The organism is Pelotomaculum propionicicum, from assembly GCF_048984525.1.
GTDB lineage: Bacteria > Bacillota > Desulfotomaculia > Desulfotomaculales > Pelotomaculaceae > Syntrophopropionicum > Syntrophopropionicum propionicicum_A.
On the sequence record NZ_JBMGJC010000007.1, the window covers coordinates 173015 to 230685 of the forward strand.

Below are 57671 nucleotides of genomic sequence, written 5' to 3' on the forward strand. Positions count from 1 at the left end.
TTCAGCCCCAGCATCCGAATCAGCATAGCCACAGATTCCAGCTTGGTAACATCATTGTATGGCTTATAAACATCCCCGGGGTAACCGGTAACAACTCCGCTGGCTTCCATTTCAGTTATAGCCTTCTCGGCCCACGAAGCTTCTCCCAGATCCGTAAGTTTACTTCCCTCAGCTTTCGAGCCCCAGCCCAGGACAAAGGTTAAGGATACCGCCAATACCAGAATCAAAGGATACGATCTAGTGTTTCTAAGCATGGACAAATATCATCCCTCCCTCAATAATAATCCCATTACGCCATTACATCGCTTTGAATAATTTGCTACTACTCTTATAACTTCCATCCACAGAGATGAATTTCCTACGTTTTTGAGAATTTTTATCAAAAAACTTGTCGTACGGTATAAAAGAACCCGGCCCCCCCAAAAAAAAACCGGCTGCTACACAGCCGTGTTTTCTCATACTCAATCAGGTGTTACTTGTCTCCTTCCTCCGGAACGATGCAGATGAAAACGAAATCGTTATCACCGGTGCTCCTGAACTGGTGCTCCACGTTGGAGGGGACATAAGCTATAGAGCCCTCTTTAAGCGGGGTTTCTTTTCCATCTAAAAGCAATACTCCGGTGCCGCTCAGGATATAATTAATATGCGGCCACGGGTGCGCGTGCAGCGGAGAGCACCCTCTTTCCCTGAGGGTAAAAAGTCGCATGACCCAGCCTTCCCACCCTTCCCGCGGGCCGATTAAAGTTTTTTTGAAGGCGTTTATCACACCGGGAGCGTTTACTTTTATTTCATCCAAGTTTTTAACATTGCCAACGAACACAAAAACCCCTCCGTAAATAATTTTATATCTCATATTCTAGGTTTCAGCTAAATACCCTTTAAACGTATAAAAAGGGACATTATGTTCATACCAATTTGACAGGATTCTATTTCCATGATAACATTTGTATATACAAATGTTTAAGGATAATTTGCCATGATAGAAGAATATCTTAAAAACTGCCTGTATTTTACCGCCAGCAAGCTGGCCAGAATAATCACAAAAATGGCCGAGGAAGAATTTGCGCCAACAGGGCTGTCGCCTGCTTACGCCTTTTTGCTGATGATTGTCCATGAGCGCCCGGGCATCTCACAGCAGGAACTCGGCAGCGCGTTGCATCTTACTCCTTCCACGGTAACCAGGTTTATTGACAAGCTGGAGGTCAAGGGCTTTGTAACCAGGACTGTGGAGGGGAAAAATTCTCTCATCAACCTGACCGAAAAAGGTCTTGTCCTCCAGGAAAGAATAGAGCAGGCATGGAGCAGCCTGTATGACAGGTATTCGGATATTCTTGGGGAAGAGGAGGGTGATAGCCTGACAAAATTAATTTTTGATGCGGGTGAACGGCTTGACGGAAAGTAATATTTTTTTATTAATTATTTGTTTGTACATGCAAACGGTTGGTATTTGTAAACGATGACTTCATCTAAACCCGGTCGGTATAAGTCATAGAAGGAGTGATTAAAAAGTGGATAAAAAGAAGCTCGGCAATAAACCGTATTTGTATCCTTACCCGGTGGTCATGGTCGGCGCCGATGTGGACGGGAAGCCTAATTTCATGACAATAGCTTTCTGTGGTATTGTCAACAACAGCCCCGGCATGATTGCCTTCGGTTCGTTCCGAAAGCACTACACTAACAAGGGCATTCTCGCAAATAAGGCTTTCAGCGTGAATATCCCTTCGCAGGACATGCTGGAGATTACCGATTACGTAGGCATTTACTCAGGTGAAAAGACAGACAAGAGCAGCCTCTTTAAAGTATTTTACGGGGAACTCGGCAATGCGCCGATGATCGAGGACTGCAGCCTCAACATGGAGTGCAAAGTCTTGGAGGTCCTCGATATCGGCGGGCTGGACTACATCATAATAGGCGAAATAATTGAGACCTATACTGAGGACAAATACCTGACCGGGGATTTACCCGATGTTCAGAAAATGCGGCCGGTGGTCTTATCCATGTTCGACAACCGCTATTTCAGCATTGGCGAATATCTTGGCCAAGCCTGGCACCTGGGAAAAAATTATAAGCGCTAAGTATCCTTAAAACAACTGCCCCTCTTCCCTTACATGCCGGGTGTCTTTTTTGTGATCTGGCCCCGTATTGGACAAATCACGCAGGGCGTCGCAAATTATTGATATGCCTTTCCGGATCCTGGCCGGTGAGCAGCGGCTAAAGCTCAGGCGAAACATTTCTTTGCCGCCGCCGTTGGCGTAAAATATGCCGCCGGGCACAAAGGCCACTTTTTTTTCAACCGAATAGGCCAGCAGGCTGCCGGCCTGGACCCCTTCCGGCAGGCGGCACCAGACGTGGAAGCCGCCCGCGGGACGGCTCCACCGCAGGCCGGACGGCGCGTATTCCGCCAGGGATGCCAGCATGGCGTCTCTCCTTTTATGATACTCTCCTCTTACCTTCTCCAGGTGTCCCTGGAGCAGTCCCTCCCGGCAATATTTATTGACCGCCCACTGGGCAAGGCTGTTGGTGTGCAGGTCGTCGAGCTGTTTTGCCATCAGCAGCTGCCGGACAAGGTCCGCCGGCGCCGCCATCCAGCCCAGGCGCAGGCCTGGGAAAAGCATCTTGGAGAACGTGCTGAGATAAATTACATGATCGGCGGCGTCCAGTGACTTCAGTGAAGAAACCGGGCCCCCTTCAAAACAAAGCTCACTGTAGGGGTCGTCCTCTATAACAGGCACGTGAAAACGATAGACCAGCCTTAAAAGATCCCTGCGCCGGCTGCCGCTCATGGTGATGCCGGACGGGTTTTGATAAGTGGGCTGGGTATAAATTAGCTTCGGCCTGTAGCGGGAAACAAGCTGCTCCAGGATATCCAGCCTCATTCCCTCTTCGTCCATGGGAACACTTAATATGCGAGCCCCGGCTGTGGCAAAAACCTGGATGGCGCCCATATACGTTTGCTCTTCTATTACCACCGGGTCTCCCGGTTCTATCAGGACTTTAGCCGCTAAATCCAATCCCTGCTGAGAACCCGAGAGAATAATAATATTATCCGGCCCGGCCTGGATACCCTTATTACGCATAAATTGCGCCAGGTATTCACGCAGGGGATAATGCCCGGCGGTAGGCCCGTGCTCAAAAAGACAGCCGCCTTCTTTATTGATCAACCCTGAAATTATATTGTTAAAATCTTCTGAGGGATGAAACTCGCGTGCGGGCACTCCCACGGCCAATGATATAGTATCTTCACTTGTAACCAGTTCAAGCATATCGCTTATAAAAGGATTGAACATCCTAGAAGCCCGGCTGCTGAACAGGTTTTTCCAGGCCGGGGGCTGTACCGTGGAATATGCTTCATCCCCGCTTTCCCTGTCGGGAACATACTTAACTACAGTCCCCCTGCCCACGTGAGACTCGATCAGCCCATCGGCCTCCAGTTCACGGTAAGCGTTTACCACCGTGCTCCGGTTTACGCCCAGGGCTGCGGCCAGCTTTCTTTCCGGGGGCAGGCGATAACCCGGCTGCAGGACCCGTCCCAGTATCAGCTGGCGGACCTGGTTTTTTATCTGCAGGTATAAAGGGGTGCGGCTTTCACGGTCTAAGTTTATTTTCACTGTCAACCTCCTCCACAACGTGTCAAGGGGATGGTTCTCTTGACACGCTTTTTTCAAACGTGTCACAAGAACCGTCCCCTTGACACGTTTGAAACAATGCTACACTATCTCCTTTTCCATCCACACCACGTCGAAATGCACATCTTTTTTACGCCCGATATTATGAAACCTGCCGCATTCAGTAAAGCCATTCTTCCTGTGAAATTGCAAGCTCTTTTCGTTACGCGACGATATGTTTGCCATTATGTATTTTATCCCCATCCTGCCGCCTTCTCTTTCCAGCAGAGACAGGGCTTCTCTGCCGATGCCCCTGCCGACCTCTTTCTGATCTAAAAAGTAACTTATCTCAGCTGTTTCCCTGAACACCGGCATGGGGTTGTAAGCCCTGAGAAAACAAAAGCCTATAACTCTGCCGTCATCATTATTTTTTATTACATACGCCGGGTAACCCCTGGTCATCTCCAGGAACATGCCAAAAAACTGGTTTGGGAGCTTATGCTCAGGGTAGGCGGCAAAACTGTTTTCCACGTAATAATTGAAGATATCCATTACTTCCCCGCAGTGCGTCACCGTCATCGGCTCGAACCTAATATTCATAAAAATACTCCTTTCCTGGAGCTAAAAGATAAGAAAAACACAACACGACTTTTTCAATCAGTGCAGGCAACTGGCAAAAAGGCGGGCCAGGCGCCTGATGCCGCTTTTGATCTGGTGCGGGGTGGAGTTGGAAAAGTTCAGGCGCATCGTATTAAGTCCTTCTCTGTCCGTATAAAAAGGCGCCCCCGGCACATAAGCCACGTTTTCTTCTACTGCCCTTTCCAGCAGTTGTATAGTGTCAATGTGCTCCGGCATGGTAACCCAGAGAAACATCCCCCCGTCCGGCCTGGTCCAGGAAATGCCTTCCGGAAAGTTCTGCCGCATCTCCTCCAGCATAATATCCCGGCGCCGGCCGTACTCCCTGCGGATGGCTAGGACGTGGCCGGAAACATCGGTTTTTTCCAGGTAGCGGTATACCGCCCGCTGTACCAGTGTACCCGTATGCAGGTCGGTCCCCTGCTTGGCCAGCACCAGCTTCCGGATCAATTCGCGGCCGGCAACAATCCAGCCCAGGCGCAACCCTGGTGCTATGGTCTTGGAAAACGTACTCAGGTAGATCACCCGGCCGGCATCGTCAAACGACTTGACCGGGGGAAGCGGCTCACCGCTGTACCTGAGGTCCCCATAAGGATCATCCTCGATCAGGGGCACTCCGTATTTCCCCAGCAAATCTGCCGCCGCCCGGCGCCTTTCAAGGCTCATGGTTACACCGGTCGGGTTTTTGAAAGTGGGAGTAAGGTAAATCATTTTTGGATTTTGTTTCTTTATTGCCAATTCCAACGCGTCAATATCTATACCCTGGTCATCAGTAGGCACCGGGCAGAACCCGGCCTGGTAGCTGCGAAATGTCTGAATTGCTCCCAGGTAACTGGGTTTTTCCACTAAAACTACATCCCCGGGATCGACAAACAGCTTGGCCAGCAGGTCCAGCGCCTGCTGAGAGCCATTGGTAATCAGGATATTATCAGGCCCGGCCTCTACCCCTTTTTCCCGCATCCTGGCCGCTATGTACCCGCGTAGGGGCAGATACCCTTCAGTGGTGCTGTACTGCAGGGCGGACGGGTCATCCCCCTCCAGGACCTCACAAAAAGCTTCTTTGATTTCTTTTATGGGAAAAAGTTCGGGAGCCGGCAGTCCGCCGGCAAATGAGATAACCTCGGGCCGCTCGGTTACCTTTAATATTTCCCGTATTACCGAACTCTCCATCTGGCTGACCCTCTCGGCAAAATTATAATTCATTTTTACTCCCCTCTAAAGTTGGAATGCTTGAAATTAGTATATTTGCCTTTTCAGAGGTTAACAACAGCCAATTGGTTGATTAATTATACCATCCAATTATTGAAATTCATTAGATTATCCTCCTGCCAAATCAGAAAACCTTCGTGGTATAATATGATAGTTGAAAATTTTTTCTGGCGGAGCATCCTTGGTTCCCTGCAGCGCAAATGATGCCGGCCATATTGCCGGGACAAGTGAAACAGGTCTCTTGTCATTTACCTGCGCATCACTCAATTTTGCGACAATGAGAACCGTCCCCTCTGTCGCTTTTGCAACAACAAGAACCGTTCCCTCTGTCGCACAGCATTTGAACAGGAGGCTGAAATAAATGAATAATATATTTTTCTACCAGACCGCCATCGGGGAAATAGGCATAGCTGAAAACAGGGGCTGTATCACAAATATTTTTTTTGAGAATGAGCAAATACCCCGGAACAACATCATCTATGAAACCGGCATTTTAAAAGAAGCAGCCCGGCAGCTGCATGGCTACCTGGCGGGAAAGCTCAAAGAATTTGACCTGCCCCTTGCTCCCTCCGGCACAGAATTCATGCTGCGTGTTTGGAAAAGCCTCCTCAATATTCCTTATGGCGAAACCCGGAGTTACCAGGAAATAGCCCAAAGCGTGGGTAACGCAAAAGCCTCAAGGGCGGTGGGGCAAGCCTGTAACCGCAACCCGATCCCTATTATTATCCCCTGCCACCGGGTAATCGGAGCCAATGGAAAGCTGACCGGTTTTGGAGGAGGGCTGGATATAAAGGCTCGTCTGTTGGAACTTGAAAAGGCCAAATAACCCAGGCAAGAAAAAGAGGCACTAGGTAAGTCCCCCTGGTTCTTTTTCGCACAGGGGCAGGCTTATTTGAAAAATACTGCCTTGGCCGGGTTCGCTTTGAACAGTAATTTCTCCATTGTGCATGTCCACAATTTTTTTGACGATAGACAGCCCGATACCCGTGCCTCCCACTTTTCGCGTGGCCGGGTTGTCAACTCTATAGAACTGGTCGAATATTTTTCCATGTTCTTCACGGCTCATGCCAATGCCACTGTCCCGTACCGAAATGATCGCCTTATCGCCAGACACTTCAGCGGACAAATGTACAAACCCTTTTTCCGTGTATTTAATCGCGTTGGAAACAAGGTTGGTGATTACCTGGTATAACCTGTCCCTGTCCCCGGCCACACATAATGACTGCGGCAGATCAACTTTAAGTTCCAGCCTTTTTTGTTCCGCCTCAATAGCAAAAAGATGCTGGGCCTGCCGCAACAAGGGCACAATGTCTACCGGCCGCGGGGAAAAAGAGAACTCGGTAGCCTCAAAACGGGCCAGGTCCGACAGGTCGCCCAGAAGCTTGTTCAGGCGGTCGCATTCTTCCAGGGCGCTGCCCAGGAAATCCTTCTGCGTTTCATTCAAACTGCCCGCGTCACCGGCTAAAACCAGTTCCAGAAAGCCCTTGATTACGGTCAGCGGCGCTTTAAGGTCGTGGGTGACAGCTGACAGGAAACTGGCCTTGGTCTCTTTCAGTTCCTGCAGCAGTGTTACGTCCCGGAATACTTCTATGCCGCCGATTACTTCTCCGTTATCCCCTATGATGGGCGCCACGCTTACTTCCACAATTACACGTGAGCCGTCACGCCGCTTGGCCCGCACCAGGACCGGTTTGTCGCCGGGCGCCCCCTTGACCATGCACTGGTGCAGGGGGCACAGGTCGTTTTCACACAGCGGGTTCCCGTTTGCATCAACATGGTTCAATATATTATCGGAACATTTGTGTCCTAGAGTGTATTCCGCACTAAAGCCGGTAATTTCCTCGCAGGCCCGGTTCCAAAAAATAATCCTTCTGTTCCGGTCAGTCATGTATACTCCGTCAGCTATACTAAGCAGAATTCGCCTGAAATTATTGGTGTCGCTCAATAAAGTGCCTTCAAGCAAACACATTTCCTCCCTGGACAATTTCCAAACACCCCCCATAAAATAACTTACCTATGGCCTTCTATAATATTTTCAACAAAACAGACTCTTTCCCTTTATCGAACGATATCCGTCAGATTTGCCACAGCAGGGAAAACACAAGCAGCCCTCGTTGTCTTATCCTTCCAAGGACAATGAGGGCTGCTTCTCCGCAGGGTTAAACTATTCATTTATTTTACAGAAAAAATCTATAACCCCGTCCCACTGACATCTTATTAAAAAAGAGGCGCTATTTACACTCCAGCGCCTCCCTACTCAACATTATCAAACAAATTTGTTGCCTTCCAGGCACCACCGCCTAAAGCTGTCAGCATTCCCGGCCGCCTGAAAAACCCGGCATCTCCAGGCTGTCGGCCGCTTTTTCAAGCCAGTCGCCTTCGAAAAGTTCAACCAGTCCCCTGTCGCAAACTTTCGCAAGCCTTGGATCGATGGGCAGCCTGGCCAGCACATCGATTTTATGCTGCCGGGCGATTTCCTCAATGTGGCTGTTACCGAATATTTGATGTTTTTTCTCGCAGTCAGGGCACTTGAAATACGCCATGTTTTCAACTACGCCGATAATCGGGATATCCATCATTTTTGCCATCTTGACGGCCTTGGACACTATCATTGAAACCAGCTCCTGGGGTGATGTTACAATTATTATCCCGTCCACAGGTATGGATTGAAACACGGTAAGAGAAACGTCCCCCGTGCCTGGCGGCATATCAATGAACATGTAATCCACGTCGCCCCAGATTACTTCTGTCCAGAACTGCTTTACCGTATTTCCGATAATGGGGCCCCTCCAGACAACCGGATCCGTTTCATCCGGCAGCAGCAGGTTTATCGACATGATTTCGATGCCGGTTTTGCTCCTTGCCGGCAGCAGGCCGAGCTCATTCCCCGTCGCCTTCTCCCTGATCCCGAAAGCTTTGGGTATGGACGGCCCGGTAACGTCCGCATCGAGGATGGCTGTATTGTAGCCCCTCCTTTTCATCGTTACGGCAAGCAATGACGTCACCAGCGATTTGCCGACCCCCCCCTTGCCGCTGACAATGCCGATAACTTTTTTGATATTGCTCAGTTCGTGCGGTTTTACGAGAAAATCTTTGGGTGAATCCTTCCTTTCAGCACAGTCCTCACCGCAATTGCCGCATTTTTGGTCGCAGTCTTTGCTCATTCTCTTTCTCCTTTATGATTATGTTGTTATTTATTATACGCTGTATTGAACATATGTCAATAATAGGCCCGATCCTCGCCTGAAGTTGGGCCTTTTCTCCGTTTCCAGACAAAAATGCCTCCGGCTCCGGATGTACCGGAAACGAAGGCATTGATTTATTTTCTGATATGCTTCATGTAGGAGACTTAATCAGAAATATTTAGTATCAACACATATTACTTTGTCCTTACCTTTTTCGAAGGACCGTTAGTGGTTTCAATATCCCCTGCGTACCCGGCCTGGACGGTAAAGGTATAGGAAGTGCCCTTGCTAAGCCCGTCAATTACAAATGTTGTGCCGGCGCCTGCACTAAATGTTTTGGACTGTTCCCCATAGTAAACTATATATTCTACAGCCTCCGGAACCGGTTGGTTCAAGGTCAGGGTAACGCTGTTGGAAGTCACTGCAGTGGCCGATAACCTGATCCCCTTTGGCCACCCTGGAGCGGCAGCCTGGAAGTTGGCTGTCAGGTTACGGTCGGCCGTTCCCATAGTAAATCTATAGGTGGCTTTGGTGCTGACTGCATTGGAACCCTCGGTCCAGTTGACAAAGCTGTAACCCGGGTTGGCGGCGGCGGTGACCGTTACCCTGGCGCCTTCCGCGTAGGACCCTCCGCCGCTGACGCTGCCGCCTTCAGCCGGGCTGGCAGATACGCTGACGTTGTACGTGGGTATGAGCGCAAAATGAGCCACCAGGGTGCGGTCAGCCGTGCCCATGATAAACTCATACACGGCGCTGGTGCTTACTTCTGCGTCGTTCTCGGTCCAGTTGACAAAGCTGTAGCCCGCGTTGACGGTGGCAGTGACTGTAACTATAGCACCTTCTTCGAAAGTCCCCTCGCCGCTGACCCAACCGCCCGCAGTCGAGTCGGCTGCTACTGTAACTGTAACTGTATGTGTTACCGTCAGTTGATTAATAGTGAACGTGCCGGCGGAGGCGTCGTCCAAGCTGGTGTAGTTAACTGTATCATTTGGTGTGAAGTCCCCTGTTACCGCATAAGTACCGGCATCGGTCGGCACTGTTGATGAACCGTTATATTTAACATCACTGACCACGCCATCGACCGATCCGGAAACTGCCGCAGCCTGCGGTGAACCGTTGTAGGTTACCGGAGAGTTGGTAACCGAAAGAACAGGCGTTGCCTGGTTGATAATGAAGCTGCCGGCGGACGCGTCGTCCGAACTGGCGTAGTTTGTGGTATCGGTTGGTGTAAAGTCTGCTGTTACCGCATAAGTTCCGGCAGCGGTTGGAACAGTAAATGACCCGTCATATTTAATATCACTTACCACACCGGCAACTGAGCCGGATACTTCCGCAGCTTGCTGCGAACCGTTGTAGGTTACGGGAGAGTTGGTTACCGAGAGAACCGGCGCAGTCTGGCTGACCACGAAGCTGCCGGCGGAGGCGTCGTCCAAACTGGCGTAGTTTGTTGTATCAGTTGGAGTAAAGTCTGCCGTTACCGCATAAGTCCCGGCAGAGGTTGGCATGTCAGAAGACCCATCATACTTAATATCACTTACCACACCATCAACTGAACCGGAAACTGCCGCAGCTTGTGGTGAACCGTTGTAGGCCACCGGAGAGTTGGTTACCAAAAGGGTAGGTGTTATCTGCCCTTCGACTGTATAATACACCTTGATTTTCATGGAATCAACACCAGCGACAGCGTTATCTGCAGTAGCATTAATAACAACTGACAGCGCTGCGCCAAAGTCGGGATCTAAAATATCAGCAACATTCCAACTGGTAAGCCCCCAAAGATCACCAGGTCCGCCATAAGTAGCCGATATACCTTCGTCCCCAAATAAAAAACCATCCGCATCCGTAGGCCAACTCACGCCAATGTTCGCTTTGTTTGTTTCAAGAATAGAGCCTGATGCGTTTATTAAACTGACATAGTAATCTTGAATATCATCATTTGGAGTTGCTATGCGCCTAACAGAAACTTCTATCCCAGTAATTGTAGCCCCACTTGGAATCATGGTTTCGGTAAAGCCAAAATTTGATCCTCTAAGATAATAAGATATTGAACCAGTTCCACCGGGAAACATAGCGAAAGAGCTACCATCGTTAACTATACTTCCTGGGTTAAGCCAACTACTACAGCCTGGTACGATACTTTCGCTGGCAACACCTGGCAATCTGTAATCTGTCGATCCCTCTAACGCACAAGCCATTCCCGCAGACATTATGCTAAGCACTATTGTCAAAACAAGCAACAAACCCAGTTTCCTAAATTTTCTCATTGATTGCATACATTTCCCTCCTAAAAATTTAAGTCTAAGAGGGCCGGTTACACTACTGGCTCCGCACGGCCCAAGTGTCCATTTTCAGGCCGTGCTTCACAGCCTCCCTTTTTTGAAGCAAATCCCTGCATAACAACATTTGCTTGTATCCGCCGTGATTACCCTGCTGTCCTTTCCCCGGTGTCCACCTCTTCTCTTTATGGATATAGTCTGAGCTTAAAGTATGACCTGTCTACCATTATCGAACTTCTAGAACCTATCATTTTACTGGCAAATATATGACACAAAAGCAGCCCAAACTGACTGAATAGGTAACCATTCAGCAGCCCGGCTGCCTTAAGTGCACAAACTTGTAGGCCCGCTGGCTTTGCGTCCCCGCCTTTCGGCGAGTTTGCCCTAGTTGTTTATTTTGAAATTTTATAGTTAATAAACGGGTTGATGCAGTTTTTTAAGTACTTTTTATAATACTACAAAAATGGAAAATAAGAGTCGTACCAAAGTACGCCAAATACAAAAAAGAGCTATGCATATCTCCTGCATGTTTTTATTTCATAATATGGATATGGGACAAAGCATAAAATTGAATTTGGTTTATAAAACCCTGTCAGTCTGTCAGTCAATCATCTAATCCAAAAGGCCTGTTTCACGGACCAGCTTGATACACTGGGCGCGGTTTTTCACCCCAAGTTTGCTGTAAATATTGCCCGTATGGGTCTTAACGGTTCTCAGGCCGATATTCAGTTTAGAGCAGATCTCCTCGTTAGTGTGTGCCGAATAGAGCAGTTCCAGCACTTTTATCTCCTGCGCTGTTAAAATGCTTTTTAACCTTGCGGCAGCAGCTTCACTTTTGGCAGGTAACAGCACCCGCATATTGGCCTGTGTTTGCCTGAGCAGTTTTTTAGCATAGGCTGTCAGGTCTGCGTCTGGGCCTTCCTCATTCCTTAAGTGGCTGACAGTTTGCTTTAAAACGTTGATTATTGGTTCAAACTCATCAACATAGCTCCTGACAAAGCCTTCTTGTATACCTGTGGTGAGTGACTTTTTCATGCAGTTCACCGCACTGGTAAGTTCACCTCTTTTATATGCCAGCATAGCCAGCAGGTTCAATATTTCTACCCTGCTGTGCAGCCTCGCCTCAGCTTTGGTAAAGGACAGAAGTCTGGCCAGCAAAAGCCCGGCATCGTCAGTACGGTTTTTGGCCATCAAAACCCTGGCGTATACAATAAGTTCGAATTCTTTAATCCTGTTTATCTCACTGTAAATATTTAGTTTGCTGGAACCAATCCACTTGTCTGCCATATCCATATCTCCTGTATCCAGATATAAACAGGTTCTGTAGGCGTTAATTAAATAATTCCAGTGGATTTTGTTTATACTTTGAAGGAGCTTTTCACACTCTTCCAGGGCGGCAAAAGCTCCCGGCAAATCCGCCCGAGCCCTTTTTATTCGGGCTAAATCCACCATCACGGGGACAAGAGTTCCGGGACAATTAGCGGACCGCGCCTCTTCCAGGGCCTTGAGCAGGTATGGGAGGGCATCTTCCAACCTGTTGTTTTCATACAGGTATTCGCCTGCCGCAAGAGGGGCGTATCCCGGATGTTTTGTAATTACTGTCCTTAATTTCCTGGCAATCTCAGAGAATTCATTATATTTTTCCCCGAATAAGATTGCCCCCTTGTAGATGGGGCAACGGTAGAAATATATGTCTGAAATGTTGAAATCAAAGTATTCCAACGTTTTATAGTAACTATATTCATTTTCCTTAACATCCTTCATTAAGGATAGTAATTCTTCCATCTTCCCTTCTCTCATGAGCAGGTTGGCACTTGCCAAACTGAATAACACTTTGGCATACAGTTTTCGGCGCGGGTCATCGATTTCAACAGCAAGTTCTTTAATCCTGTCAATCCATTTTTGGGACAAGTCAAAGCAGTTCATTGAAGCGTAATAATCCGAGTATAAGCCGGCAATATCAAGGCTGTTTACCCTGTATGACTCAGGCAGCCGGTTTATCCAGGTCATTGCCGTGTCGTAATCATTTCTTCCGGCAAAATCAGCCAGTTGGGGTTCTATCAACGTCAAGGCACGATCATACATTTGTCCTTTTAAGTAATGATCAATAGCATGGGAAGCAAGCCCTTTTTCACGATACCAGGCTGCGGCCCTGGCATGCAGCTCTAAAAGCCCGGCAGGGTCTGATTTTTTAAGGAGCTCGTAAAGGAAATCTTTAAGAAGATGATGGTATTTGTAGATATGTTTTTCATCATCTAAAAATATGAGGAACTCGTCTCGTTCTCTGAAATCCTGCAACATCCACGCCCCGTTACTCTCTCCTGTAACCGCATCGCATAAGGGTTCGCAAAGCGTTTCAAGCACGGAGGTTTTCAAAGCAAACATCTTTTTTTCCAACGGCCAGGATCCGATTACCTCATCCTTCAGGTATTGGTAGATACCATGACCGCTGCGTGCAATGCCGGCCACAATGTCATTACTGACGGTGTCTTTCTCTATAGACATAGCTATGGCAACTAAAGCCGCGGCCCAGCCCCCGGTATAGTTCTCTACCTTTTCAACATCCTTGTTGTCGAGTGGGAAACCCCTTATCTTATAAAATCTAGAGATTTCTTCCCCTCGAAAGGTAAGGTCTTTTGTGCCGATCCTGAGCAGCTGAGATTTGATTTCAAGCTTTGCCAGTTCCAGCTCTGGCTCTGTCCTGCTTATCAGTACCAGGTGCATCCTGGGCGGCAGGTAGTTTATTAAATAAGACAGTCCTTTAGAAATCAACGGGTTGGTAATTAAATGCACATCATCGATAACCAGCATGAAGTCGGACTCCATCCCCACCAGCCTGTCGATAAGGATGTTTATCTGGATATTTGCCTTGATCAGTTCCTGCGACGAAAAAACATATTCTGTGTCACGGGTTATGCCGGCCGCCATATCCTCCAGGGCGGCACATATGTAGCGCCAGAACAGCATGGGGTTGTTGTCGTTGTCATCAACTGACAACCAGGCTGCGGGAAGATTTGACTTTTCCAGCCATCCAAGGACGGCAGTTGTTTTACCATAACCCGCGGGCGCTGTTACCAGGGTGAGCTTGTGCCTGGTTGAATCATTCAACTTATCGTTGAGGCGCTCACGTGATATCAGGTAGTAGCCGGCTCCAGGAATGCTGTATTTGGTTCTGACCAGCCCGGCTTCGTATAATGTGCTTATGGCCATTGTTTTACTCCTCTTAAAACCGTATATCTCATTATCATTTTTTTCCACGTACAGAAGGATTCTCCTCCAGTATTCGACAATTATCGTCAAAAATTTAGTGAGGGGACCGGGGACAAGGGACCTTCCCTCTGTCCCACCTGAACCCCATGACAGAAAACACCCCCGGGAGTGTTGGTCTCCAGGGGGCAGAAGGCATTTAGTAATAGATTGAGTAAAACCGGCTCCACCGGGTGAAGGTGCCTGGATTAATAACCAGCCTGCCCAAGAAAACAATTATCTCTCAACCATGCTGATAATCTCGTCGATTGTTATCTGGCAAAGGTTATTCCACACCAACGTGTTTTCATGCTCTACCCTGACGGCAAGAAATTTTTTTATATCCGCCAGCCCGCAGAAACGGGTGGTTTGCAGCCTGGTCCGCATGTCGTAGATAATGCGGTGGTTATTGCTGAGTTCTATTGTCAGGGTATAGTCGTGGTCGGGAACGACTTTGATTATTCTCGCCATACCTACACCTTCCAGAATTATTAAGGGACTATGACCACATACTAAAAAAATACTAACAATAATTTTTAAATTTTATAATTATACGTTCGTATAAAATCAATGGTTTTTAAAGTTGTGGCATAACGACAAAAAAGCGGCAACCAGTTGTTCCGCCTGTTATAAGGCACAACTTTCTTGATACCGCTCTAAGCATGGTTTTAATATTTGATTCCGGTTGTAGACACTCCTGTATTTAAATTTTTTTAGATAAGCTTCAGTTCCATGGTTTTTCTGACAGCTGCCGCACGGCTGCTTACCCCCAGCTTCCGGTAAATGGACGTGATGGTTTTTTTTACAGTAATTTCAGCGATAAAAAGACGGCCCGCTATTTCCTTGTTGGGTTGGCCTTCAATCAGGAGTCTCAGTATGTCTTTCTCACGCTCTGTCAGCTTTAAAACTGGTGATTTGTTTTTGCCGGCAGACACCAGGTTGCGCCTGTATTGTGTTGATTCGTTAACAAGCCTGTCCAGGTATTTGTCCTTTTTGCTTTCCCTGGCCAGGTCAGCAAGGATATCTAGAATGTATTCACCATACTCGGCGTAAGGCAGTATAATACCGTCGGCCCGGCCGATGGCCAATGCCTGCCGCAGGGCTATTTTTGCTTTTTCCGGGCCATATAATTGGTTCTTAGCAATGGCGTCAAGCACATGGGTGTGGAGATGGCCGAGCAAGTTATTAAAGATGGAAAAAAGCTGGCGCATCTCCTCACAGAGCACTTCCAGTTTAAGATAATTTCCCTCCAGCAGTAAATACCTGGCGTGGACGAGGTAATTGAAAGCCAATCCCTGGTAAAACATTTCATCATACTTCATATCACCGTTTTTAAGCCACCCGGCAAAGCTCAGGGGTTCGCCTGTTATGCCGCCCAGGTAGCCGTAACATAAATCCAGGGAGTTCATGAAAATGGGGTTATTATACTCAGCTAATCTGATAGTTAATTCGTTAAGAAGGTCTGCTGCTTCCTGAAATTTGCCCCTTGCCGCGTAAAGCCGGGCCAGGGTAAAGGTGGCACAAATGATAATGGGTATCTGCTCCATGGTCTCTGCTCTGTAAATTGCCTTGTAGGCATTGAGTTCGGCCTGGTCAAGGTCGCCCCTTTCCAGGCTGTATTCAGCCCTGATCAGGCATTCAAAGCCTTTGCCGCAGCCGCCGGATAATTCCTCGTAGTAACGGAAGTTGCTCTCCGCAAATTCCACTAACCCCAGCATATCCCCCTCTTCCCTGAAGTAAAGGTAAAGTTGGCTGGGGCAGCCGAAGTTTAACATCATGTCTTTGTTGGCAATGCGGGAAATACCGTCCAGCAGCGCATGGGCTTTTAAGTGGGATACGCTCATCCTGCGCACATCATTAAAGAAAAGAAAGCTCCTTACCAGTTCGATCTCCCCTGCTATCCGCCTCTTCAGGGCGGGCGAAACGAGGCTGTCGTTTTGATAGTAAGCTTCGATTTCTGAGAGGAGCCGGGCGCCGCCCTCCATATCTACTCTGGGAAGGTAAAAATTCGCATAGGTCAGGTAACCGATGGGATGCCGGTATTTCACATCAACAGGGATTTGCTCAAATAATTTCACAATATCCTGTGCGGCAGTGTCAAGCACCCGGGCTATACCCCGTTTCTCAAACTCTTTCAGAATGAGGTCGTATTCTTTGGCCTTGAGGAATAATCTCATTCCTGTGAGAGTAAAACCGTTGGCAATATGCCACTCGCCGGATCGCCTGTATAAATTGAGGACTTCCGTTTGGTCTGACTGTTCTTCGAGGAGCCCTCTTAAATAACCAACAAAAATGTTGTGCATCGTATATCTTTGTGACCGCTCGTCAAAGCGGATAAAAGAACTGTCACGGCTCAGTTTCTGAACCATCCCCGGCGCCGCCCTGTTTTCCGTGATGTATTCCACCTGTGGCAGTGTAAAGCTGTCCAGGGTGGAAAGGGCCATCAGCAGTCTTTTTTCATTTTCCGTATAACGTCCCATTACTGTTGTATTAATCAGTTCGTGCAGGTCTACCCCCGCCTCCAGCCTGCCGGTTTCCAGGTATCTCCGGCAAACCAGGTAAACAGCCGTAATCCAGCCCTCGGTTATCTCCCAAACCTGTTTTGCCGTAGAATCGGAAATTTCCCGGCCAAAAAGCTGGAAATAATCCTTTATTTCGTCCTGCGACAGCTCGAACAGGGAGCTTTTCAGCTGGTGGCAATACCCTTTCAGCTTTAAGTCTTCAATATTAATTTCCGGTCTTGTCCTTGAAATAATTAAAAGATGCAGATCCGTGATCCTCTTCCTCACAAGCTTCTCCAGCAGCATATCCAACTCCGGCAGGTTGGCAAAATGGTAGTCGTCAACTACCAGTACTTTATTTTTCAGATACGTCCATTCTTCTATTAAATCAAATACTCTGTCCCTGTGCGATGCGCTGGCGGGAAAACCCAGGGCGTTTAGACGGGCCCCGATTTCCGGCTCATTTTCGGCAAATTGCCTGGTAAGGGAGTTCCAGATAATGTGGGCTGACGTCTCGTCGCTCTCTACATTCAGCCATACATAATCTGCTTTCATCTCGTCAAGAAAATCCCTTACCGCAACAGTCTTGCCATAGCCCATCGCCGCCACCACCAGCGTCAGCGGATAGTCAAATGTATGGCCAAGCTGCTCCCTGATCATTTTTCGTTTTAAAATGCGACGCGCGTGAAAAAGTTTTTCCATCGTAATAAAATCTTTCTTTTGTTATTAATAACCGACGTTACTTAACAAACACAACGGGAGTAACACCCTGATTAAATTTTTCAACAATCAGTAGCTTTCTCCTCCAATATTCGAAATTTTTAAGATAATATTATGAACCTGAATATTTTTAAAAAAAAACCGCCATTCGGTTAAATACCCGGCTATATTCTTTTTTTGTAAAACTCCATGTTTTCCCCGGTCAGTTTGTCCTCCCAGAGCATCTGCAGCACTTCCAGTTCCGCACTGTAGTCGGTTTTTGACTCGTCCTTGTCGTATTCCAGGTTCTCCAGGATTTCTATTGTGAAATTTTCGGGGCCAAATTCTTTCCATTCTTTTTGCAGTTCCCGGTTGGGGTGAAAACCGCCTTCCAGCCTGACTTTAGTGCCGTTGAGCACGCCTCTCAGATCCTGAGTTGTTTTAAGAAAACACTTGTTATTAACCTTGGAACGGATAATAAATATGCCCATCTGCGGCTTCATCTGCTTGTACTGCATCTTTAGTTCCTTTTTTCTGTCCATCTAAGGTGTCCTTTCCTTTTGTATATCTTTTCTCCCGTTTGTGTTCCCGTGTGCTTATGCTAAACGTTTATATTTCTCTTGTATCAGACAATGTCTGCTTTACCTTCCTCTTTCCTGACCACCCAGTATTTTGCCCCGTCCGGTGTCCGCCCAAGAAAATTGTAATCGACCAGCAGCCTTCTCAATATGAAATAGTCTCCGAACGTATGCCACTCGTCTATAATAGCGTTGACCTCTTTTTCGCTGTAAACACGGTCGTCCTCGTATTTTCCCGCCAAATAAGCCAGCACAGGAATTTTAGTCCTGTTCGGAACGGGGATCTGGGCAATTCTCCCGTCATCGTCTAAAAAAACCGAAATGTTGATCTTCTTATTTCTCTTGCCCATTTGTCAATAACCCATCTCCTTCAGAATCCTTGCTAAAGTATGCAGCCGCTCTCCGAGAATTTCATCGTCGTTGCTGAGAACCTGCCTGAATAAGGCAATGTCCTCGTTAATCTTTTCATTATCAGTACATACGGCCACCGTCATGGCGTCACCCTGCAACCCGACCCGGTCTATAACAGGGTTTTCTGTGTCATATAGTTTCTCATACTGATAAGCCTCCTGAAAATGCAGTTTCCCCCGGCAGACCAGGATGGCCAGGTCGAGTACGCGGTGCAGGGGCATTTCTTCAGACTGCCTGGACCATTTTTCGCCTGTATACCGCCATACTTTGGCGGATATATCCACCTTGCCGCGGTCATTCCACTGGGCCAGCCCCAGTGAAAGGCCCTTGGCGTCTGATTTATAGGCGTACCTGCCGTCAACATTCCCGTAGTTTTCACACACGATGACCGGCTTGTGCTTTAAAGTGGTCGGTATTTTCATTTTTTTGCCTCCATTTTATTTACTAAATTAGTAATTTACTAAACTACTATTACATAATAGTCCTGCCAGGGAATTTTGTCAATAAAAAGCTTTGAGCTCATGTATGCAAAGCTAAATATTAATGCCCCAAACCAAAACAGCCCGCCACTATACGTGTTGAGCTGTTTTCCTGCAGGTGAACTTTATTATTTTAATCTTATCAGTCGGTATCCAAAGCCGGCTCGTCAGTAATTGCGGGAGCCTGATGCAGGCCGCTGCTTGTATGTGCCAGCTTCCCCCGATAAAATAGCAGTTTATCATATTTATCCCGGTATTGGGCATATCCGCCCAGGAAGTGCTGCACATCGTCTATCCTGATCCTGTACCCGTCATGGCGCACAAAGAAAGTATCCAGAATTTTGGCCGGCTTTTTCAAATACATCGCGTATTCGGGGTAAAAGTAACCGTTCAGCATATGGTCAGCCCTGTAGAAAATAGTTTCAATAAAATATTTGTCATCGAACTTTTCCATATAGTCAATCTTAATATTGTTTTGAAGCATCCTGTCGTAAAGTTCGAATGTTGCCATCAACAATTCCATATAAGTGTGGTATGAGGTACCCCGGAAATAGATTTTATCGAGGTTTTCATTGGCGTTTCTCAGCGCAAATTCATAGTAGCGGCCGTCGTCCACATACTTTGTAATTTCGTTCATGGCATAAGCGACCCAGTGGTCTTTGTAAATTACGTAGTCCTCTCTGATGAAATTCTCAACAGCTGCTTTTGCGGCATTGAGCCATTTCTCGTCACCGGTTAAGCCATAAAGCTTGGCCAGAGCAAGAGTGGCTTCACCATCATAATATACTGTCCGGTATTCCGCTTTTCGCGAGAAGTCACTGCGCCCACTTTCACCGTAATACAGCACGTGATAATATTTCCCCGTATTCCGGTCCATCATGGTTAATATGCCGTTCCCCAACATCTCGCACAGTTCAAGATATTTATCCGTTTGGAATTTTTCCATATAGTCAACCAGGGCGCAAACCGCGATACCGTTTCCGCCGAGCTTGATTTCGTTGCTCTTTCTTTCAACCACATAGGCAGCTCCGCCGGCCTTGTAATCATATTCAATTTCCCCCAGCAAATATCCAATGGAGCTTTCTATCGCATTTTTATGCGATTCACCAGAAGCCGCGTCAAACTGTGTGACAAGGGTCCCTGTAGTTCCGGCATGGCGCAAAATATTGTAATCGGGAATCTGCTTGTCATAGGTGGGATACATGCCATAAATAAAGCTTCCGTCCTCTTGAATTGAATTTACAAGAAACTTTGTGCTGTTATCCATCAAAACGCCGGCATAATCCCCTGTTACTTCCTCAATAAGGCGCCGGCCGTAATTGTAATCCTGCTTATAGTTAAGGGTATAGCACCCGGTCCCGTCATATATATAGCCGCGGCAGGAAAACAGAATCAGGGCATCAGGAATTTTTTCGAGCCCATCCCTTTCATATAATGACAGGTATTCGTTAACCTCCTCTAAATCAAGGTCACCCGTGACGTCATAATCAATAAGCTTGTTGCCGTTGATCTCGGTTTCAAGAAGCGCGGTATTAAAATTATTGTCAAAGGCAATCCCCAGCCGGAAGAACTCATCAAAGCCTCCGGATTTTTTATTAATCTCAGCAGGAAGGTCAGCAGTAAGTATTCTCTTTTTATCATTCACAATATCCGCTTTCAGCCAGACCGTATTATAAGCTTTTTCTGTTACAAACGCCTTTGCTTTAATACTTGCATTTTCCCAGGCCTGTTCCAGGGTTTCGCCGGTTGCGGAAATCACTGTGGCCCTGTCAGCGGCATTGCACAGCGACAGAAAAACAACGAAATTCCCGTTATGCCCATAACTGCTTACCAATTCCTGGTTAACAGTCTGCTCAAGCTTATCACTGGAAAAGACATGCCCTTTCAGTTTTTGTTCAACCGCTGCATATTGTGCCAGCCGCTGCGCAGAATTCTGTTCCGCCTGCGCGCTTTCCACCGCACCGGCAGTCTTAAAAGGGTAAATTGCAGTAATTAATGCACAGACAATAACAATTGAAACGGTCAGTAAATGCGCGGTTCTTGTTCTCACATTTTTCAACCAGCCAGTCTTCATACTCATTAATTTTCTCCTTTATCCTATTCATCAGCTATTAATCAATACATTTATTGTTGATAATAGTTTACTGTTTTTCCTCATATAGCCTTTATAAATATACATTACATTAAAAAAACCTATACGTCCATAAAAAACAAAAACTATATTGCCTTTATTCACACGGCCTCACGTCCCCCTGCTTTACGATACCTCGCATGGCATTTTTCCCATACAGAAGATAATACAACAGCAGGCATGCCGCCATAATGGCTGCCACGCATAAGTACATTCCCCTGAAACCGGTGAAAGGGATTATTAATCCGAAAACCCATGGTCCGCTTCCCATCCCTGTGTCAGCAAACATATAGAAGGTGGAAGTGGCCAGACCCATCCGGTGCTGCTCAGTTAACTTAACTGCGATTGCCTGACCGCTGGACTGCAGGGCGCCAAACCCCAGGCCGATCACAGCTCCAGCCAGTAAAAATATATGGCCCGCTTGTGCCTGGCTGAAGATAACCATTCCAATTATGAAAATCAGTATTGCCGAGTACATGATCAGGTTTTCACCCTTAAAGTCAAACAACCGCCCGACAAACGGCCTCGTAAGAATGATCACTGCAGCGAATACTATATAAAAGAAACCGGCAGCCTCCACCATATTAATTTCTCTCGCATAAACCGAGAAAAAGGAAAGAACACTTGAATAACAAAAGAAAATAACCATACAAACGATTGAAATTGTAACTACATTCGGTTCAAAATAATTCTTTAATTTGAACTCCTTCATTTCCGCCAGCTGTTTTTCTGTTAATTTCACATCCCTGGCAGATAAAAATAATGCCAGGATCAGGTTAAATGCCGCAAAAATTGTACAGACAGCAAAAATCGTGCTGTAGCTGCCGTGCCGGCTGATGAATATACTTAAGAACGGGCCTACAGCGGCCGCAACAGTCACGCTTAAACCGTAATAACCGATACCCTCGCCAGTCCTTTCCCTGGCAACAATTTTTGCAGCGATGGTCCCGGCTGACGTACTGGCAATGCCAAAAGAAATGCCGTGGAGAAACCTGACCACAAGCAGCAGGGACACACTGGCAGCTCCAAAATACAGGCACGCAGTAGCCAGGACCAAAACCAACCCTATATAAAGTGTCTTTTTTTGACCGATACGTCCGATCCATACTCCCGTAAACAAACGCGCCACGAGTGCGCCAAATATGAACATGCCGGTAAGAAGGCCGGCCTCGCCCGGCGAAGAGTTAAATTTAATCATGGCAAATTCAGAAATAATTACCATCAATAAAGAAAAGTTTAAGGAAACAAAAAAGTTTATAAAAGTAATTATTAAAAAATCTTTGGTAAATAGTTTTGCTTTATTCATTTTTTACCTTCTATGCTAAAATCTATAGTGAGTCATTCTTATTTTGTATCCTTTTTATTATACTTGTTGTTATAGCAATAATTAAAGCAATAAATGCTGTAATAAATAAAATTGGCGCGGCCATATCATCAATCTGATTACTATTACTAAATCCTGCTACTCTAATGAAAACTAAAATACAAGCAGCAACAAAAACGGCGATAAATACGGCAAGTACCGCCTTTAAAACTGTTTTTTCTTTACCGGCAGACGGCCCTGCGTAAGCATTGCCGGCTATTAACCGGACAACATAGACAGCGGAGCAAACTGTTAAGATAATCATTATATTGGCCGGATACCCGACCCACCTGAACCCGAAACCATAAAGCCCCGCGTCAAGCAACAGCAGGTATAACAGCATCAAAAATGTCTGGTTCCCAATTTTATTTTTTCTTTGCGTCTGCATTTCGTCCAACCCGTTTTTATTCATGGATTTCATCCTCCCAGAAAATATCATTGAGCGTTTTCCCCAATACTTTGCAAATAGCGATACACAAGTTGACAGAAGGGTTGTAGTCTCCGTTTTCAATCGCATTGATGGTCTGCCTGGTCACACCCACAGCATCGGCAATATCTTTTTGTGACATATCTTTCGCCGCCCGTGCCGATTTCAACTTTAAATTTTTACTCAATATATCACCCCGTATCATACCGGTTACCAGAAATAATAGTATCATTTAATTGATAAAGTGTCAATTATATTTTACATTTTATCTTACATATTTTACGCTATTGTTCCCTGCTGCTGATAAAATATCTGGTACAATATTATTAAGGTGAAATCCCTGGAAGATAAAACCTGATTAAGACAGGCATTTTTTATAACGACCGGTGGAGTGCTGTGAACTGACCCGGAAGGAGAAAGCGACGAATGGACCATTTAAGTGAACCGGGAACCGCTGCCAGGAGGACTAAGCGGACGCGGGGGACAGTGAGAGTGACAATGGTTTTCCTGGCCCTTTGCGCCCAATTGCTGCTGCTGGCTTACTTTGTTGATTTACTGAGGCAGAATGCGGTTTATCTTTATTTTTTGCTGGAAGTATTGGGCGCGGTGGTGGCTGCCTTTATCATTACTAAAAACCGCAACCCGTCCTATACTATTTTTTGGTTAATAATAATGCTGGTGCTGCCGGTTTTCGGTTACCTGCTGTTCCTGTTGTGGGGAACTACAGGATTAACGCACCGGAAAAGCAAAAAATTTTGTGAAAACATTGCCCGCGGCCAGAGCTTTTTAAAACAGGACCCGGATGTCCTCTCGGAATTTAAGAATAGCCATCCTTCCCGGCAAAGACCAGGTACTTATTTGCTTAATGAGGGGTTTCCGATATACGGGCATACGCGGTGCGACTATTATCCCCTGGGGGAGCTGCAGTTCGAAAAGTTGATCGAAGACATGGAACGGGCTCAGAAGTATATTTTTTTAGAATACTTCATTGTAGCCGAAGGGCAGCTCTGGGACCGCGTCCACGAGCTGCTGCGCCAAAAGGCGCGGCAGGGGGTGGAAGTGCGCGTCCTGTTTGATGACCTTGGAAGCATCACCAAAATATCAGAATCCGTAGTCAGCGAATTGCAGAGTGAAGGTATCCGGGTGATACGGTTTAATCCCGTCCATACCCACATCTTCAGGCTGCTTATCAATTACCGCAATCACCAGAAGATCGCAGTAATCGACGGCTATATCGGTTACGCGGGAGGTACCAATATCGCAGACGAGTACGTAAATATTACCCACCCGCTAGGTCATTGGAAGGACACAGCCATAAGGCTTGAAGGGTCGGCTGTGTGGGGTCTGACCGTTACATTTTTGCAGATGTGGGATACCGAATCCGGCCTTCAGTCAGATTACCGGCGCTATGCTCCTGCAAATCATGCTGGCGAAACTGGTTTCTACCAGCCGTTCGCGGACGGCCCCGTTAATAATCCGGATAACCCTGCGGCAGAGTTATACAGCCAGATTATTGCCGGAGCGCGGCGATACGTTTACATTACCACCCCCTACCTGGTGATAGACAATTCGATGAAAGACACGTTGCGCATGGCAGCCAGGGGCGGCATTGATGTGAGAATAGCAACACCCAAAATATGGGACCACTGGTACGTTCATATGGTTACTCAGGCGAATTACGGGGACCTGTTGGCGGCCGGGGTCAGGATCTATGAATATACGCCGGGCTTCCTTCATGCAAAAATGATTTTAAGCGATGACGACAACGGTGTCATAGGCAGCATTAACATGGATTACCGGAGTTTTTTCCTGCATTTTGAAAACGGGGTATGGATCTGCGGCGCTCCGGTCCTGCAGGACATGAAGAATGACATGATGGATATATTCGCTGTAAGCGAGGAAATACAGCTGGAGGAATGGAAAGGCAGGCCGCATTATAAAAAGATCGCCCAGGATGTCCTGCGGATTTTCGCCCCGCTTTTCTAGCATAATTACGATCAATATAAATATTCTTGATAAAATAAGCCCTGATTTCTCAGGGCTTAACAAATGTGTTTTACTTTACGGCTGAATTTTAAATTCTTTGGTATATTTTATAATTCTTTCCCGTTCCAGCAGTAGGTGCAGATTTTTTCCCTGCCTATGCCGATCGCATCAACCATGTCATGGATGTTCTGGTATTTAAGAGTTGAAAAGTTGAGCCGCTTGCAGATGCAGTCTACCATACAGTTGTACTGCTCAGTTGACGGATCACAATATTCGGCAATAGACTCCGGTTCTTTCCCTTCAAGCTCGATGATGGCCTGTCTTGCCGCCAGGTCCATTTCTGACCGGGAGACCGAGAAGTTTAAGAATTTACACCCGAATACAAGGGGCGGGCAGGCCGGCCGGATATGGACTTCCCTGGCCTTGCACCGGTACAGAAGGTCCACGGTTTCTCTCAGCTGCGTGCCGCGGACGATTGAATCATCGCAAAAGAGCAGGCTTTTACCGGTAACAATTTCAGGAATAGGCATCAGTTTCATCCTGGCGACAAGGTTTCTGATATCCTGGTTCTGCGGCATGAAACTCCTCGACCAGGTCGGGGTATACTTTATAAAAGGACGCCCATAAGGTACTTTGGACTGGTTTGAGTAGCCGATGGCATGTCCTACACCAGAGTCGGGTATGCCGGAAACCATGTCAATTTTCACATTGTCGCCTTTGGCCAGCGCCGCGCCGTTCCTGTTGCGCATGACCTCTACGTTCATCCCCTCATACGTTGAGGACGGGTAACCATAATAGACCCATAAAAAGGCGCAGATTTGCATTTTATCCCGGGGAGGCGCAATCTTCTCAATGCCTTCCGGGGTCAAAAGAATTATTTCTCCAGGGCCAAGCTCATAGCTGAAGCTGTAGCCGAGGTTTGCAAATGTGCACGATTCGGAAGAAACGCAGTAAGAACCTTCTTTCTCACCAATAATTAAAGGAGTCCTGCCCAGCTTGTCCCTCGAAGCGTAAATTCCCCGCGGCGTTAAGAGCAGGACCGAACAGGAACCCTCAATCAGCTCCTGCGCTTTTAATAAACCTTCCTTAAAAGAATTTTCATGATCTATAATCACAGACACAAGCTCAGTAGGGTTGATAGAACCCTTGCTCGTTTCCATGAAATGAATACTTTTCTGGGTGGAGAATTCTTTCGCTGCAATTTGATCCAAATTGTTAATTTTCCCAACAGTAGTGATCGCATATTGGCCAAGGTGCGAACGCACTGTCAAAGGCTGGGGTTCTGTGTCGCTTATACACCCAATGCCCATGGTACCTTTTATATTTGAAAGCTCAGCATCAAATTTGGCCCTGAACGGTGTATTCTCGATATTATGAATTGACCTGTTGAAACTGCTGCCGCCCCAGATAGCCATCCCCCCCCTGCTGGTGCCCAGGTGGGAATGGTAATCCGTCCCAAAATAAACGTCTGTTACGCAATCTTCTTTAGAAACAACGCCAAATAATCCACCCACTTAATATTACACCCCTTAACTGTATTTAGACTAAAATAATTGCCGCATGTGATTGAAATCGACATATACCCCAAAATAACATACATTAATAGAATTACATTTTTATAATAATATTGCAACAATATTTTATATCCAAAATCGTGTCAAGAGAACCGTCCCCTTGACACGATCGTGTCAAGGGGACGGTTCTCTTGACACGTTTCCACGGGCGGATCAGCCTACAGGAACCAAGCAAAATCAGCTGGATTGTCTATTTACTTATGAACAAAAGGAGACAAAAATCACGTCCTCATGTTTCCCTTAATAAATCGTGCCGCTGAAGCTGCGGTTAAACCAGTTCCACAAACCGACATCTCCCAAAGCGGGGGAATGGACGGACTCAAGGTTTTGCAGCTTTAATAATTCCTTGGTGGGCCCGGTGACGACCACCCCGTAAACCTGGATGCCGTTGTCTTTTATATACTGGTACCGCTGCTCGAGAAGCAGTTTCTGGGGATTTCCCTGGTAAACACGCCGGGCAATTTTCTCATTATCAACCAGGAACTTCATTGATTCTAAAAAGTATTCTTCTCGCAAGGCAATATCTTCATCGGAAACGGTAGAGTTTTGGCTTAACATGTGCAGGGACAGGTCAGGCATACCCCAGGCGCCGTCATTGGTTGACAGGGGTTCCCGGTGATCCCGGGATGTCCCCTCTGTCCCGGTAGCCAGGGCATACCAGGTGATATCTAAATCGAATTCATCCAGCATGTCTTTAACCTGGTCAATGGAATATACCTCCCGGAAAGAAAGGGCCATTTCAGCCACTGTTCCCTCGGGCAATATATCCAGGGCCTGCCAGGTATCCTCCCCTGCCTCGGCTATATAACGGCCATTGTCACTCAGGTCCGAGAGCTGGTCCGGATGGTAAAAGTACAAATAGTGCTGGTAGGAGCCGTCGGCCCACTGGCGCCTGGTCAGCACCGAAGAAAAAAGCTGGTTCACATTGAGGTGCCCGATAACCTTGCTTTCCTTGCCCACCTGTTTTTGCAGGGCGTAATTACCCATGGCAACGAAATACGGCTTTATTTCCACACTACTGTGACCCCAGCCCGCGCGGGAAAAGAAATTTGGATGGGAGTCGAAAGTCAGGGGCATGGTCACATTGGGGAAGGTGAACTCCGTCAGGAGGGCCGCCGTCTTTTGCGTCCGGTATAAACGGGAATTTTCTCCGCCCCAGTTGAAATACAGGCTGGACAAAAAACTGCCGGCAATACTCAGGACGGCCATGAGCAAAAGCAGGAAGACCGCCGTGCCGATGCGGTTTTTATACCTGGCCCGCAGTAAAATGCGGCGCTGTTTTTTTTCGTCCAGTCCGCAGTCCTCGGACCATTCTTCCTTGAAGACCTTACCGTTTTTTTCAACGGCTGCCAGGCATTCGTCCAGGACCTGCCGGCAGGCCGGGCAGTTCTCCAAATGTTCCTCAACAGCCTTTTCTTCGCCGGGTGAAACCTTGCCCTTCAGGTATTTTTCTTTTATTTGCTGGAATTCCTTACAGTCCATCCTCCATCACCTCTTTAATCTTCCGGCGGCCCCGGAACAGCGTAACCTTGACATTGGTAAGGCTGATGCCAAGGATTTCCGATATCTCCTGATAAGTAAAACAGTGATAGTCCCGCAGCACAATTACCTGGCGGGTCTTTTCCGGCAAAGAGCCAACCACCTTTAGCCAGCTGCTGAAGTTTTCCTTTAGCTGGTAACACTCCTCAGGGTCTTGTGCCTGTCCGGGATACAGGCTTGCCAGCAAGCCGGGATCCGTATTGACCTGTCTTTTTTCACGGCGATACCAGTCAACATATGCGTTATAGGCGACACGGAACAACCAGGGACGCGCCTTCTCGCCTTTATAGCCCGCCAGGTGGTCATAAGCCCTGATAAAGGTGTCCTGGACCAGGTCTTCAGCCGCCTGGGGGTGGCCGGAAAGACGGAGCAAGTATTTGTAGAGGTCATTCATATTGTCCCGGTAAAGGTCGTCCAGAGTTTTCAATTCGCCGCCACCAACCCCGTTCAATAAAACAACGAATAATAAGAAGGGAAAGTTACACTGTTATTTAATTTTACAACAAAAAAAGCGCTTCCGCGCTTTTTTAGGAAGGGAAGACAAGGGGACGTTCTTTTTGTTTTCTATTCAGTGCCGGCTTTTAGCGCCTCGCTTATGGAAATAAGTGCGGTAAGGTAAAAAATCTTGAGCACATTTAGGCGTAGGATTTAATTAAGAGTAATTATTTTCCTTCTTCCCCAGGGTTTGAATTACCGATGGCTATAACTTTATTCCACCTCCCGGAGCATTTTTTCCATAGCATAAATGCTTTGCTTCATCTCAGCCAGTTCTTTGATTATTCTCTGTTGATCATTCGCTATCTTCTGCTGCGCTGAAACAGCTTCCTCGGCAAGCTTGCGATAAGCCTCGTCACGGGCGATTTGCGACGCGCTCATTGTTTTGGCCCTTACTATTTTTGTTCCTTGTGTTATCGAAGCAACAATTATTATCGTAAGCAGCGCCAGAATAACCAGCACAAAACCCATTCCGCCAATGCCGAAAACAACTTCTTGATTCATTTATTATCCCCCTTCTCGTTCTTACTTTCCGGTTCGTCAGGTCTTTTAATACTCAACGTTTTTACCGCTTCAACTATGATCTCCGGACTGAGTTGCAGTACAAATGGAGTTATTTCGTAGTAATTCATCGCTTTGCCGTCCTCCGACAGCTCCATTTTGCTCGTCACCAGGCCGGCATTCTCCAGGCGTTTCAGGTGCATGTAAAGCAACGGCCGGCTAATCATAACCTCACGGGCGAGCTGGCTCACATGGATCCGCCTGCCGGCAAGCAAAGCAATAATTCTTAACCGGTGCGGATTTGCCATTGCTTCAAGTATTTTTATTAATTCGTCCCCCGAAGGAGACACCGGTTTTAAAATATTTTTATCATTGATCTCCTGCACCCCCTTTCAGAATTGCCTTGGCGTATTTTGCGCGATTTTTCAGCCGACTGGCACTTTAAAATATTGGCTTTAACCTGGGCTCCGGCTATTAATAACTGACACCTGTAACAATTATATTACAGGTGTCAGTTTTAATCAAGACTATATGGGTACCCGAGTTGACCAACTCTTAGCATCTATTTCAGCCAAAGCCGCCCGCTGCCAGGAACATACCCAGACCTGCAAACCAGGTCACCAGGGGCCAAGGAGACGGAAGTTCAACAAAAATACTTGCTATAACAAGAGCAAGGCCGGAAAACCTCAATAGGGTACGCCATCTGTTTGTCACCCAGAAACCCTCCTTTAATATGTAAGCAGGAAGAAAACCCGTAACAATTCCTTCCCGTTCCAGCAGTATGTGCTGATTCTATTTTCGCTGATTTTTTTACTATAGATTGCATCAACCAAGAACGTGTCAACAACCCCGTCCCCTTGACACACCCTTGACACGCAGGGTTAGAATATTCTTGCCGTGTTCATATTTGTAGTCTATACTCTCACACCTGCTCTTAATCAGTTTAATGCCGATATCGTCCTCCCGCTTGCAGTCCTCGAGCACATTGCACTCCTCACAGGTACTTTCACAAATAAATAGCAGACTGCCGTCCTTTTCCGAGTAGCTCAGGCTTATATTTATGTCGCTAAAGTCAGACTGCAAACCGAGCACTTCTTCAGCCAGTGATATGAGGTAGTTACAGGACTGGGCGGTGAGCATATGTTTATCGCAAAACGCTTCAATTTCAGCGTTCATCGCATATAAATCATAATTTCTGCTGGTGATATGATAGGTAAAGCTGCGTATTCTGTTTATGAAAGCCCTGGTTTTTTCTTTTTGGGGATTTTCGAAAACCTGTTGAGGAGTGCCCTCCTCGTAGATTATCCCTTCGTCCATATAAAATACCCGGTCGGAAATGTTGCGGGCAAATTCCATTTCGTGGGTTACAATCACCATGGTCATACCTTCCCGGGCTAAACGACGGATCACAGCCAGCACTTCGCTTACCATAGTCGGGTCCAGGGCTGAGGTAGGCTCATCAAAAAGCAGTATTTCCGTTTGCATGGCCAAACAACGGGCAATTGCCACTCTCTGTTTTTGCCCCCCGGAAAGCTCGTCCGGAAAATTGCGGGCTTTTTCCGCCAGCCCGACCAGGTGCAATAAATCCATCGCGCCGGCCTGGGCCTCGCTGCGGCTTTTTCCCAGCAGTTTAACAGGACCGATAGTCAAGTTATCGAGAACAGTCAGGTGCGCATACAGGTTAAAAGACTGGAAGACCATGCCCATATTCTGGCGAATTTTCGCCACATTAGTACTTTTGTCCATCAAGGAAACACCATTTATATAGATAGTTCCCCCACTGGGCGTTTCCAGCAAATTCAGGCAGCGCAGGAATGTGCTCTTGCCGCTTCCTGACGGCCCAATTACGGTAACAACCTCACCTTTTCGAATTTCAGCGGTTACATCTTTCAACACAACCAGGTCGCCGTATTTTTTAGACAGGTTTTTGGTCTTAATCAAATTTTCGCACCCTTTCCCCCTAAACTGTTCTCCTGGGATTAACCGACAGTTCAAGCCGGTCCAGGGCACTGGTAAATACAGCGGCTATTAACAGATAGAGCACAGCGGCCATGATCAGCGGGAAGAAAGCATCATAGGTGCGGCTCCTGATAATATCACTGACTTTGGTCAGGTCTTGCACAGCAATGTAACCCACCACCGAGGTTATTTTAACCAGGGAGATAAATTCGCCCTTGTAGACAGGCAGTACGCGGCGCAGGGCCTGCGGCATAATAATATAGCTGAAGGTCTGGATTTTGGAAAAACCGCCGGCGATCCCGGCTTCGGCCTGGCCTTTATCGATGCTCTCTATGGAGGTCCTGAACATTTCTGACACGTATGCCCCGAAGTTCAGGCCAAAAGCCAATACTGCTACCAATACCGGATCTATATTAACCGAAGCAAAAACCAAATAGTATACGATCATTAATAATACCAGCACAGGCGTCCCCCGCAGCAGGTAAATATACACTCGGGCCGGCAGGCTCAGGATCCTGCTTTTGGACATGCGCATAAAACAAACCAGGGCTCCCATAAGCGTGCCGAAAAGGGCCGCAAACACTGATATTACCACTGTAGTCTGCAAACCTTCCTTGATCAGCAAGTAGCGTTGTTCGAGGATAATATTGTTGTAAAAGCTGTTTGAGATACCCTGCAAAAATGATAATTCACCATATTGGACCGTTTTGCCGGTGTAAAAAGCCAGTACAGACAGGACTAAAACCAGTAATACTATGCCTCCCGCTGTAATTGTTTTCTTAATCTTTATTCGCCTCCCCCGTTCACCTTTTCTTTCTGTCTCATTGTTTTTTTATTTTAAAGACCCGCGCTGCCAGCAGCTGCATAGTCCGTTCATACTCGTATCGGTTATTTTTCCACCTTCTCAGCCTCCTGGCTGCGGTCCTGGCTAAGGTCAATTTTGTTAAAGTCATCGCTAACCGGTAAAGCCAGGTGGAAATTGGCAGTCTCATCTAATTGCAGCTCGCCGTTTTGCAGGTTGAAATCCAGCAGGTGGCCGCCGGCTTTTTTATCGCTGGTGAGAAAGTGCACGTGGTATCCGGCCACATTTATCCCCTGCACATAGGACGGGCACCAGAAACCCACCAGAGTTCCGTTCACATTTTCAAATTCAAATTCAGGTTGATTTTTTGTTACTTCCACCAGGGGCGGGTAAGGTTTCTGTTGTCCCGGTACGCTCCTGGTTTTAACGTACTTGAAGTCACCGTTTATTTTTATAACGTGAAATATGTTTTTGTTCGTAATCGTCTCATCTAATTTAGCCTGCAGCTGGGCAAAGTCCATAGGCCCGGACAGGGTAGCCGTCTTATCGGCGTCAAAATAGCTCAAGCTGGCAAAAGGGGTCTGCATGTTGTCATCTACCGGATAAGCCACACCGTCCGCCTTAACCTGGTAAAACTGCCCGTCAAGTTCAACCAGTTCCCCGTCCAGTCCGGCCACTGTTCCGATACCTGTATCGCCGTATTTGCGCAGTTCGCCAAAGCTAAACTGTCCGTCATACAAGCCGTCCAGGAGGGCATTAAATGTTGATACCTGGTATAAGATATCCCGTTCCTGACCCTGGTAAGCGCTCTGGGACGGGCCCAACGTCGTGATAGTAGCTGCCTTCTCATTCTGGGAGATCCGCAGGACCACCAACAATACAATCACAATTATGAGTCCCAGTACAGCAACAACTATTCCCTTTTTCATTTTTAGCCTCCCACCTTTTCTGATTACCCTGATCCTATTTAACCCGGGGCCTTCTGCACGCCTGCAGCTGTCTTTTTTTGGAGGATCTCCTTAAAAAATTGTGTCCTGGTCATTTACATATGCCAGGACTATAATTACAGACATGTTCTTGACCAATGAAATTATAATTGCAATCAGATCTTCGATAAAAATGTCTCCTGCTTCCAGGGAAAGGGGGGTTCCTCCTTTCCCTGCGTACTCCGGTAATTAATATTTTTTATTCTTTAACCAGGGCCGCTATGCCTCCCTTGTAATAAGGCTCAGAAAACAATACGTTTTTTGCCCGTTCATCAGTGATGGTAATACAGGCCCCGATCATATCCACCTTGCCTGCCATCAGCGCCGGGATCATAGCGCCAAAGTCCATGTTGACCACTTCCAGCTTCATACCTAACTTTTGAGCGACATAGCTGGCCAGTTCAATATCAAAACCCACTACTTTCTGGCTGCCGTCTATAAATGCAAATGGCTCGGTAACCGCCGCGGTGCCAAATTTCAAAACGCCTTTATTCCCGTCCAGCTTTATATCCGGCATAGGTGCCGGGCTCCCGGTTTTGGGGAACCAGCGCGTCATCATCTGATCATAGGCGCCGTTGGCTTTCAGCTCTTTTACGGTATCGTCAATGGCTGTTTTCAATTGTTTATTGTCAAGAGCTACAGCAAAACCATAGTTATCAACAGTGATCATCTCGGGCATGACCTTCAAACCAGGATTTTTAGCAGCTATATTTTTTAATATAGGTTCATCATAGGCAGCCACATCGGCTTTGCCTGTCTTTACCGCCAGACATGAGTCAAGCACCGTATTGTAGTATTGAAATTTGGCGTTAGGATACTTCGATAATACCAGTTTATCTGCTACCGTACCGGTTGGGACAGCAAACTGTTTGCCGTCCAGCTGGTCCATAGCAGTGATTTTTTCCCGCGAACCGCACCCTGCGGTTATCAGTAACGAAAAAATTAAAAGGGCAGCCAATATACCACTAAATCTCTTCAATACTTACGTCATCTCCTTTTTTTGCTAATTTTAATGCTATATTTCTACAAAATCACTGCTTTTCCTTCAACCAACCAGGGCCTTATTACGAAATACATGGGTCCGGGAGACCGTTGGCGCTCATCCACGGCGTTTTCAAAGGTTCCCACTGAAAAAATCTCCCTGGGGATCGCGTCTTACGGTTATGACTGGCTTTCCGGCGGTACCAGGGCGAATGTCGTGACCACCCTTGATGTTATGCAAAAAACAGGGCATGGTGGTTTTACGGCGGGTTGGGATGAACCAAGCCGAACGCCTTTTGTGAAATACAGGGACTCGCAGGGCAGGGATAGGGAAATATGGTTTGAAAACAGCGCCGGCGCCGGCCATAAAATGGCGCTGGTTAAAAGGTACAGGTTGGCCGGATTTTATTTCTGGAGGCTGGGGTATGAAGACGCTAAATTTTGGCAGACTGTTAGGGAATCCCTTTTACAATGAAACAGTTTTTGCAAAGCGCAAAACCCCATTGAAAATATCAAACGAACTTTTTAGCCTTACTTACCTTGTGCAATGAAAGGCGAGCATTATTGAAAAGGTTATGGTATTGGGTCAAAAGGTTGAAGTCGGATATATTTATACTATATTTTGCAGTAAAAGATCCCCGTGTCCCACGGCAGGCCAAATTATCGGCCGTGCTGCTGGCAGCTTATATCATAAGCCCTATCGACATCATTCCCGACTTTGTTTTGCCGGGACTTGGTTACATCGACGATATAGTCCTCATTCCTTTTGCAGCCCAACTTATACAAAAAATGATTCCAATTAACGTTATTTCAGACTTAAACACAGAGGCCGTACATTTAAGGCGGAGAACAAAAAGTTTGATTGCCGTGTTAGTGTCCGCAGGAATAATATTAGCGCTGTTGCTTGTCTACAGGTATCTGCCTATCAGTTTTTAAAGTGCCGCATTAATTTACATCCCGCCCGGTGCCCGCATGTCAGGAGGATGGTTCTTTTGACACGTTTTTTAAGAGGCTGTAATCTGAGGCTTTTGAAGGCAATAGCAACAGGAAACAAAAAGAACCTTCCCTGGAAGTCCAATAAGTAAATATGTTAAGCCTGACCTCATTGACCAGGAAGTCCAATAAGTAAATATGTCAAGCCTGACCCCATTGATTTATAATTAGATCATCTTACATTTTCGTGCACCGAATGAGAGGAATGTCTCTTTTGATGATGCTAAACTTTGGTTGTCAGGAGGTGATGCAATGGAATGGCTGGAGAGATTGAACCAGTCGATCAGCTATATTGAAGAAAATCTATGCAGTGAAATCAACTATGACCATGCCGCTCAGATCGCCTGCTGCTCTACTTTTCACTTTCAGAGGATGTTTTCATATATAGCCGGCGTTCCCCTTTCCGAATACATCCGGCGCAGGCGCATGACGGCCGCGGCGTTCGAGCTGCAGACCAGCGATATAAAAATCATTGACCTGTCGCTGAAGTACGGCTATGATTCACCGACCTCCTTCAACCGGGCATTTCAGAATGTGCATGGCGTGTCGCCGTCAGTGGCCCGGGCTGAAGGGACGTCTCTCAAAGCATTCCCGCGCATCAGCTTCACAATTTCAATCAAAGGAGACGTGGAAATGGAATACAAAATTGAGAACAAGGATGCTTTTAGAATTGTCGGCGTCAAGGAGCACCTGGACATGAGCATCGAGGAAAGCATGGCCAGGGTGCCCCTGTTCTGGCAGGAAACCGCCCGGGCCGGCATAATCCCGAAACTCTGCGACCTGATGGACCAGCCCCCGCTTGGCGTGCTCGGGGTCAGCACCTGTATGAACGGCAAGGACTTTGACTATTATATCGCGGTGGCGTCCGACAGGCCCGCGCCGGAAGGCAGTGTCGAATACGAAGTACCAGCATCCACCTGGGCCATATTTGAATGTACCGGGCCGATGCCCCGGGCGATTCAGGAACTGCAAAAACGCATCGTAACAGAATGGCTGCCGACTTCCGGCTATGAATATGCCGACAAACCCGACATCGAGGTATACACTGAGGGAGATACGCAATCACCAACATACAAATCCCAGGTGTGGCTGCCAGTGGTGAAGAAGAAAGTATAATAATGCTTTTATAGAAGCATGCCAAAAACTAAGCGCAATTTTTAAACCGTGTCAAGGGGACGGTTCTCTTGACACGGTTTAAAAGAACAAAGCAAAAAATAAGGGGGAGGCCTACTCTAGATTCATGTAGGCGACGGTCCCGAAGGAGGGAATTGGCTTGTTTTCATTGGTCAATACCCAGAGCACGGGGTAGTATGGCGGGTCTTTGGGCAAGGTTGCGTCTCCATCGGTCAGGAAGACCATCAGCGACGGGTTGATGCCGCGTTTTTCAACTTCCTGAAACAAGGGGCGGAAGTTCGTCCCGCCGCCACCCTTAAACTCCATCGGGATGTTATCCAGGTCAAGCTCCTGAAAGAGTTGGACAGCCGCATCACAGTGGGCGATATAACCCTTAAACTCCGGATAGGAGTAGACAATGCTGACCATTTCTGAGATAAACTGCTTGTAAAAACGCCAAACCGAACCGGAAGTATCAATGGCCACAACGACCTCTTCGAGTCCTTCACTGCCGAACTCCGGCAGAAAGATATAGTCGAAACGCCGGTCAGGCGGTATGAAGGTGTAGTCCGACCGGGTCGGCTGGACAAAGGAAGCCAAAGCCTGCTTCCAGTCCAGCTTGGGATAAAGGATATTGTCGACTATTTGTTTCATGCCGCTGGGCAGTTGACCTCTGTGCTGGGCACCATGGGCTGCCTGGGCTGTTCGCATCTTCCAGGTAGATGCCTCAGAGTTGGAGTCGGTGGACTCATCATGGCCGCTTTTGTTCTTACCCCACTTGGAATGGTCATCCATGATTTTGCCATCAGGCTTTTGGCCCTTCTGAGATTCACCTGAACCACTTTCCCCTGACAGGGAGATATTACCTGCCTCATTGCGTGGAGCAGGCGGCATTTCCTGGCGGAGGACAGTATACACGGAATCAGCTGTCATGTCCCTGAAACGGTCGGCCACGAAAACGTCGGGCGGCAGCTTGAGCCCCTGATCCTTGACGATTATATTCACGACATAATCGCAGGCCATGTCCCAGAGCTCCTGGTCCCTGGTGCCCCGCCGCCAGATGTGCTGGAGGGCTGCGTGCATTACTTCGTGGACCAGGGCGCCCATCAACATATTTACACCGCCGGTATTTACCAGGCCTTGTACAAACTCATCGTTGTAATGGAGGGTAAAACCCTCCGTCCTCATGGTCGGAGTGGACGGATCATCCTGGGGCTGCAGGTAAAGGGCCAGGGAGCCGAAGAAGGGGTACTTCAAGAGCAGCTGAGTCCTGGCCTTGCCGATCAAATAAAGAGAATCCGGCACGGTTATCCCTCCCAAATACTAATCTACTCCCACCAGGACATCAGTATGCTTGGCCAACCAGTCGCGGAAGTCAGGCAGGGTAACCAGATCAGTCCGGAGGTTGGCTTTCACGGCGTCACTGATCGCCAGTACCTGGTACTCGACCATCAGATTTGAAATAAAGGCAAAAAAGTTACTCAAACGGGTCGTGGTCTTATTATTGGACAGGCTGCTGACCAGGGCGCCGATGCAGGCGTAAATCATATCGGGTGACTCCGGGACTGCCGTTATCTTGCCGTCCAGGATCTCGTCAGCGTCGGGCATCTGCTCCAACATCCGGCAGAAGGCGGTGAACTCGGTGGCGGGGCCTTCATCGACCGCCCCGCAGATAGCCGGGAAAGCCCTGTCCACGTTACCGTAGGAGGGGAGGATTTTGTGGACGAACTCCCAGCTGCGCGGGCTGGGGAAAGCTTTAATCTCAGCGGCCTGGTTGGGAAACCGGTAAAGCAGTTCGGGCCTGAAGTTTAAAAAGCTGATCACCCGGTGGTCGATCCCGCTTGGGATCGCCCAAAACTTCCAGTCCTCCAACGAGCAGGTAATTTCAAAGTGGATCATCCTGTTGGCCAGCGCTGCCGGCATCTGGTTGCTGACGCCTTTATCCTGAGCCCGGTTGCCTGCCGCTACCTGGCGCCAACCTTCAGGCAGGACGTATTCACCGATACGCCTGTCCAGGATCAGCTGGTAGGCGGCAGCCTGCACAGCCCGTGGGGCAGAGGTGATCTCGTCATAAAGGATAACACCTTCCGCGCCGTCGCGCCCGACATCGGGCAGGAAGGAAGGGGCAAGCCAGTCGGCCTGACGGGTATCCCTGTTAGGATAGGGAATGCCGCGCAGGTCAATGGGGTTCAGGAGCAAAAGCCGCAGGTCGAGGAAACCCCAGCCTCTTTCAGCAGTTATCTGCTTAATAATGCTGGATTTCCCGACTCCGGGAGGACCCCATAGCATCACGGTCGGCACTTCAGGATCAGTTAAAAGGATATTCAGGTGCCCTTTCGCTTCAGTCGCAAACATATTTATGTCACCATCCTAGAATTAAGTCCCTTGGTTAATCAGTAGCCTGTCAGCAGGGCCATCGCGTCATGCAAATTGACAATCTTATCCTTGCTGGCATCATCAGGAGCACCCCAGCCCTGTTTAATGATCACGTAACCTCCAGTAACCAGGATTAACAGTTCGCAATATTCCAGGTTATCGAATACTGCAGCCGGTATATGCCTCGGAACATCGTAGAAGTTACAGCGGGGAGCCTGTACTCCCGGGAGGTAAGGTTCTTCCGCGTTCCACATCTCGATCGTCCAGGGGTTGTTTGGTGAAAGGTCCGGGTCATCAACAAACAAGTCACGGACTTTGGTTTTTCTAAAAGTACCATGAGAAAGTGTAAAACGCGGCGCCCCTGTTTCAACAGTTTCGTATAAAGCCAGGTCAACCTGCGGTTCACCGTCCACAATATCCTGTCTAATTACCAGATTATAAATGCTGCCGTTCTGGCATCTCTCGGTAATTAAACCTTCGCTGTCGTATACGCTGCAAGTAATCCTGTCGGAAAAGTGAAGAGACGACTTTAAATTAGCCAGGTTCCCGATATAGACCATTGGAAAATTATAATTCAGCATTAAAAAAACCACCTAATACTGATATTTCCGGTTATGGGTCGGCCAATGTTACTGGTAATACGATGAGAAAAAGAAAAAAGGACAATACCAACTACTTCTTATGCCTGGCCTGGGTTGTCAAAGATGGAAGTCTCGAATATCGAGCTCAGGCGGGGAAAACCTTCTATCCTTAGCATAATATATCGTTTAGGACATTGCAACATAATTAATAACACTGCTATAGTTGAAAAACAACAATGAAGCCTTGATATAACTGACTTTGTTATTTTTACCCATAAAGAACTATTTTTTAAAACTCAACTTATCTTGTTCCATGCCCTTTCCTTTTACAAAACTTTTAACTATGCCATTAATAATCAGCTTATGGCGTGAGGAAACAAAAAGAACGTCCCTGTGCTTCCCTTTATGCAGTGAACCAGAAAGAACGTTCCCCTTGTTATAATATTTATCTTGTTTTTGATTTCTCTTGTAATTCTACTTTACCGCACTTTTCTTCGTGTTGGGTACTTTTATCACGTAAACAGAAAATGTGCAACCCTGGTTGGCTTCCAGAGCGTGAGGAATATGGGCTGGACTCACCACGATATTCCCAGATTCAACTACCTGCTCCTCTTCTCCGATAGTCACTAAACCATTACCCTCTATTACTTGAAAAAGAACGTCCACGGGGGTCTTATGGGAAGGGACCTTCTCCCCCGGTTCCAGAACCAAATTGATAATACCAACTTCCGGCATATCTATTATAGGCTTACCCTTTACGCCCCAGCCAGTCTGTCTGTATGGCAGATCTTCCACCTTTATAACTTTCATTAAACCCGCCTCCTATTAAAATTTAGTTTTCATTATAAATTTTTATCCTTCACATATGTTTCTGTTACAATACTACACTTCAAATTTTTCTGACCACTTGTGGATCATAGAATGCAATTCTTCATGAACCCCATGTCCTATGACACTTTCCTCATGCTGTTCAAAATCCTGGTAAAGTTTATCCTGCATGTCTTCGTCTAATAACTGATCAGCCATTACAAACAGGACATTGTTTTCTTTTTCTATATGGCTCAATAAGAGATTACGATATTTAGCAGCAGCAGTATTGAATTCCGTCAAGTCCTTGGATTCCAGGGCTTTATTCATCAGAGCGATATATTCCCTGCCCAGGTTATGTTCTTTAAGCATTACCCCAACCGGCCCGCCTTCATTGGGGACCCCTTTTTTAATTAATTCTGCAAAAAGAAAATTCTCTTCTTTTCCATGATGGCATTTATCAGCGAATATTTTAAGAAAATAGACTAGTTCATTATAATACTGAGGTTTGGTATTATCCCCTTTTGTATCGGCTGATATCATTTTATCCATAATTTTTAAGACGTGTAGAATGGAATCATGTTCTTTCCTGAGATCTTGTGTTGCTTTTCCCATAATTCATCCCTTTCTCTAAAATGGATTTTTATATTTATTTTACTAAATCAGGCACAAATAAAAAAGCATGTGCCTGTATTCTTGCAACATAGATACCAAGAAAACTCTATGCTATCTCTCTGACAGTAAGTTATCAGGAGAACTACTTCTTGACACCTGAAATTATGAACACTAGAAGTGGATATACCCACTGGAACTCGTTTTGACAGTTTTCAGCCACAATTCGTTCCGCTGCTTTCTTGTGAGGAACGTTCTGGCAATGCTATAATCATATGCAGTAAGCAAACTATTTTTCGGGGGGACAAGGCTTGAGATGAAGCAGGATATGATTGTTATATTGGATCTGGGAAGCAGGAATAATACCGATATTGCCAGGGCAGTCCGTAATCTTGGTGTATATAGTGAAATTCACCCTCACGATATCTCACTGGATAAACTATCACGGCTGCCAAACATCAAGGGCATTATTATCAATGGCGGGGAGAATAATCTGATCGACGGAGTAAGAATCGATGTCGACCATGGAATCTATGCAGCCGGTTACCCAATCATGGTAGTTAATCATGAGTCTGCAGAATATGTAAACAGAATAAAAAACTGGCCGGAAACAGAAGAGGAAATCTATGAAGTTTTACGTATTTTCATTTTCAATACCTGCCATGCAGAACCTAATTGGAATATGAAAAATTTCACTGAAGATCAAGTAGAGCTGATCAAAAAACAGGTAGGTGATAAAAAAGTTTTACTCGCATTATCTGGTGGAGTAGACAGCTCAGTGGTCGCAGCATTGCTCATCAAAGCCATCGGGAAGCAGCTGGTATGCGTGCACGTCAACCATGGCCTGATGCGTAAAGGCGAATCAGAAAATGTCATTGAAGTATTTAAAAATCAAATGGACGCAAACCTTATTTACGTTGATGCCAGTGAACGTTTCCTGAAAAAACTGGAAAACGTATCAGATCCCGAGAAAAAGAGAAAAATCATTGGCGCTGAATTTATTCGCGTTTTTGAAGAAGAAGCAAGAAAACTGGAAGGCATAGAATTTCTGGCTCAAGGAACCATTTATCCAGATATAGTAGAAAGCGGCACGAAAACTGCAAGCGCTGTGAAATCCCATCATAATGTGGGTGGCTTGCCCGATGATCTTCAGTTTTCGCTGGTAGAACCTCTTTACCATCTCTTTAAGGATGAAGTCAGAGCATGCGGTATTGAACTGGGCCTTCCAGCAACCATGGTTAACAGACAGCCATTTCCCGGGCCTGGACTCGGTGTGCGCTGCCTCGGCGCCATCACCAGAGAACGCCTGGAAGCGGTAAGAGAATCTGATGCAATATTAAGGGAAGAGTTTGAGATAGCTGGTTTAGACAAAAGAGTCTGGCAATATTTTACTGTCGTTCCCGACTTTAAGTCTGTTGGTGTTAAAAATCATGCCCGGAGTTTTGAGTATCCAGTCATTATTCGGGCCATAAATACAGTCGATGCCATGACTGCCAGCATAGAACAAATCGACTGGCCTGTTCTCATGAAAATTACAGATCGTATATTAAATGAGGTCCCCAATGTAAACAGGGTTTGTTATGACTTAAGCCCTAAGCCCTGTGCTACCATCGAGTGGGAATAGGGGTCAGGCTTGAATTATTTACTTATTTACTCCCACCTTTGGTTCACATCATATACAGTAAATGTAGTTTGCTCTCTCCTGATTTTATTTTTGATACCATTGATGGGGATAAATTAATCTAACAGTAAGTTAACGGGAAAACTTAGGCTGACATTCCGGGCAAAAGTACACATTCCCACCCATATAAGCCTGCTTGACTATAGTACCTCCGCATACAGGGCACGGACTGCTCAATTTTCTATTTGACATTATTGTTTCATAACCACCGTTACGTCCAAAAAGGTCTTTTTCAGTATCACGGCCGCCCTGCGCTGTCATCTTGGCAAGAGTAAGTTTTACGCTTCTAAAAAGGTTGGCTTTCCCGTCATCTGTCAGCTTAACAAGCGGTGTTCTGGGATTTATTCTGGCATTAAATAAGATGTCCTGCAGCACCCCGTTTCCGAGGCCTGGAATACGCTGCTCGGTGGCAAGAAAAGCTTTCACGCTGATAGTCTGTTTGACGCCGTCCAGCAGTCTTCTGAAATAACTTTCGTCGAATACATCGGTCAGCGGGGAAGGCTTTTGCTTTGCTATTAGATAATACTGGCTATCGTTATCTCCTTCATGGTATACCAAGAGGCCGCCGTACATCTGGACCGTGCAGACAAGTGAAGCACTGTCTTCAAACTCGATATGCAGCTGGTTTTTTACAGGGACCGGACACCCCGGCGGATAATATCTTATGTTGACGCCATCGTTAAAAAGGATCCTGACATCATCAGCCTCAATTTCAACGAAACCGGCGACAGCCCTGGCTTCACCGACCGTTTTCCCGGAAAGCAGGCTGTTGTAGCCGGCCGGGTCCCCGAAGTAAAACGCAAAACGATGTGGTGATGAATTCGCCAATACTTTTCTGATGACCCTGCCTTTAATGGTCTGGTTTAATTGTTCCGCAGCATTTTTACACTCGGGTATTTCTAACATTCTAATCCCTCCTGTTAATAGGGGTCAGGCTTGAATTGTTGAATTATTTCGCAATATCTTCTTCAAGCAACGACTTTTTTCTTGATTTATTGCCTTTATCATATTTTATAAGCCTTACGAAGCCACATCGTCCACTTGGATAATTAGATAATAAGTAAATAATTCAAGCCTGACCCCTTATTTTTCGCGGGCAGCTTCCAGCCTCTCCCTGGCGCCTTTAACATTTTCCAGGATGAAATTTTCTTTATCGCAGCTGAAAGAACCGCAATCTCCGCAGTGACCGAGCTGTTTTTCCAAGTTGCAGGCCCTGATCTCGCACACGCCGCAGTGAGCGAACCGCAGCCCGGAACGGCATCCCAGGCAGTTGATGTGCTCCGTCCGGATATCCGCGTTAAACATTTTACTCCACTGACCGGCTGTTTTTTTGCGGAGCTCATCATTATTATCCACAGTGGCCTTATAAGCCGGACACTCGTCACACATTATGCCGCAATAAGCCATCATCTGGTTCATTACAACCCCTCCTTATATTTCAATAAGTCATTTAATACATCCTTATTATAACAGCTATAATTTGGCAAATGCGTGTTGTATTGTCATTATTTTCTTAAACTCTCTTTAAAAGCGAAAAAGGGAGACAAACAAACGTCTCCCCTGTCTCCCTTAGCCCAGTGTGTAATTCAGCGACCAGGTTACTCTGTAGCGGTCTTTCACCACAGCGAACAGCGCCCCCCAAAAGGTCTTCTGCAGTTCCATAAGCGGCTTCCTGTCTTCCAGCAGATCTTTATACAGGCGGTTGATTTCCTCCTCGCTGTCCAGGTTCAGCAATACGCCGAAGCGGTTCCCTTCCTTGATCTCTTCAAAGGGGTCGCCGAAGAACAATACACAGGTTTCGTTCACATGCAACTCGGCATGAATTATTTTCGATTCATGCCCCTTGAACATTTCATTAACTTCCCCGGTCATGACGCTCTTTAGTTCTCCGCCGAATACCTTCCGGTAGTATTCAATAGCCTCCCTGCAGTTGTCCACCATAATCGTGGGCACGATACTTTTCATTTGTCCATCTCCTTTCCTTGGGTCAGGCTTGAATTATTGAGTTACTCTGGAATATCTTCCTTCAATTAACTACTAGGTTTTCCTGATTTATTGTCTCTTACCACATTATATAAGGCTTCCGATGTCACATCGTTCTTTGATAATCAGATAAATTAATAAGTGAATAATTCAAGCCTGACCCCTTTCTCTTTCCCTGAGGAATTGGGTAATTTTATCTGTAATATTGATGATAACATGCCCGGTACCCGGCAAAACATTAATATTTGCGTGAGGGAGTAAATTCCCCAGGCGTCTTGCAGTGTCAATAGAATGAAACATAATATCCTTGTCGCCTACAAACAGTATTGTTGGCATGGTTAACCGCTTTAATTCACTGTCAGTAAATAAAGGTATTACCCCGCGGCGGTAATTAAAGTTTTTTCCTATAAGCCTTTGATATTTTATCACCACGTCAGGTATGGGCTGGTTTCCGTTTACCTTTTTGGACAACCTGTCCATCCCCTTTTCCCCTAAAACCATGTGGGCCAAGGCTTTAAAAAGGAAAGATACTTTTTGCCTTCCGATACCTGCCGGGCAAAGCAGCACAAGCTTATTTACTTTTTCCGGGCAACACACGGCAAATTTTACTGCCAGCCATGCTCCCAATGAAATGCCAATAAGGTTGGCTTTTTCTATGGACAGGGCGTTAAAGACATCTTCAAGCCATTCCGCATAAGCGGGACCGTTCAATGGCAGCTGGTTTTCGTCACTCCTGCCCGGTTCCCCCGGTATATCCACAGCATATACACGATAATTACGGGAATACTCCCGTGCATCCGCCAACCACATAACTGAATTCATAGCACTGCCGTGAAGCAGTACCAGCGGAGGAGCGTCTTTTTCGCCATTGGCAATAATAAATGTCTTTCCATATCGGGTATCAACGTATAATTTTTCATTAGGCACAGGCCAATGTTCAAGCAGGGAATCGTAAAATTTTAAAACAGCAGCCTTCCCTTCCTGTGACTTAAAAGCAAGTTTTGTTTGCATTGCACTTACCCCGCTTAATCATAGTTTATCAGCCAGTTTTCAGCTTCAACAGTGCTGTTAAATACTCTAAAGTCCTTACCCTTATTGGCTTCGGCAATAAATTCCTTGAATTTGCCGGCAAACTTCAACTCACCCTGTAAGACGACCGCTGTCCTGACCCGGTAGTTTATGAATTTTTGCAGGACCATACCGGCTAAACCGGTTCTAAGTTTGAAAAAGTCGTCAGACAGCGCTTCCGCGTGGATCATCAAGAGGTTAGTGTCATTTTCACCGCAGGCGGCAATAAGGTCCAGGGCTTCCTGCTCGCTATGGACCGGTTTTTCTGCAGAGAAACATTCCACATATTTTTTTGTGTTTTTTTCAATGACTGTATAATTCATTTTGTTGCTCTCCCCTCCATGATCGCTATTGATCCCCGCGCGTAATCTTTTCAGCCAGTCCAGTTCATTATTGTAGGACGAAATAATGTTTTCATAAATCATATCCCACAAGTATACTTCCCGCGCGCTCCTGGCGGGAGAGAACAAACCCCTGTGCTGCTTTTCTTTTTGCATCAATATTTGTGTTTTGAGTTCATTTTCGTATCCTGCCAGCATACTGTCCAGTTCGCCGACATTAAGTTGGTCCGCCCAGGCCAGCTGGATAAGGAATGCTTTCTTACATTCGGGCGGTTCGGGAGAAGAAAGCACCCAATCTTTCAGCTCAGCCAGTCCCTCTTCAGTGATAGTATAGATTTTTTTGGAGGGAGAGCTTTCCTGATGCCGGACTTCATGGGTAACAAAACCTTCATCCAGGATTTCCACCAGCGCCTTATATATCTGATTGTTGTTGCCGGACCAGGGCATGAACGGCGACTCCTGGATTATTTTCTTCAGATCGTATCCAGTGACCGGTTTACAGCTCAAGATCCCTAAAATGGCATGATTGATTGACATGGCTACCAGCCCCCTATAATTTTAACATATGTTAATAGTAACATATGTTAATGTTCTTTACAATAGCTTAATTATTAATAGGGGTCAGGCTTGAATTATTGAATTACTTCGTAATAAGTAAATAATTCAAGCCTGACCCCTTTATTAAACATTCCATTCCAGTACTTTGCTTAAAAACCCGGCAAGCTCCGCCGTTCCTGGCCTGGTGAAGAGTTTTTCGCTGTCTCCGCACTCCGCCAGCCTGCCGTTTACTATAAACATCAGCTTGTCGCAGGCCTTTTTGGCGAAACCCATTTCGTGGGTGACAAGAACAATGTTCAATCCATCGTTTCTAAGTTCATTTAATAAATCGAGGACCTCACTGGTAAGCTCCGGGTCCAGGGCGCTTGTCGGTTCGTCAAGCAATAGCAGCTTTGGTTTGACCACGACAGCCCTGGCGATGGCGACTCTCTGCTGCTGGCCGCCGGAGAGCTCATGGGGAAATTTGTGCCTGCCCGCGGACAGCCCAAACCTGTCCAGCAAATTGTCTGCGGCTGTTTCCGCACCGGTTTTTGTATACCCGTGGACATTTACCAGCGGCAAAATGATATTCTGTCTGGCGGTAAGGTGGTTAAACAGGCCTTTGGCCTGGAACACAAAGCCGATTTCCCGGCGATACCGGATTAAATGCTTTTCATCATAGCAGACTTTGTTCCCATTAAAGGCCACTTCCCCGGATGATGGCGCTATGAGGCCCCCGAGGATCCTCAACAGGGTGGACTTTCCTCCCCCGGACGGCCCGATGATGGCCAGGGCATTAAAATCCTCCCGGTAAGTAATACCATCCAGCGCTTTGTTCCCGCCCGAAAATGTTTTAGACACACCAACAAGTTCAATTTTCATAGCTGTACCTGCTCTCCAGGTACCTTGTATACATTGAGATCGGGAAAGTAAGTGTCAGGTACAAAAGGCCCAGGAAGATGTAACTTTCAAATATGGCAAAATTTGAAGCGCTGATTTCCCTGATGGTCTGGGTCAGCTCAATAACCGAAATCAGGGACAGCAGCGAGGAATCCTTAATTATCGATGCAAATTGTCCGGCCAGAGAAGGCAGGGTGCGCTTTATAATCTGCGGCAGGACTATCAGGCGCATTGTCTGTCCGCTTTTTAAACCAACCGCCCTGGCCGCCTCCAGCTGAGTATATTCGATTGAATCTATGCCTCCTCTTATAATTTCAGAAATATAGGCTCCTTCAAAGATGGACAGGATCAGGACCCCGGCTAAAAACCTGTTGTCCACACCCCAGGCGGTACCGATGATATAGAAAAACAGGTAAACCTGCATGATCATCGGCGTTCCCCTGAAAAACTGCACATATACTTTTGAAAAATAAGAAACTGCTAAAATCCTCGAATTATTCGCAAGGGCAGATAAAAAACCCAGGAGCAGGCTCACCACCAGGCTGGCCAGGCTCAACTCAACGGTTGCGGCAAAACCCTGGGCCAGCCTGTACCGGAACGACCACAAAAAGCTGAAATCAAACTCCATTCCCAGGCGCTTTATCGAAAAAAGAAAAAACAAGATGAAAAGGGCCACTGCAATAATAATATTAAAAGCTTTCGGGAGCAAAGTCTCTTTGTTTTCGCTGTTCCTGATAAAAAGCCTGCGCATTGGCATGTTTTACCTCTTATTTATGCAAATCTGAAAAGAACCACTCAAAGCCGTTCCTGTCAAAGGCGTCTTTTTCTTCTTTCAGGTATTTTTCAGTAATTGCATCAAACCCTTTTTTAGCGTAGAACTCATCCATAAATGCGTTTATTTGATCCAAAAGTTCCTGGTTGCCTTTCTTTACTCCCACACCCCAGTACTCGACGCCCTGGAAGGGTATGAAAACCGCTTTTGTGGTATCCGGGTTTTTCTTGTTGTTCCTGTAAATAGTTAGCTGGTCATATATGAACGCGTCTGCTTTACCCTGTGAAACCTCGGTAACACAGGCACTTTCGTCCGGGAACGGGATGATTTTTGCCTTTGCCAGGTTTTTCTCGGCATAGATTTGCCCGGTTGAGCCGGTCTTTACAGCAACTACCTTCCCTGCCCGGTCCAGGTCCTCTGCCTTGCCGACGTCCGACCTGCTGTTTACAAGCAGGGCCAGGAGAGATTTTGCGTAGGGCTTGGAAAAGTCTATCTTTTCCAGTCGCTCTTCCTTTATCGTCATAGAGGAAATCACCATATCGACCTTGCCGGTCTGCAGCGCCGGGATCAGTCCGTCCCATCTGATATTTTCAATCTTTACCGGTCTGCCGGCATATTCGCCGAAAGCCTTGGCAAAATCAACGCTCACACCAGTCGGGTTGCCGTGTTCGTCCTTTGTTTCAAAAGGAGGGTACGCAAGCTCCATACCGACGACAAGTTCATTTGATTTATCTTGCGCACATCCGGATAAAATTAAAACACTGCAAATAAGAGCTATAATTATAAAAATCGACTTTTTCATGAATTATCTCCTGTCTCCCAGTTTGATTTCCTTTCAAAATGGACTGTCCATCCCGTACCTTCCGGCTTTTTGCCGTGAATCATATGGTCGTCGCTCATGACACGCGGAACCTCAATATACCTGCTTATAGAATACTATCAGATTGTTAAGTGCATCAACATGTAAAATTTTTGATCCGTAATGGAAATAAAACAGCCGAAAGTGCTCCGCCGGCTTCTTCAAGTTCACATGTCATGCTTTTAACAATAAGACTCTATTGCATTTACAGGGCAAGCCTTCGAGCAGCTCCCGCAGACATCGCATTTATCCACATCAATTTCGTATCCCTCTTCAGTCTGGTATACTGCTTTAAAATTGATTGATTGACATATTTCTTCACATTTACCACATTCAATGCATGTTTTCACATTAATCTTCAACCCTTTAAACCGGTCAGGAAAATTTCCAAAATTAAAATGTTCTCTTATAATCTTGTGGTCACGGCTGATGCAGTCATAATCATAGTTGTAATAATCACCCTTGAAACTATAGATGCAAAATGTAACCGTATCCGGATATTTTATGGTATCCCTTACTCCTAATTCGAAAATCGGTTTCCTGCTTGCTTTTTCCTTCAACTCCTCAAAGGATATTTCTTTCACATCACCAGTTGCTTTGATAGTATATCCGGGTTCAAAGTTCGGCAGGCCGTCTTCTCCAATCTCTACATGTGGAGATGCCGACATGCCGCATATGGATACCTTCCCGGTTTCTTTCAATTGCCTGTAAAACGGTTTTACCGTCATGATCCGGAAATACATTCCCTCCTCATCCCAGGCAAACAAATGGGCGATCCTGGTTTCCGGGTAATCGCCGTCAATTGTTGCAAATGTTAAACATCCTATCTTGTCAAATTTTTCGTAAATCTCTTCAATTGTCATTGCTTATTCTCCTATCCTTTTATTGATTTTTTATTTGCCAACTCCTTCACTGTGCATTTCCTGTTTTTAATATTTATTATAGTTAGATATCTAACTATAGTCAAGCTTGCAACGAGAACCCTATTTACTGGATTTGAAAACAAAAAACAAAGAAACACAACCAACAGGTTATAAAGGCTTGCGACTGGATCATAGACCTCGGGCCAGGAGGCGGAATCAATGAAGGCAGAGTAATCGCCACGGGTACGCCGCATGAGATAATATAAGACCCCCTGAATACAAGGGGGTCGTAAAATATTTACTCATATTTCTCTATATTTAGAATCCGGATCACTAAATGAAGTAATGGTCGAACCCGGATTATTTCCCTGATTTAATTATAACAAATGTTTGATAGAGAAAACAGGCTTATAATTTTGTGCCCTGATGCTAGAATATAATATCATAATCTATCGCTAATCTTTGATGCTGGATCTTATGATAATCAGGTTTATAGGAGGAATACAATGGACCCTAAAGAATGCTATAATGCCTTATTGGCCCAGAAGCTAATTGAAGAATTGAAAAAACGTAATATGGAAGGCTTTTATTGTGAGACAAAGGAAGAAGCCCTAAAAAAAGCCCTCGAAATGATCCCTAAAGACAGTGTGGTATCTTGTGGAGGTTCAGCAACCCTCCGAGAAATTGGTCTGCAGGCCGCATTAAAAAAAGGTGGGTACAATTTTTTAGATCCCAATGAACCCCAGGGCGCTGCAGCGAAGGATAAAGTTGCGCACCAGGCTTTGAGCGCCGATTACTATTTAATGAGTTCTAACGCTATATCTGCTGCAGGCGAGCTTGTAAATATAGACGGCTATGGCAACAGGGTAGCTTCACTAATTTTTGGGCCGAAGCATGTAATAGTAATAGCAGGGCTGAACAAAGTTGCGCCGAATTTGGATGCTGCTATTCTCCGCGTGATAAAATATGCCGCACCAGTTACCTTGCTGATATTCAAGCAGGACTACTCGTCCTTTGATGAACTTTCCAAAGCAGCTGAAAGTGCATGCAGCCAGCTTGTAATTACAGGTATGTCCATGACTAAAGGCCGAATTAAAGTGATACTTGTTGGAGAAAGTTTGGGTTTTTAGCTTTGAGCAGTGCAATAAAATAAAAGGACGTCCCCATGTTTCCTTCATGACTTTCCCATGGCCAAAAAAAGGCCCGGTTACTGCAAGACGTTGTTGATGACTGTCATGGCTTTCGCCTTGGTAGCATTGGCCTGAGGCTGGAAGGTGTTGTCCTGCTAGCCGTTCATCAGCTGGTTGTTGACAGCGCTGACAACCCAGCCGTAAGCCCAGGCGGAATAACAGGGGTCAGGCTTGAATTATTGAAATACTGAAATTACTTCGTAAAATAGCGGTTTTTTTTCTTGATTTTGTTGTCTCTTACCACATTATATAAGGCTAATAAGTAAATATTTCAAGCCTGACCCCATCTCTCACCAACTCTCATTTGTTATATATCCTGTGCAGGAACACCGCTGCCTCCGCCCTGGTGGTATTGCCCAGGGGATTGATCCTGTCGCCGCTGCCAACGATCAATCCTTCCTTGACAACAGAGGCAACACCGTTTACGGCATAGGCTGCTATCAGCGATTTGTCGGTAAACCTGTCAAGGTCTGAAGCCGTACCCTGCCCTTCAAGCTTTTTCAGCATTCTTAATGCATTTTCGGTCAATACCATCATATCCTGCCTGGTGATGCATGCATCAGGACTGAATTTGTTGTTTCCGGTGCCGCTTGTTATGCCCAACTTCTTGGCTATGCCTATCTCTTTGTAATAATAGGCATCCCGGCTTATGTCATCAAAGTTTCCCTCAGCTCTGGCATCAACTCCCAGGGTTCTTACCAGGAAGTACAGGAAGTCTGCTCTTGTGATGTTTGTCCCGGGGGCGTATTCCTTTTCCGATACGCCCTTCAATATGCCTTTGGATGCGAGAACTTCGATTGGCTTCTTCGCCCATGCCACGCTTTCCAGGTCTTCAAAGGTCTTTGTCACATAGACCACGGCGAAACTACTGAAGTGGGTGGTGCTGAAGGTGACCGTACCTGTGGCAGGGTCATACCTTCCTGACGGTACTTCCACCACATTGCCTGCACCGTCAATATACCATACAGTGATATGCTCGGGATCGGCAAGCTCTTCTTCAGTCGGCGTATAGGGAATGCTTACCGTCACAGGGGCACTCTCATTGCTCCATGGGTAAGGCTCTCCGTCCAGTTTCAGACTGAGCTGTATTACCGGCCTGTCTCCTATTTGGCTCCTTGTTTCCTCATCCAGACCCGATACATCTGCCTGGGCAATGGTGAGGGAAATGTTTTCAGCGCCTGCCGCGGTTTCCTGCGTCAGCATGTTGGCGGGCAGGGTTACCGCTGCTATCCCGGTCTTAATTTCAAGCTGTTTGTTTACATCAGAGGATGTAAGGGCGCTAGCAGGCAGGATGACTTCATATGATAAAGCATCTTTGACCGTGGACATTTCTATTTTTACTGTCTTCTTGCCTTCACTGTCTTTCGCTGCCCTTGCAAAGGCTGTGGCCAATGTGTTGCTATCTATCACCACTTCTGCGACGCCAGTGTTTTTATCCAGCTTCGGTACAGTGGTTATATTTCCCCTTGAGTCTACGGCCGTTGCAGGCGCAGGCGCCTGTGTTCCGCCGCCGCCTCCGCCACCCCTGCCGGAGTTCGTGATCACAATATCCACCGTGAATGTTGCCGTCTTGCCCCCATAGGTCACAGTCACAACCTGATCGGCGGCTGCCGCGCTGCTGTCAAAACCGCTGATATTATCCAGGGTAATGGTCAGTTCTTCGGTAGAATTGTCGCTGTACGTCCCTGTTACCACCATGCCGGTGATGTCCAGTGCATCTCCTACGATATAGGTCAGCTTGGCAGGTGGAGTGGTGATAGCAATACTCTCCAAAGCCTTTACAATCACCGTGAATATTGCCGTCTTGCCCTCATAGGTCACAGTCACAACCTGATCGGCGGTCGCCGCGCTGCTGTCAAAACCGCTGATATTATCCAGGGTAATGGCCAGTTCTTCGGTAGAGTTGTCGCTGTACGTCCCTGTTACCACCATGCCGGTGATGTCCAGTGCATCTCCTACGATATAGGTCAGCTTGGCAGGTGGAGTGGTGATAGCAATACTCTCTAAAGTAGCCTGTTCAATTTCCACCGTGAATGTTGCCGTCTTGCCCCCATAGGTCACAGTTACAACTTGGCCCTCTGCAGGTACGCTGCTGTCAAAATTGCTTATGTTTGCCTCAGTTATCTCCAATATCACTGTGGAGCCGTCGCTGAGTGTGCCGGTCACTTCCAGTCCTGTCAGGTCAAGTTCTTCTCCCACAAAGTAGGTTGTCTTGTCCGGCGGATTCGTTACCTCTATACTTTCCACAGTCAGCAATTCCAAAGTCAACAAGTTGGAGTAGGAAACGCCGTCCACGTAAACGCGCAGATTATGGGTTCCGGACGTGTCCAGGGTGACGGGCACTGCGGCCTCACCGCCGGAGAAATTAATACCGGACTCAACCACGTATTCACCCTGCAGGTCGCTATAGACCATCACCGATACGGACCCATTCAGCGGGTTGCCGTCCCCCCCCTTGGCATGGCTGATGTCCAATTCGAATCCGATTTCCACAATTACCGGACCCTCCGCCAAGATATTAAAGCCGGACTGGGGTGCTCCGTCCTGCCAGCGGAGAAGGGGGTAGCCCTGCTCGTCCTCTATACCCCATATATCCACGAAATCCCAGCTTTCATAGGTAGACCGGAGTTTCATATCCTCGGTTGTTTTAGGTATTCCCTTGTTTTCGTCATCATCTTGTTCGGCAGTCTCTTTGTCGTAGTAGGAGGCGGTAACCTCTACGTCGTCGTCGTTAGCACCCACCAGACCGCCGACATTATACTCGCTTGTCACGGCGCAGGTGCCGTAGCAATTAATAATATTACTGTGGCTACTGCCACACAGTCCGCCGACACAATTCCTGCCTGTCACGGTGCCTGCTGCGTAGGAGTTGGTAACCGTACTACCGTTGTTGTACCCCACCAGTCCACCGACACCATCTTTGCCTGTCACGATACCAGCTGCGTAGGATCCGGTGACCTCTCCGTAGTTAACACCTACCAGGCCGCCGACGTAATCCGAGCCGGTCACGTCACCGGTGGCATAGGAGTCTTCGATTATACTGTTTATTTGATTTCTTGCCACCAGGCCGCCCACATTATTTCCCGAACCGGTCACGTCACCCGTAGCGTGAGAGCCGGTGACCTCTCCGTTGTTATTACCCACCAGGCCGCCGACATAATTCGGGCCGGTCACGTTACCCGCAGCGTGAGAGCCGGTGACTTCTCCATAGTTATTACTTACCAGGCCGCCGGCAAAAAGCGAGCCGGTCACGCCACACGCAGCGTTAGAATCTTCGATTTTACCGTTATTGTCATTCCTTGCCACCAGGCCGCCGACATAATCCGAGCCAGTCACGTCACCCGCAGCGTTAGATCCGGTAACCGTACCCGAATTAGCACCCGCCAGGCCGCCGACATAATTTTTACCGGTGACATCCACATCAACTAGTTCTACATTTTGGATGACAGCAGCGGAACCAAGGTAACCGAACAGGCCCTGATAGTCCGTCCCGCTGCGATTAATAAAGAGGCCGCTGATGCTATGCCCGGCGCCGTCAAGGCTGCCGGCAAAGGGGCTGCCCGACACGCCTATGGGTTGCCAGCCTTCACCGCCATTCCAGCCGCCGCCTCCTTCCGACAGGTAAGTGGACAGGTCAATGTCGGCTGTTAGTTTAAAATGACTGGCCCTATAAACCGCCTCAGCAATACTGGCCAGCTGCTCAGGGGTTTCAATCAGCCAGGGGTCATCAAAAGTACCTGTACCTCCAGCAAACCCGCCTTCCGCCAATACCGTGCCAGCTCCGAAAATCATCACAGCCAGGACAATGATCATGCCTAATGTAAACATCCGGATCCTGCTTATTATTTTCATTTCCTTCAACCTCCTTTATTCCCTTATGGAAAAATCCGATTTATTTATCATGATATTTCCTCTTGAAGTTTTCTTTTTGTGCCAGTTGAAGAACCTCGCTGACGGATATTTCAATTTTGTTATCCCACCTGACAAAGTCGCCGTCTGAGACCGCCCGCCGGAAAAAGGCTTTGTCGTTAAGCAAACCAAAGCGGACAGTATGCAGCCTGTCTGAAAAATTTAGTATAATGCTGCTGCCGTTTTCAAGCTGCACCTCCAGCCGGTAGCCACCCTTCGGTATGACACTTTTTATTCTGATCATTAGGCAGCGCCTCCGTAAAAATAAAAAGATCCACTATACCAAAATGATATAGTGGATTCTTTCGACATAATATTACCCATCGGGTAGTTTTTAGACTTTTTTAACTAACCAAGGTTACTCAAATGCTGCTGCAGCAGTACCCTGCTGTTGATGGAAAGCTTTGCATAGATGGACTTTAACGTCATTTTTACCGTATTGGTGGATATGAAAAGCTGTTTGCCTATTTCGATGTTGGTCATTCCCGCTGCCGCCAGACGGGCTATCTCCATTTCCCTTTGTGTCAGGCTGGGTTTATACTCGGTAAAATATTCTCTAATCATCTGTTCTTTGGACCTCTTGAAGGTCTTATACAGCGTCAGTATTTTGGCAATATCCTCCCGATAACTGCCACCTGCGGCAATTTTTTTAAGGAGCGGTCCAATGTAATCGCAGTTTTCCACAAAGAGCATGTACTGCTTGTCCGGCATGGCAATATCGAGGGCCTTTTTCACACTGGACAGCGCTTCTTCCTCCCTGAATATTTTTCTATATGCAGCCGCCAGGTAGATGTATGTATAAATGTACCCCAGCAGGTTGGAAAAAACAGAGCATATGGAGATAAAGTGCTCCGCACTGCCGATTAGCTCTAGGTATTCCCCTTTAATTAAGAGCATCCTGCCGTACATGACATTATAAAAAGGATATGCAGGGAATCTCAGCCGAGGCTTGCCCAAGTCGACTTCCAGCAGCCTTTCGGGGATTCTGTCCTTTTGATCGAGATAAGCGTAGATACAGCCCTCGCAGATTTCAACCGTGTGGATAAAATTATCTTCCCTGCTGCCGGTCATACCCTCGTGCATTTTATTCATGAGCTCCATCACCCTTGATAAATCACCCTTCATAAAAGCAATGAGCAGCTGGAAGTATTGAGCGCTAAAGACAATATTTTCGTCCATTCCAGACTGTGCCTTAAGTAATGCCTTTTGCGCAGCAATCTCAGCATTTTCAAAATTGCCCTGATTGAAGCAGCTTTCAGCCTCCATGACGTATTCTGCCCCTGAACCATGTCCCTTCGTCAGACGGTTAAAGTGGGGCATGGCTTCTTTTAAATCTCTTATATGCTCTTCAAGCCTGCCGCTTTCTCTATAATACAGGCTCAATACCGACGGAGATCCAAAAGTCCAATTGGTCCCGGTATCATAAATTGTTGTCGGCTGATTCAACAATTGCCAGGCTTTTCGATGCCGGGCCGACATTTTTTTCAGGTCATTGAATTCAGCGAAACTGAGTAAAAGCTCAAATTCGCCTAAAAGCCTGTTTCGCATGCCGGGATCTAAGCCTTCATCCCTTTCTATATTGACGCTGAGTTGGCTGCATGTTTTATGAAATAATTCAAGCTCTTTATGGACAAACAAGTGCATGGCATAGATGAGCAGAGCACGGTGATGCCGGGACTTGACCTTATCCGGGCATTCGGCCATATATTTTTTGAGCAGCTCTTTGTTCAAAACGCTATAATCATTAGATTTGTCTTCCTCCAGAGCCAGCAGAATACCGTCAAAATCCCCGCACTCATAATAAAAGCGCCGGGCTGAAAGGTAATCGCCGTTTTCCATGAACCACCGCGCCGCTTTCCTGTAGAGATTTATTTGATGGCTTACCCCTTTTCTCTCCAGCACTTCTTTTAAAAATTCTATGAAAATAGCATGAATATGATAGGTTTTATACCTGCTTTCATATTTAACGAAGGAGTTATTACCGGTGAGCTGGTCAAGGAACCGGCCGGCATTCTCCTTTCCCCACATATATATGGCCTGCTTAAGCGTAAAGCAGTCAAAAATACACAACGTAACCAGGAACTCTTTTATTTCCCCGGGAAGCGGTATATATACAGCCTTTTCAATCAGCTTATAGATGCTTTCGGCCGGCGTATAGCTGCCCTTGGCTGCGTATTCCAGCATGATCAGGTGCAGGGCGCTGATCCATCCCTCAGTGTCCGCATAAAGCTGCTGTGCTTCACTTTCACTAAGGGTTATCCCGCAGGTCTTGTAATACGTCATGATTTCATGTGGCATAAGCTCGAAGGTTTCCTTTTTTATATGATGCAGACAGCCTTTCAGGACAAACTCTTCAAGCCTTTGAAATTTCGCAATACGCGTGGTCAGGACGATATGCAGACGATCGATTTTATTTTCTGCAAGAAGCTCAATAAAGCTGTTGACACCGGGAATATTAATATGGTGGTAGTCGTCGATTACGAAAACGGTTTTTCCCGGCAGATTAATACCTTTGATTAATTTAATTACTTCATGCCTTGATATGTCGTCATCCGGTAAACGGAGATGGGCAAGGCTCTGGGAGCGGTTGTCGTCCAATTCGCAGAACAGCCTGGCGAAGCCGTTCCAAAAGCTGGCAGCCCCGTTGTCATAAACCCTCAGCCACAGCATATCCACTCCTGCGTTTCTTAAATACTCTCTTACGGAAGTGGTCTTGCCGTAGCCCATGGGCGCTTCGATGATGGTAAGGGGATGGTCAAGAATTCCTTCTAAAGCCCTTGTTATCCGGCTTGAAAAGTACAGGCTTTTGGTGTTGTATCGCCTTTTTTTCGACACGAACATCCCCCCTTAATCTATCGTTATTATAATATAATAAATAGTCAAATATCATTTTGCTAAACGATAATATGGTACCCGGTCGACACGGTTTAGTTGTTGGCTTAATTCCCTAATGCTCCATTTTAGTATATAATGCAAAAATAAACAGTTCAATCATTGGCAGTTGATTATGGGATATATAATAGAATCGGTTGGAGAATCCAGTATGATTATAATGGATTATAATGAATTACTAAATTAAATACACAAGAGGTTGGATTTTCAATGAAAATAAGAGATTTTAAATTGGAAGTTTTTTTAGACAAACACGAATTTACCGCTCCCTATTTATTGACTCAGTCCGATTGCGAATCAATGTCAATTAAAGACTTGCTTAGTTATGAAGAAGGCGCGGAAAAGCAGTTTTTGAACAGCCGCCTCGGATATACTGAAGTGTCCGGGAATCCGGAGCTTAGAAAGGTTATTTCAGAACTGTACACCACGATGAAGCCTAAAAACGTTATCGTTCATGCCGGCGCCCAGGAACCAATATTTAACTTTATGAATGTCTTATTAGATAAGGGAGACCATGTAATCAGCCAATTTCCAACATACCAGTCGTTATTCGAAGTTGCATACGCCATCGGGTGTGAAGTAGCAAAGTGGACGATTGAACAATCAGAGAACGGCTGGGTGGCCG

The 57671-nt window shown here is 46.6% G+C and carries 55 protein-coding genes and 2 riboswitches (2 of these 57 running past the window's edge); of the genes, 10 read left to right on the forward strand and 45 right to left on the reverse strand.

The window, feature by feature from the left end; genetic code table 11:
* Together ACOBQJ_RS09605 and ACOBQJ_RS09610 are read right to left on the reverse strand one after the other, a co-directional pair.
* A protein-coding gene (locus tag ACOBQJ_RS09605) for an S-layer homology domain-containing protein (RefSeq protein ID WP_421071603.1) crosses the window boundary here: on the reverse strand, positions 1-254 show its beginning. 1732 nt of this gene lie to the left of the window's left edge; only the first 254 of its 1986 coding nucleotides appear in the window; the start codon lies at positions 252-254; its stop codon lies beyond the left edge, outside the window.
* A gap of 218 nt (positions 255-472) precedes the next feature.
* A complete protein-coding gene (locus tag ACOBQJ_RS09610) occupies positions 473-820 on the reverse strand; it encodes a cupin domain-containing protein (RefSeq protein ID WP_421071535.1) in 348 nt (115 codons plus the stop codon).
* Between the two features lie 156 nt (positions 821-976).
* On the opposite strand from ACOBQJ_RS09610, the gene ACOBQJ_RS09615 reads away from it, so the two are divergent.
* Entirely contained in the window at positions 977-1402 is a 426-nt protein-coding gene (locus ACOBQJ_RS09615; protein WP_421071536.1) for a MarR family winged helix-turn-helix transcriptional regulator, read from the forward strand.
* Positions 1403-1508: 106 nt separating this feature from the next.
* Positions 1509-2075, forward strand: coding sequence for a flavin reductase family protein (locus ACOBQJ_RS09620; RefSeq protein ID WP_421071537.1), 567 nt, complete (start codon positions 1509-1511; stop codon positions 2073-2075).
* A gap of 6 nt (positions 2076-2081) precedes the next feature.
* On the opposite strand, the gene ACOBQJ_RS09625 is transcribed toward ACOBQJ_RS09620, so the two are convergent.
* From ACOBQJ_RS09625 to ACOBQJ_RS09635, 3 genes are all read right to left on the reverse strand, one after another.
* On the reverse strand, positions 2082-3608 hold the full coding sequence (locus tag ACOBQJ_RS09625) for a PLP-dependent aminotransferase family protein (RefSeq protein WP_421071538.1): 1527 nt from the start codon (positions 3606-3608) through the stop codon (positions 2082-2084).
* 99 nt (positions 3609-3707) lie between these two features.
* Positions 3708-4205, reverse strand: coding sequence for a GNAT family N-acetyltransferase (locus ACOBQJ_RS09630; RefSeq protein ID WP_421071539.1), 498 nt, complete (start codon positions 4203-4205; stop codon positions 3708-3710).
* 57 nt (positions 4206-4262) lie between these two features.
* Complete coding sequence (locus tag ACOBQJ_RS09635) at positions 4263-5444, reverse strand: PLP-dependent aminotransferase family protein (RefSeq protein ID WP_421071540.1); 1182 nt, start codon at positions 5442-5444, stop codon at positions 4263-4265.
* A gap of 367 nt (positions 5445-5811) precedes the next feature.
* On the opposite strand from ACOBQJ_RS09635, the gene ACOBQJ_RS09640 reads away from it, so the two are divergent.
* Positions 5812-6276 carry a methylated-DNA--[protein]-cysteine S-methyltransferase gene (locus tag ACOBQJ_RS09640; RefSeq protein WP_421071541.1) on the forward strand — a complete coding sequence of 155 codons (465 nt, stop codon included), beginning with the start codon at positions 5812-5814 and terminating at the stop codon, positions 6274-6276.
* Between the two features lie 21 nt (positions 6277-6297).
* Here the strand turns inward: ACOBQJ_RS09640 and ACOBQJ_RS09645 are convergent, their stop codons facing one another.
* From ACOBQJ_RS09645 to ACOBQJ_RS09705, 13 genes are all read right to left on the reverse strand, one after another.
* On the reverse strand, positions 6298-7413 hold the full coding sequence (locus ACOBQJ_RS09645) for an ATP-binding protein (RefSeq protein WP_421071542.1): 1116 nt from the start codon (positions 7411-7413) through the stop codon (positions 6298-6300).
* 346 nt (positions 7414-7759) lie between these two features.
* Entirely contained in the window at positions 7760-8614 is an 855-nt protein-coding gene (locus ACOBQJ_RS09650) for a P-loop NTPase (RefSeq protein WP_421071543.1), read from the reverse strand.
* Positions 8615-8829: 215 nt separating this feature from the next.
* Complete coding sequence (locus ACOBQJ_RS09655) at positions 8830-10491, reverse strand: InlB B-repeat-containing protein (protein ID WP_421071544.1); 1662 nt, start codon at positions 10489-10491, stop codon at positions 8830-8832.
* Between the two features lie 441 nt (positions 10492-10932).
* Positions 10933-11015, reverse strand: a riboswitch (cyclic di-GMP riboswitch).
* A gap of 202 nt (positions 11016-11217) precedes the next feature.
* Positions 11218-11305, reverse strand: a riboswitch (cyclic di-GMP riboswitch).
* A gap of 218 nt (positions 11306-11523) precedes the next feature.
* Positions 11524-14121, reverse strand: coding sequence for a LuxR C-terminal-related transcriptional regulator (locus tag ACOBQJ_RS09660; protein ID WP_421071545.1), 2598 nt, complete (start codon positions 14119-14121; stop codon positions 11524-11526).
* Positions 14122-14394: 273 nt separating this feature from the next.
* A complete protein-coding gene (locus ACOBQJ_RS09665; RefSeq protein WP_421071546.1) occupies positions 14395-14628 on the reverse strand; it encodes a hypothetical protein in 234 nt (77 codons plus the stop codon).
* 242 nt (positions 14629-14870) lie between these two features.
* A complete protein-coding gene (locus ACOBQJ_RS09670) occupies positions 14871-17360 on the reverse strand; it encodes a LuxR C-terminal-related transcriptional regulator (RefSeq protein WP_421071547.1) in 2490 nt (829 codons plus the stop codon).
* 182 nt (positions 17361-17542) lie between these two features.
* Positions 17543-17899 carry a GIY-YIG nuclease family protein gene (locus ACOBQJ_RS09675; RefSeq protein WP_421071548.1) on the reverse strand — a complete coding sequence of 119 codons (357 nt, stop codon included), beginning with the start codon at positions 17897-17899 and terminating at the stop codon, positions 17543-17545.
* A gap of 83 nt (positions 17900-17982) precedes the next feature.
* Positions 17983-18285 carry a DUF2087 domain-containing protein gene (locus ACOBQJ_RS09680; RefSeq protein ID WP_421071549.1) on the reverse strand — a complete coding sequence of 101 codons (303 nt, stop codon included), beginning with the start codon at positions 18283-18285 and terminating at the stop codon, positions 17983-17985.
* Positions 18286-18288: 3 nt separating this feature from the next.
* Positions 18289-18768 carry a DUF6530 family protein gene (locus tag ACOBQJ_RS09685; protein ID WP_421071550.1) on the reverse strand — a complete coding sequence of 160 codons (480 nt, stop codon included), beginning with the start codon at positions 18766-18768 and terminating at the stop codon, positions 18289-18291.
* Between the two features lie 199 nt (positions 18769-18967).
* Positions 18968-20905 (reverse strand): glycosyl hydrolase family 88, encoded by a 1938-nt coding sequence (locus ACOBQJ_RS09690; RefSeq protein WP_421071551.1) that lies wholly within the window; start codon positions 20903-20905, stop codon positions 18968-18970.
* A gap of 148 nt (positions 20906-21053) precedes the next feature.
* Complete coding sequence (locus ACOBQJ_RS09695; protein ID WP_421071552.1) at positions 21054-22262, reverse strand: MFS transporter; 1209 nt, start codon at positions 22260-22262, stop codon at positions 21054-21056.
* A 22-nt stretch (positions 22263-22284) separates the two neighbouring features.
* Positions 22285-22731 (reverse strand): hypothetical protein, encoded by a 447-nt coding sequence (locus ACOBQJ_RS09700; protein WP_421071553.1) that lies wholly within the window; start codon positions 22729-22731, stop codon positions 22285-22287.
* Positions 22724-22933 carry a helix-turn-helix transcriptional regulator gene (locus ACOBQJ_RS09705; protein ID WP_421071554.1) on the reverse strand — a complete coding sequence of 70 codons (210 nt, stop codon included), beginning with the start codon at positions 22931-22933 and terminating at the stop codon, positions 22724-22726. The genes ACOBQJ_RS09700 and ACOBQJ_RS09705 overlap by 8 nt, the downstream gene beginning before the upstream one ends.
* 239 nt (positions 22934-23172) lie before the next feature.
* Between ACOBQJ_RS09705 and cls the strand changes: the two genes are divergently transcribed.
* Complete coding sequence (gene cls / locus ACOBQJ_RS09710; protein ID WP_421071555.1) at positions 23173-24732, forward strand: cardiolipin synthase; 1560 nt, start codon at positions 23173-23175, stop codon at positions 24730-24732.
* A gap of 107 nt (positions 24733-24839) precedes the next feature.
* Here cls and ACOBQJ_RS09715 read toward each other — a convergent pair whose 3' ends face one another.
* The 10 genes from ACOBQJ_RS09715 to ACOBQJ_RS09760 all read right to left on the reverse strand — a co-directional run bounded on the left by ACOBQJ_RS09715 (position 24840) and on the right by ACOBQJ_RS09760 (position 33567).
* On the reverse strand, positions 24840-26246 hold the full coding sequence (locus ACOBQJ_RS09715) for an amidophosphoribosyltransferase (protein WP_421071556.1): 1407 nt from the start codon (positions 26244-26246) through the stop codon (positions 24840-24842).
* Positions 26247-26546: 300 nt separating this feature from the next.
* On the reverse strand, positions 26547-27788 hold the full coding sequence (locus tag ACOBQJ_RS09720; protein ID WP_421071557.1) for an anti sigma factor C-terminal domain-containing protein: 1242 nt from the start codon (positions 27786-27788) through the stop codon (positions 26547-26549).
* Positions 27778-28272 carry a sigma-70 family RNA polymerase sigma factor gene (locus ACOBQJ_RS09725; RefSeq protein ID WP_421071558.1) on the reverse strand — a complete coding sequence of 165 codons (495 nt, stop codon included), beginning with the start codon at positions 28270-28272 and terminating at the stop codon, positions 27778-27780. Before ACOBQJ_RS09725 ends, ACOBQJ_RS09720 begins: the two co-directional genes overlap by 11 nt.
* A gap of 281 nt (positions 28273-28553) precedes the next feature.
* Positions 28554-28844 (reverse strand): hypothetical protein, encoded by a 291-nt coding sequence (locus ACOBQJ_RS09730; RefSeq protein WP_421071559.1) that lies wholly within the window; start codon positions 28842-28844, stop codon positions 28554-28556.
* Positions 28841-29191 carry an ArsR/SmtB family transcription factor gene (locus tag ACOBQJ_RS09735; RefSeq protein ID WP_421071560.1) on the reverse strand — a complete coding sequence of 117 codons (351 nt, stop codon included), beginning with the start codon at positions 29189-29191 and terminating at the stop codon, positions 28841-28843. The genes ACOBQJ_RS09730 and ACOBQJ_RS09735 overlap by 4 nt, the downstream gene beginning before the upstream one ends.
* Positions 29192-29408: 217 nt before the next feature.
* Positions 29409-29555, reverse strand: a complete 147-nt coding sequence (locus ACOBQJ_RS09740; RefSeq protein ID WP_421071561.1) for a hypothetical protein — start codon at positions 29553-29555, stop codon at positions 29409-29411.
* A gap of 126 nt (positions 29556-29681) precedes the next feature.
* Complete coding sequence (locus ACOBQJ_RS09745) at positions 29682-30782, reverse strand: amino acid ABC transporter ATP-binding protein (RefSeq protein WP_421071562.1); 1101 nt, start codon at positions 30780-30782, stop codon at positions 29682-29684.
* 19 nt (positions 30783-30801) lie between these two features.
* Positions 30802-31479 (reverse strand): amino acid ABC transporter permease, encoded by a 678-nt coding sequence (locus ACOBQJ_RS09750; RefSeq protein WP_421071563.1) that lies wholly within the window; start codon positions 31477-31479, stop codon positions 30802-30804.
* 209 nt (positions 31480-31688) lie between these two features.
* Positions 31689-32531, reverse strand: a complete 843-nt coding sequence (budA, locus tag ACOBQJ_RS09755) for an acetolactate decarboxylase (protein WP_421071564.1) — start codon at positions 32529-32531, stop codon at positions 31689-31691.
* A 256-nt stretch (positions 32532-32787) separates the two neighbouring features.
* The gene (locus ACOBQJ_RS09760) at positions 32788-33567 is read right to left on the reverse strand and encodes a transporter substrate-binding domain-containing protein (protein WP_421071565.1); all 780 of its coding nucleotides are present in this window, start codon (positions 33565-33567) and stop codon (positions 32788-32790) included.
* 21 nt (positions 33568-33588) lie between these two features.
* Here ACOBQJ_RS09760 and ACOBQJ_RS09765 point away from each other — a divergent pair, with 21 nt between their 5' ends.
* The 3 genes from ACOBQJ_RS09765 (at position 33589) to ACOBQJ_RS09775 (ending at position 35678) form a co-directional block, all read left to right on the forward strand.
* Positions 33589-34044, forward strand: coding sequence for a glycosyl hydrolase family 18 protein (locus ACOBQJ_RS09765; protein WP_421071566.1), 456 nt, complete (start codon positions 33589-33591; stop codon positions 34042-34044).
* Between the two features lie 119 nt (positions 34045-34163).
* Positions 34164-34505 (forward strand): YkvA family protein, encoded by a 342-nt coding sequence (locus ACOBQJ_RS09770; RefSeq protein ID WP_421071567.1) that lies wholly within the window; start codon positions 34164-34166, stop codon positions 34503-34505.
* Positions 34506-34814: 309 nt separating this feature from the next.
* Positions 34815-35678, forward strand: a complete 864-nt coding sequence (locus tag ACOBQJ_RS09775; protein WP_421071568.1) for an AraC family transcriptional regulator — start codon at positions 34815-34817, stop codon at positions 35676-35678.
* Positions 35679-35789: 111 nt separating this feature from the next.
* Here the strand turns inward: ACOBQJ_RS09775 and ACOBQJ_RS09780 are convergent, their stop codons facing one another.
* The 5 genes from ACOBQJ_RS09780 to ACOBQJ_RS09800 form a co-directional block, all read right to left on the reverse strand.
* The gene (locus ACOBQJ_RS09780) at positions 35790-36980 is read right to left on the reverse strand and encodes a DUF2201 family putative metallopeptidase (protein WP_421071569.1); all 1191 of its coding nucleotides are present in this window, start codon (positions 36978-36980) and stop codon (positions 35790-35792) included.
* An 18-nt stretch (positions 36981-36998) separates the two neighbouring features.
* Complete coding sequence (locus tag ACOBQJ_RS09785; RefSeq protein WP_421071570.1) at positions 36999-38030, reverse strand: hypothetical protein; 1032 nt, start codon at positions 38028-38030, stop codon at positions 36999-37001.
* 38 nt (positions 38031-38068) lie between these two features.
* A complete protein-coding gene (locus ACOBQJ_RS09790) occupies positions 38069-38632 on the reverse strand; it encodes a hypothetical protein (RefSeq protein ID WP_421071571.1) in 564 nt (187 codons plus the stop codon).
* 474 nt (positions 38633-39106) lie between these two features.
* Positions 39107-39442, reverse strand: coding sequence for a cupin domain-containing protein (locus ACOBQJ_RS09795; protein WP_421071572.1), 336 nt, complete (start codon positions 39440-39442; stop codon positions 39107-39109).
* Between the two features lie 72 nt (positions 39443-39514).
* Positions 39515-40054: a hemerythrin domain-containing protein gene (locus tag ACOBQJ_RS09800; RefSeq protein WP_421071573.1), complete on the reverse strand. Its 540-nt coding sequence runs from the start codon at positions 40052-40054 to the stop codon at positions 39515-39517.
* Positions 40055-40367: 313 nt separating this feature from the next.
* Between ACOBQJ_RS09800 and guaA the strand changes: the two genes are divergently transcribed.
* Positions 40368-41675, forward strand: coding sequence for a glutamine-hydrolyzing GMP synthase (gene guaA, locus ACOBQJ_RS09805; protein WP_421071574.1), 1308 nt, complete (start codon positions 40368-40370; stop codon positions 41673-41675).
* Between the two features lie 129 nt (positions 41676-41804).
* Here guaA and ACOBQJ_RS09810 read toward each other — a convergent pair whose 3' ends face one another.
* The 9 genes from ACOBQJ_RS09810 to ACOBQJ_RS09850 form a co-directional block, all read right to left on the reverse strand.
* Positions 41805-42638: an endonuclease VIII gene (locus ACOBQJ_RS09810; protein WP_421071575.1), complete on the reverse strand. Its 834-nt coding sequence runs from the start codon at positions 42636-42638 to the stop codon at positions 41805-41807.
* A gap of 177 nt (positions 42639-42815) precedes the next feature.
* Positions 42816-43151 carry a DUF3795 domain-containing protein gene (locus ACOBQJ_RS09815; protein WP_421071576.1) on the reverse strand — a complete coding sequence of 112 codons (336 nt, stop codon included), beginning with the start codon at positions 43149-43151 and terminating at the stop codon, positions 42816-42818.
* Between the two features lie 150 nt (positions 43152-43301).
* On the reverse strand, positions 43302-43697 hold the full coding sequence (locus ACOBQJ_RS09820) for a VOC family protein (RefSeq protein ID WP_421071577.1): 396 nt from the start codon (positions 43695-43697) through the stop codon (positions 43302-43304).
* A gap of 168 nt (positions 43698-43865) precedes the next feature.
* Complete coding sequence (locus ACOBQJ_RS09825; RefSeq protein ID WP_421071578.1) at positions 43866-44726, reverse strand: alpha/beta fold hydrolase; 861 nt, start codon at positions 44724-44726, stop codon at positions 43866-43868.
* A 14-nt stretch (positions 44727-44740) separates the two neighbouring features.
* Complete coding sequence (locus ACOBQJ_RS09830) at positions 44741-45661, reverse strand: DUF4180 domain-containing protein (protein ID WP_421071579.1); 921 nt, start codon at positions 45659-45661, stop codon at positions 44741-44743.
* Between the two features lie 144 nt (positions 45662-45805).
* Positions 45806-46543 (reverse strand): amino acid ABC transporter ATP-binding protein, encoded by a 738-nt coding sequence (locus tag ACOBQJ_RS09835; protein ID WP_421071580.1) that lies wholly within the window; start codon positions 46541-46543, stop codon positions 45806-45808.
* Positions 46533-47318 carry an amino acid ABC transporter permease gene (locus ACOBQJ_RS09840; RefSeq protein ID WP_421071581.1) on the reverse strand — a complete coding sequence of 262 codons (786 nt, stop codon included), beginning with the start codon at positions 47316-47318 and terminating at the stop codon, positions 46533-46535. The genes ACOBQJ_RS09835 and ACOBQJ_RS09840 overlap by 11 nt, the downstream gene beginning before the upstream one ends.
* A 10-nt stretch (positions 47319-47328) precedes the next feature.
* Positions 47329-48135 (reverse strand): transporter substrate-binding domain-containing protein, encoded by an 807-nt coding sequence (locus ACOBQJ_RS09845; protein WP_421071582.1) that lies wholly within the window; start codon positions 48133-48135, stop codon positions 47329-47331.
* Positions 48136-48374: 239 nt separating this feature from the next.
* Positions 48375-49055: a 4Fe-4S binding protein gene (locus ACOBQJ_RS09850; RefSeq protein ID WP_421071583.1), complete on the reverse strand. Its 681-nt coding sequence runs from the start codon at positions 49053-49055 to the stop codon at positions 48375-48377.
* A gap of 506 nt (positions 49056-49561) precedes the next feature.
* On the opposite strand from ACOBQJ_RS09850, the gene ACOBQJ_RS09855 reads away from it, so the two are divergent.
* Entirely contained in the window at positions 49562-50185 is a 624-nt protein-coding gene (locus ACOBQJ_RS09855) for a lactate utilization protein (RefSeq protein WP_421071584.1), read from the forward strand.
* 360 nt (positions 50186-50545) lie between these two features.
* Here ACOBQJ_RS09855 and ACOBQJ_RS09860 read toward each other — a convergent pair whose 3' ends face one another.
* From ACOBQJ_RS09860 to ACOBQJ_RS09870, 3 genes are all read right to left on the reverse strand, one after another.
* Entirely contained in the window at positions 50546-54097 is a 3552-nt protein-coding gene (locus ACOBQJ_RS09860; protein WP_421071585.1) for a bacterial Ig-like domain-containing protein, read from the reverse strand.
* 40 nt (positions 54098-54137) lie between these two features.
* Positions 54138-54398 carry a hypothetical protein gene (locus ACOBQJ_RS09865; protein WP_421071586.1) on the reverse strand — a complete coding sequence of 87 codons (261 nt, stop codon included), beginning with the start codon at positions 54396-54398 and terminating at the stop codon, positions 54138-54140.
* A gap of 104 nt (positions 54399-54502) precedes the next feature.
* Positions 54503-56989, reverse strand: a complete 2487-nt coding sequence (locus ACOBQJ_RS09870; protein ID WP_421071587.1) for a LuxR C-terminal-related transcriptional regulator — start codon at positions 56987-56989, stop codon at positions 54503-54505.
* Positions 56990-57346: 357 nt separating this feature from the next.
* Here ACOBQJ_RS09870 and ACOBQJ_RS09875 point away from each other — a divergent pair, with 357 nt between their 5' ends.
* Positions 57347-57671, forward strand: the beginning of a protein-coding gene (locus tag ACOBQJ_RS09875) for an aminotransferase class I/II-fold pyridoxal phosphate-dependent enzyme (RefSeq protein ID WP_421071588.1). It continues 707 nt past the right edge of the window; the window shows 325 of its 1032 coding nt (coding positions 1-325); its start codon is at positions 57347-57349; its stop codon lies beyond the right edge, outside the window.

Bases quoted from the DNA above. Each gene is read 5' to 3' on its own strand.
- ACOBQJ_RS09615 (WP_421071536.1), top strand. From the start codon at position 977: ATGATAGAAGAATATCTTAAAAACTGCCTGTATTTTACCGCCAGCAAG.
- ACOBQJ_RS09630 (WP_421071539.1), bottom strand. From the start codon at position 4,205: ATGAATATTAGGTTCGAGCCGATGACGGTGACGCACTGCGGGGAAGTA.
- ACOBQJ_RS09635 (WP_421071540.1), bottom strand. From the start codon at position 5,444: ATGAATTATAATTTTGCCGAGAGGGTCAGCCAGATGGAGAGTTCGGTA.
- ACOBQJ_RS09640 (WP_421071541.1), top strand. From the start codon at position 5,812: ATGAATAATATATTTTTCTACCAGACCGCCATCGGGGAAATAGGCATA.
- ACOBQJ_RS09650 (WP_421071543.1), bottom strand. From the start codon at position 8,614: ATGAGCAAAGACTGCGACCAAAAATGCGGCAATTGCGGTGAGGACTGT.
- ACOBQJ_RS09660 (WP_421071545.1), bottom strand. From the start codon at position 14,121: ATGGCCATAAGCACATTATACGAAGCCGGGCTGGTCAGAACCAAATAC.
- ACOBQJ_RS09665 (WP_421071546.1), bottom strand. From the start codon at position 14,628: ATGGCGAGAATAATCAAAGTCGTTCCCGACCACGACTATACCCTGACA.
- ACOBQJ_RS09670 (WP_421071547.1), bottom strand. From the start codon at position 17,360: ATGGAAAAACTTTTTCACGCGCGTCGCATTTTAAAACGAAAAATGATC.
- ACOBQJ_RS09675 (WP_421071548.1), bottom strand. From the start codon at position 17,899: ATGGACAGAAAAAAGGAACTAAAGATGCAGTACAAGCAGATGAAGCCG.
- ACOBQJ_RS09680 (WP_421071549.1), bottom strand. From the start codon at position 18,285: ATGGGCAAGAGAAATAAGAAGATCAACATTTCGGTTTTTTTAGACGAT.
- ACOBQJ_RS09685 (WP_421071550.1), bottom strand. From the start codon at position 18,768: ATGAAAATACCGACCACTTTAAAGCACAAGCCGGTCATCGTGTGTGAA.
- ACOBQJ_RS09690 (WP_421071551.1), bottom strand. From the start codon at position 20,905: ATGAGTATGAAGACTGGCTGGTTGAAAAATGTGAGAACAAGAACCGCG.
- ACOBQJ_RS09695 (WP_421071552.1), bottom strand. From the start codon at position 22,262: ATGAATAAAGCAAAACTATTTACCAAAGATTTTTTAATAATTACTTTT.
- ACOBQJ_RS09700 (WP_421071553.1), bottom strand. From the start codon at position 22,731: ATGAATAAAAACGGGTTGGACGAAATGCAGACGCAAAGAAAAAATAAA.
- cls (WP_421071555.1), top strand. From the start codon at position 23,173: ATGGACCATTTAAGTGAACCGGGAACCGCTGCCAGGAGGACTAAGCGG.
- ACOBQJ_RS09720 (WP_421071557.1), bottom strand. From the start codon at position 27,788: ATGGACTGTAAGGAATTCCAGCAAATAAAAGAAAAATACCTGAAGGGC.
- ACOBQJ_RS09730 (WP_421071559.1), bottom strand. From the start codon at position 28,844: ATGAATCAAGAAGTTGTTTTCGGCATTGGCGGAATGGGTTTTGTGCTG.
- budA (WP_421071564.1), bottom strand. From the start codon at position 32,531: ATGAAAAAGGGAATAGTTGTTGCTGTACTGGGACTCATAATTGTGATT.
- ACOBQJ_RS09775 (WP_421071568.1), top strand. From the start codon at position 34,815: ATGGAATGGCTGGAGAGATTGAACCAGTCGATCAGCTATATTGAAGAA.
- ACOBQJ_RS09785 (WP_421071570.1), bottom strand. From the start codon at position 38,030: ATGTTTGCGACTGAAGCGAAAGGGCACCTGAATATCCTTTTAACTGAT.
- ACOBQJ_RS09790 (WP_421071571.1), bottom strand. From the start codon at position 38,632: ATGCTGAATTATAATTTTCCAATGGTCTATATCGGGAACCTGGCTAAT.
- ACOBQJ_RS09795 (WP_421071572.1), bottom strand. From the start codon at position 39,442: ATGAAAGTTATAAAGGTGGAAGATCTGCCATACAGACAGACTGGCTGG.
- ACOBQJ_RS09800 (WP_421071573.1), bottom strand. From the start codon at position 40,054: ATGGGAAAAGCAACACAAGATCTCAGGAAAGAACATGATTCCATTCTA.
- guaA (WP_421071574.1), top strand. From the start codon at position 40,368: ATGAAGCAGGATATGATTGTTATATTGGATCTGGGAAGCAGGAATAAT.
- ACOBQJ_RS09810 (WP_421071575.1), bottom strand. From the start codon at position 42,638: ATGTTAGAAATACCCGAGTGTAAAAATGCTGCGGAACAATTAAACCAG.
- ACOBQJ_RS09815 (WP_421071576.1), bottom strand. From the start codon at position 43,151: ATGAACCAGATGATGGCTTATTGCGGCATAATGTGTGACGAGTGTCCG.
- ACOBQJ_RS09820 (WP_421071577.1), bottom strand. From the start codon at position 43,697: ATGAAAAGTATCGTGCCCACGATTATGGTGGACAACTGCAGGGAGGCT.
- ACOBQJ_RS09825 (WP_421071578.1), bottom strand. From the start codon at position 44,726: ATGCAAACAAAACTTGCTTTTAAGTCACAGGAAGGGAAGGCTGCTGTT.
- ACOBQJ_RS09830 (WP_421071579.1), bottom strand. From the start codon at position 45,661: ATGTCAATCAATCATGCCATTTTAGGGATCTTGAGCTGTAAACCGGTC.
- ACOBQJ_RS09835 (WP_421071580.1), bottom strand. From the start codon at position 46,543: ATGAAAATTGAACTTGTTGGTGTGTCTAAAACATTTTCGGGCGGGAAC.
- ACOBQJ_RS09840 (WP_421071581.1), bottom strand. From the start codon at position 47,318: ATGCCAATGCGCAGGCTTTTTATCAGGAACAGCGAAAACAAAGAGACT.
- ACOBQJ_RS09845 (WP_421071582.1), bottom strand. From the start codon at position 48,135: ATGAAAAAGTCGATTTTTATAATTATAGCTCTTATTTGCAGTGTTTTA.
- ACOBQJ_RS09850 (WP_421071583.1), bottom strand. From the start codon at position 49,055: ATGACAATTGAAGAGATTTACGAAAAATTTGACAAGATAGGATGTTTA.
- ACOBQJ_RS09855 (WP_421071584.1), top strand. From the start codon at position 49,562: ATGGACCCTAAAGAATGCTATAATGCCTTATTGGCCCAGAAGCTAATT.
- ACOBQJ_RS09860 (WP_421071585.1), bottom strand. From the start codon at position 54,097: ATGAAAATAATAAGCAGGATCCGGATGTTTACATTAGGCATGATCATT.
- ACOBQJ_RS09865 (WP_421071586.1), bottom strand. From the start codon at position 54,398: ATGATCAGAATAAAAAGTGTCATACCGAAGGGTGGCTACCGGCTGGAG.